At 66.5% G+C, this 57,671-nt stretch carries 49 protein-coding genes (2 of these 49 running past the window's edge); 9 read left to right on the forward strand and 40 right to left on the reverse strand.

Translation table 11 applies throughout. The features are described from left to right. Positions 1 to 292, forward strand: partial view of a formyltetrahydrofolate deformylase gene (purU, locus tag AC0KUR_RS07205; protein WP_473375608.1) — the end only. 593 nt of this gene lie to the left of the window's left edge; the window shows 292 of its 885 coding nt (coding positions 594-885); its start codon lies off the left edge, out of view; its stop codon occupies positions 290 to 292. Positions 293 to 325: 33 nt separating this feature from the next. Here the strand turns inward: purU and AC0KUR_RS07210 are convergent, their stop codons facing one another. The 8 genes from AC0KUR_RS07210 to AC0KUR_RS07245 all read right to left on the reverse strand — a co-directional run bounded on the left by AC0KUR_RS07210 (position 326) and on the right by AC0KUR_RS07245 (position 8,440). Further along, complete coding sequence (locus tag AC0KUR_RS07210; RefSeq protein ID WP_473375609.1) at positions 326 to 1,318, reverse strand: DMT family transporter; 993 nt, start codon at positions 1,316 to 1,318, stop codon at positions 326 to 328. 165 nt (positions 1,319 to 1,483) lie between these two features. Further along, complete coding sequence (locus AC0KUR_RS07215; protein ID WP_473375610.1) at positions 1,484 to 2,101, reverse strand: TetR/AcrR family transcriptional regulator; 618 nt, start codon at positions 2,099 to 2,101, stop codon at positions 1,484 to 1,486. A gap of 92 nt (positions 2,102 to 2,193) precedes the next feature. Beyond that, entirely contained in the window at positions 2,194 to 2,847 is a 654-nt protein-coding gene (locus tag AC0KUR_RS07220) for a nucleoside/nucleotide kinase family protein (RefSeq protein WP_473375611.1), read from the reverse strand. Beyond that, entirely contained in the window at positions 2,844 to 3,737 is an 894-nt protein-coding gene (locus AC0KUR_RS07225) for a sugar phosphate isomerase/epimerase family protein (RefSeq protein WP_473375612.1), read from the reverse strand. The genes AC0KUR_RS07220 and AC0KUR_RS07225 overlap by 4 nt, the downstream gene beginning before the upstream one ends. Continuing rightward, positions 3,734 to 4,792 (reverse strand): ABC transporter permease, encoded by a 1,059-nt coding sequence (locus AC0KUR_RS07230; RefSeq protein WP_473375613.1) that lies wholly within the window; start codon positions 4,790 to 4,792, stop codon positions 3,734 to 3,736. The genes AC0KUR_RS07225 and AC0KUR_RS07230 overlap by 4 nt, the downstream gene beginning before the upstream one ends. Positions 4,793 to 4,794: 2 nt before the next feature. Next, positions 4,795 to 5,802 (reverse strand): ABC transporter permease, encoded by a 1,008-nt coding sequence (locus tag AC0KUR_RS07235; protein WP_473375614.1) that lies wholly within the window; start codon positions 5,800 to 5,802, stop codon positions 4,795 to 4,797. Continuing rightward, the gene (locus tag AC0KUR_RS07240; protein ID WP_473375615.1) at positions 5,795 to 7,360 is read right to left on the reverse strand and encodes a sugar ABC transporter ATP-binding protein; all 1,566 of its coding nucleotides are present in this window, start codon (positions 7,358 to 7,360) and stop codon (positions 5,795 to 5,797) included. The genes AC0KUR_RS07235 and AC0KUR_RS07240 overlap by 8 nt, the downstream gene beginning before the upstream one ends. 87 nt (positions 7,361 to 7,447) lie before the next feature. Beyond that, on the reverse strand, positions 7,448 to 8,440 hold the full coding sequence (locus AC0KUR_RS07245; RefSeq protein ID WP_473375616.1) for a substrate-binding domain-containing protein: 993 nt from the start codon (positions 8,438 to 8,440) through the stop codon (positions 7,448 to 7,450). A gap of 212 nt (positions 8,441 to 8,652) precedes the next feature. On the opposite strand from AC0KUR_RS07245, the gene AC0KUR_RS07250 reads away from it, so the two are divergent. Continuing rightward, on the forward strand, positions 8,653 to 9,726 hold the full coding sequence (locus tag AC0KUR_RS07250; protein ID WP_473375617.1) for a LacI family DNA-binding transcriptional regulator: 1,074 nt from the start codon (positions 8,653 to 8,655) through the stop codon (positions 9,724 to 9,726). Positions 9,727 to 9,856: 130 nt separating this feature from the next. On the opposite strand, the gene AC0KUR_RS07255 is transcribed toward AC0KUR_RS07250, so the two are convergent. From AC0KUR_RS07255 to AC0KUR_RS07305, 11 genes are all read right to left on the reverse strand, one after another. After that, on the reverse strand, positions 9,857 to 11,512 hold the full coding sequence (locus tag AC0KUR_RS07255) for an APC family permease (protein ID WP_473375618.1): 1,656 nt from the start codon (positions 11,510 to 11,512) through the stop codon (positions 9,857 to 9,859). A 226-nt stretch (positions 11,513 to 11,738) separates the two neighbouring features. Then, positions 11,739 to 12,602, reverse strand: a complete 864-nt coding sequence (locus AC0KUR_RS07260; RefSeq protein WP_034186096.1) for a glycine betaine ABC transporter substrate-binding protein — start codon at positions 12,600 to 12,602, stop codon at positions 11,739 to 11,741. A 134-nt stretch (positions 12,603 to 12,736) separates the two neighbouring features. After that, positions 12,737 to 13,885: an FAD-binding oxidoreductase gene (locus AC0KUR_RS07265; protein WP_049035887.1), complete on the reverse strand. Its 1,149-nt coding sequence runs from the start codon at positions 13,883 to 13,885 to the stop codon at positions 12,737 to 12,739. A gap of 112 nt (positions 13,886 to 13,997) precedes the next feature. Beyond that, positions 13,998 to 15,239 carry an aromatic ring-hydroxylating oxygenase subunit alpha gene (locus AC0KUR_RS07270; RefSeq protein WP_175026761.1) on the reverse strand — a complete coding sequence of 414 codons (1,242 nt, stop codon included), beginning with the start codon at positions 15,237 to 15,239 and terminating at the stop codon, positions 13,998 to 14,000. Between the two features lie 52 nt (positions 15,240 to 15,291). Next, positions 15,292 to 16,077, reverse strand: coding sequence for an electron transfer flavoprotein subunit beta/FixA family protein (locus AC0KUR_RS07275; protein WP_034186093.1), 786 nt, complete (start codon positions 16,075 to 16,077; stop codon positions 15,292 to 15,294). Continuing rightward, positions 16,074 to 17,243 carry an electron transfer flavoprotein subunit alpha/FixB family protein gene (locus AC0KUR_RS07280; protein ID WP_124669615.1) on the reverse strand — a complete coding sequence of 390 codons (1,170 nt, stop codon included), beginning with the start codon at positions 17,241 to 17,243 and terminating at the stop codon, positions 16,074 to 16,076. The genes AC0KUR_RS07275 and AC0KUR_RS07280 overlap by 4 nt, the downstream gene beginning before the upstream one ends. A gap of 4 nt (positions 17,244 to 17,247) precedes the next feature. Then, entirely contained in the window at positions 17,248 to 19,173 is a 1,926-nt protein-coding gene (locus AC0KUR_RS07285; RefSeq protein WP_124607599.1) for a (Fe-S)-binding protein, read from the reverse strand. 3 nt (positions 19,174 to 19,176) lie between these two features. Continuing rightward, the gene (locus AC0KUR_RS07290) at positions 19,177 to 21,240 is read right to left on the reverse strand and encodes an NADH:flavin oxidoreductase (protein WP_034186090.1); all 2,064 of its coding nucleotides are present in this window, start codon (positions 21,238 to 21,240) and stop codon (positions 19,177 to 19,179) included. Positions 21,241 to 21,308: 68 nt separating this feature from the next. Then, positions 21,309 to 21,842: a DUF5943 domain-containing protein gene (locus AC0KUR_RS07295; RefSeq protein ID WP_034186089.1), complete on the reverse strand. Its 534-nt coding sequence runs from the start codon at positions 21,840 to 21,842 to the stop codon at positions 21,309 to 21,311. Positions 21,843 to 21,982: 140 nt separating this feature from the next. Then, positions 21,983 to 22,954, reverse strand: a complete 972-nt coding sequence (locus AC0KUR_RS07300; protein WP_034186088.1) for a dipeptidase — start codon at positions 22,952 to 22,954, stop codon at positions 21,983 to 21,985. A gap of 38 nt (positions 22,955 to 22,992) precedes the next feature. Then, positions 22,993 to 24,267 carry a serine hydroxymethyltransferase gene (locus tag AC0KUR_RS07305; RefSeq protein WP_034186087.1) on the reverse strand — a complete coding sequence of 425 codons (1,275 nt, stop codon included), beginning with the start codon at positions 24,265 to 24,267 and terminating at the stop codon, positions 22,993 to 22,995. 448 nt (positions 24,268 to 24,715) lie between these two features. Here AC0KUR_RS07305 and AC0KUR_RS07310 point away from each other — a divergent pair, with 448 nt between their 5' ends. Beyond that, on the forward strand, positions 24,716 to 25,741 hold the full coding sequence (locus AC0KUR_RS07310) for a GlxA family transcriptional regulator (RefSeq protein WP_034186086.1): 1,026 nt from the start codon (positions 24,716 to 24,718) through the stop codon (positions 25,739 to 25,741). A gap of 132 nt (positions 25,742 to 25,873) precedes the next feature. On the opposite strand, the gene AC0KUR_RS07315 is transcribed toward AC0KUR_RS07310, so the two are convergent. The 6 genes from AC0KUR_RS07315 to AC0KUR_RS07340 form a co-directional block, all read right to left on the reverse strand. Further along, a complete protein-coding gene (locus AC0KUR_RS07315) occupies positions 25,874 to 26,959 on the reverse strand; it encodes a fimbrial protein (protein ID WP_185732740.1) in 1,086 nt (361 codons plus the stop codon). A 411-nt stretch (positions 26,960 to 27,370) separates the two neighbouring features. Further along, complete coding sequence (locus tag AC0KUR_RS07320; protein WP_034186085.1) at positions 27,371 to 28,453, reverse strand: fimbrial protein; 1,083 nt, start codon at positions 28,451 to 28,453, stop codon at positions 27,371 to 27,373. 100 nt (positions 28,454 to 28,553) lie between these two features. Then, entirely contained in the window at positions 28,554 to 31,061 is a 2,508-nt protein-coding gene (locus AC0KUR_RS07325; RefSeq protein ID WP_034186084.1) for a fimbria/pilus outer membrane usher protein, read from the reverse strand. 122 nt (positions 31,062 to 31,183) lie between these two features. Continuing rightward, entirely contained in the window at positions 31,184 to 31,897 is a 714-nt protein-coding gene (locus AC0KUR_RS07330; RefSeq protein WP_049030638.1) for a fimbrial biogenesis chaperone, read from the reverse strand. Between the two features lie 58 nt (positions 31,898 to 31,955). Then, entirely contained in the window at positions 31,956 to 32,549 is a 594-nt protein-coding gene (locus AC0KUR_RS07335) for a fimbrial protein (protein WP_034186082.1), read from the reverse strand. 147 nt (positions 32,550 to 32,696) lie between these two features. Beyond that, positions 32,697 to 32,918, reverse strand: a complete 222-nt coding sequence (locus AC0KUR_RS07340) for a hypothetical protein (RefSeq protein ID WP_034186081.1) — start codon at positions 32,916 to 32,918, stop codon at positions 32,697 to 32,699. A 239-nt stretch (positions 32,919 to 33,157) separates the two neighbouring features. Here AC0KUR_RS07340 and AC0KUR_RS07345 point away from each other — a divergent pair, with 239 nt between their 5' ends. Further along, entirely contained in the window at positions 33,158 to 33,445 is a 288-nt protein-coding gene (locus AC0KUR_RS07345) for a hypothetical protein (RefSeq protein ID WP_124607595.1), read from the forward strand. Here the strand turns inward: AC0KUR_RS07345 and AC0KUR_RS07350 are convergent. Further along, the gene (locus AC0KUR_RS07350; protein ID WP_473375619.1) at positions 33,418 to 34,830 is read right to left on the reverse strand and encodes a discoidin domain-containing protein; all 1,413 of its coding nucleotides are present in this window, start codon (positions 34,828 to 34,830) and stop codon (positions 33,418 to 33,420) included. The two genes, AC0KUR_RS07345 and AC0KUR_RS07350, sit on opposite strands and share 28 nt — an antisense overlap. Before the next feature lie 269 nt (positions 34,831 to 35,099). Between AC0KUR_RS07350 and AC0KUR_RS07355 the strand changes: the two genes are divergently transcribed. Together AC0KUR_RS07355 and AC0KUR_RS07360 are read left to right on the forward strand one after the other, a co-directional pair. Continuing rightward, positions 35,100 to 36,521, forward strand: a complete 1,422-nt coding sequence (locus tag AC0KUR_RS07355) for an aminotransferase-like domain-containing protein (RefSeq protein WP_473375620.1) — start codon at positions 35,100 to 35,102, stop codon at positions 36,519 to 36,521. 188 nt (positions 36,522 to 36,709) lie between these two features. Next, complete coding sequence (locus tag AC0KUR_RS07360) at positions 36,710 to 37,468, forward strand: hypothetical protein (protein ID WP_301742267.1); 759 nt, start codon at positions 36,710 to 36,712, stop codon at positions 37,466 to 37,468. 151 nt (positions 37,469 to 37,619) lie between these two features. On the opposite strand, the gene fdhA is transcribed toward AC0KUR_RS07360, so the two are convergent. The 8 genes from fdhA to AC0KUR_RS07400 form a co-directional block, all read right to left on the reverse strand. After that, on the reverse strand, positions 37,620 to 38,816 hold the full coding sequence (gene fdhA, locus AC0KUR_RS07365) for a formaldehyde dehydrogenase, glutathione-independent (protein ID WP_006488979.1): 1,197 nt from the start codon (positions 38,814 to 38,816) through the stop codon (positions 37,620 to 37,622). A gap of 252 nt (positions 38,817 to 39,068) precedes the next feature. Next, positions 39,069 to 40,259 carry a hemolysin secretion protein D gene (locus AC0KUR_RS07370; RefSeq protein ID WP_473375621.1) on the reverse strand — a complete coding sequence of 397 codons (1,191 nt, stop codon included), beginning with the start codon at positions 40,257 to 40,259 and terminating at the stop codon, positions 39,069 to 39,071. Beyond that, a complete protein-coding gene (locus AC0KUR_RS07375; protein WP_367190238.1) occupies positions 40,259 to 42,079 on the reverse strand; it encodes an efflux transporter outer membrane subunit in 1,821 nt (606 codons plus the stop codon). Before AC0KUR_RS07375 ends, AC0KUR_RS07370 begins: the two co-directional genes overlap by 1 nt. A gap of 2 nt (positions 42,080 to 42,081) precedes the next feature. Next, positions 42,082 to 43,020 (reverse strand): glycosyltransferase family 2 protein, encoded by a 939-nt coding sequence (locus tag AC0KUR_RS07380; protein WP_034186076.1) that lies wholly within the window; start codon positions 43,018 to 43,020, stop codon positions 42,082 to 42,084. Positions 43,021 to 43,030: 10 nt separating this feature from the next. After that, the gene (locus tag AC0KUR_RS07385; RefSeq protein WP_069245996.1) at positions 43,031 to 44,626 is read right to left on the reverse strand and encodes a DHA2 family efflux MFS transporter permease subunit; all 1,596 of its coding nucleotides are present in this window, start codon (positions 44,624 to 44,626) and stop codon (positions 43,031 to 43,033) included. Next, positions 44,623 to 45,906 carry a glycosyltransferase gene (locus tag AC0KUR_RS07390; protein WP_473375622.1) on the reverse strand — a complete coding sequence of 428 codons (1,284 nt, stop codon included), beginning with the start codon at positions 45,904 to 45,906 and terminating at the stop codon, positions 44,623 to 44,625. Before AC0KUR_RS07390 ends, AC0KUR_RS07385 begins: the two co-directional genes overlap by 4 nt. Positions 45,907 to 45,923: 17 nt before the next feature. Further along, positions 45,924 to 46,493, reverse strand: coding sequence for a methyltransferase family protein (locus AC0KUR_RS07395; RefSeq protein ID WP_034186073.1), 570 nt, complete (start codon positions 46,491 to 46,493; stop codon positions 45,924 to 45,926). 67 nt (positions 46,494 to 46,560) lie between these two features. Then, positions 46,561 to 47,463, reverse strand: a complete 903-nt coding sequence (locus AC0KUR_RS07400) for an alpha/beta fold hydrolase (protein ID WP_034186072.1) — start codon at positions 47,461 to 47,463, stop codon at positions 46,561 to 46,563. Positions 47,464 to 48,185: 722 nt separating this feature from the next. On the opposite strand from AC0KUR_RS07400, the gene betI reads away from it, so the two are divergent. Genes betI through betA form a run of 3 tightly spaced genes read left to right on the forward strand, consistent with a single transcriptional unit; the run spans position 48,186 to position 51,998 of the window. After that, positions 48,186 to 48,770, forward strand: a complete 585-nt coding sequence (betI, locus tag AC0KUR_RS07405) for a transcriptional regulator BetI (protein ID WP_034186211.1) — start codon at positions 48,186 to 48,188, stop codon at positions 48,768 to 48,770. A gap of 32 nt (positions 48,771 to 48,802) precedes the next feature. Beyond that, entirely contained in the window at positions 48,803 to 50,272 is a 1,470-nt protein-coding gene (betB, locus tag AC0KUR_RS07410) for a betaine-aldehyde dehydrogenase (protein WP_034186071.1), read from the forward strand. Positions 50,273 to 50,297: 25 nt separating this feature from the next. After that, entirely contained in the window at positions 50,298 to 51,998 is a 1,701-nt protein-coding gene (gene betA / locus AC0KUR_RS07415) for a choline dehydrogenase (protein WP_059556914.1), read from the forward strand. Positions 51,999 to 52,268: 270 nt separating this feature from the next. On the opposite strand, the gene AC0KUR_RS07420 is transcribed toward betA, so the two are convergent. The 6 genes from AC0KUR_RS07420 to AC0KUR_RS07445 form a co-directional block, all read right to left on the reverse strand. Then, positions 52,269 to 53,390 (reverse strand): hypothetical protein, encoded by a 1,122-nt coding sequence (locus tag AC0KUR_RS07420; protein WP_473375623.1) that lies wholly within the window; start codon positions 53,388 to 53,390, stop codon positions 52,269 to 52,271. Positions 53,391 to 53,599: 209 nt separating this feature from the next. Next, positions 53,600 to 54,103, reverse strand: coding sequence for a hypothetical protein (locus AC0KUR_RS07425; protein ID WP_034186210.1), 504 nt, complete (start codon positions 54,101 to 54,103; stop codon positions 53,600 to 53,602). Positions 54,104 to 54,288: 185 nt separating this feature from the next. After that, entirely contained in the window at positions 54,289 to 54,792 is a 504-nt protein-coding gene (locus tag AC0KUR_RS07430) for a hypothetical protein (protein WP_049035976.1), read from the reverse strand. 121 nt (positions 54,793 to 54,913) lie between these two features. After that, the gene (locus tag AC0KUR_RS07435) at positions 54,914 to 55,738 is read right to left on the reverse strand and encodes an OmpW/AlkL family protein (RefSeq protein ID WP_034186067.1); all 825 of its coding nucleotides are present in this window, start codon (positions 55,736 to 55,738) and stop codon (positions 54,914 to 54,916) included. A 74-nt stretch (positions 55,739 to 55,812) separates the two neighbouring features. After that, positions 55,813 to 57,066, reverse strand: coding sequence for a DUF2957 domain-containing protein (locus AC0KUR_RS07440; RefSeq protein WP_473375624.1), 1,254 nt, complete (start codon positions 57,064 to 57,066; stop codon positions 55,813 to 55,815). A gap of 71 nt (positions 57,067 to 57,137) precedes the next feature. Further along, positions 57,138 to 57,671 carry the 3' portion of a DUF2957 domain-containing protein gene (locus tag AC0KUR_RS07445; protein ID WP_049035969.1) on the reverse strand. It continues 1,080 nt past the right edge of the window, so 534 of the gene's 1,614 nt are visible here — the last part of the coding sequence; the start codon falls outside the window, past its right edge; it ends in the stop codon at positions 57,138 to 57,140.

The raw sequence follows: 57,671 nt of genomic DNA on the forward strand, positions 1-57,671 counted from the left end.
GATCAACATCCATCATTCGTTCCTGCCCGGCTTCAAGGGCGCGAAACCGTATCATCAGGCGCACGCACGCGGCGTGAAGCTGATCGGCGCGACGGCTCATTTCGTCACCGACGATCTCGACGAAGGGCCGATCATCGAGCAGGTCGTCGAGCGCGTCGATCATGCGCTGCGGCCGGAGCAATTGCTCGCGGTGGGGCGCGACGTCGAAAGCCTCACGCTCGCGCGCGCGGTGAAGGCATTCATCGAGCGGCGCGTGTTCCTGAACGGCGACCGGACGGTGGTCTTTCCGTAGGCATGCGAAGCGGCGGCCGGCTCGCCCCGTTCCTCACGCCGAGGCGGAAGGCACGCGCGCCGGCGCCGTGCCGATTCGCCGCGCCCGGCGCCGCAGATACAGGTTGTTGAGAATCAGCGCCGCGCCGGTCAACGCGGCGCCCGCGATTTGCGCGCGAGTGGGCACCACGCCCGTGGCGGCGGACACGATGAACGCGGTGATGGGCAGGACGTCCATGAACAGCACGCCGTTCATCGGCCCCAGGATCCGGTTGCCCGTCATCCACAACAGGATCGCGCCGAAGCCGGCCACCGGCCCCATGTACGCGAGATGCGGCAGCACCGCGTGCACGGCGGCCCATGACGGCGCCGCGATCCGGTGCCTTGCGACCAGCATCAGATTGACCGTGACGATCGTGGTCAGTCCGAGCCACGTCGTGAAGGTCGTGTATTTCAATGCCGACCAGCCGGAGAAACGCGCCGCGCCGAACGTATAGACGACCCAGCACAACGCACCGACGACGATCAGCGCATTGGCCGCGTAGTGCTGCGGTTCGTGCAGCGCGGCCACCACGTCGCCGCGCGTGACGACGAGCGCCACGCCGGTGAACGACAGCACCACGAACAGCACCGACACCGGCGCCGGCGCGACGCGCCGCACCAGCGCATTGAGCAGCAACCCCATCATCGGCTGGGTCGCCATCATGATCGATGCGGTCAGCGCGCCTTCGTCGCCGGCCAGCTGCTGGCCCAGGAACACGAACGACCCGAACCCGCAAAAGCCGATCGAGCCGAGCAGCCATGCAAGCAGCACCGATTCGCCGGCCGCGCGGAACGCGCCGGGCCCTTCGACGACCCGCAACAACACGAGGAACGCGCTGCCCGCGATCAGGTAGCGCAGCGACGTGAACGTGAACGGATCGATGTGTCGCAACGCGTCGGTCATCACCGGAAACATCACGCCCATCAGGATCGTCGCACCGACACATGCCGCGATCCCCTTCCCGTACGCGCCCGCGGCCGGCATTGCGTTATTTGCGGCATTCATGACTGATCATTCCCAAATTAATTGAACGATGAGGCCGGTGCGGCTGCGCGCAGCGGCGGCGGTTTTTCAGCGTCCTTTGCGAATCTGCTTGCCCGTCAAGGTTTCGACTGCCGTCCGTGGAACACGCATCATTTGAAACCGATCATTCTCAAAATAATCAAAAAATCAGGTCAGCGCCCGCATCGCGATGTCGACGATCGAGGCCAGTTCCTCCTCCGACGCACTCGATTTACCCAGCACGCGCATGCCCTGGATCAGGCACAGCAGGAACCGGCCGACCTCTTCCGGATCGAGGTTCCGGTCGAAATCGCCCGATTGCTGGCCGCGTGCGACCGCAAGGCTGAATTGCGTGCCGATGCGCAGCAGCGTCGATTCGATATACGGTCGCAACACGTCGTCGCCAGGCAGCAGTTCGACCGCCGAATTCGTGATGAGACAGCCGCGGCGCTCCGACAGCCGCACGCCGATTTCCGTGTAGTACAGCAGCGCTTCCCTGAGGGCCTGACGCGGCGGCAAGTCCGCCGCGAGACGTTCCTTGAGCCGCGCGATCGCGCCCTCCGCATAACGGTCGAACGCGGCGACCAGCAGCCCGTGCTTGTCGCCGAACGTCCGGTACAGACTGCCGCGAAACACGCCGGTCGCCTCGCACAGCGTATCGATCGACGTCGCGTGATATCCGTGCGCCCAGAACACGCGCGCCGCGGCGTCGATCACCTCGTCGGTGTCGAATTCGCGTGGGCGCCCCCTGTCACGGGAGCCTGAAGGTGTCGAGGTCGAGCTCATGAGTGTGGATATTAGAACTGACCGTTCTCAAAATCAAGCACGACAGGAACCTGTCGTATCGGACCATGGCTTGCTTCCGTCAGCCATCCCCCTCAGCCGTTGTCGACGCGGAAATCCGCGCAGACGCTGCGCGACAGCACCGTATCGATATTGACGAGATCATTGCCGTCCATCTTCGCGCGCAGCGCCGTGTCGTCCATCCCGTAACCGCGCCATCGCGCGGTCAACCGCTCGACGAGCGTCGCGCGCGGCACGTCAAGCATCGCGGTGACGTCGAACGATGTTCGCAGCGCATCCCACGGCGCGTCGCCGAGCAGCAGGTAGTTGCCTTCGACCAGGATCAGACAGGCCGACGCCGGCACGACGTCCGCACCGGCTCGCGCGATCTCCAGCGACCGGTCGAACACGGGTACCGCGATGTCGCGGCCGTCGTCCGCGCGCAAACGCGCGAGCAACGCCGCGAAGCCATCGACGTCGAACGTATGCGGCGCGCCCTTGCGCGCGCGGTCACCGCGCGCGCGCAGCATCCGGTCGTCGTAATGAAAACCGTCCATCGCGACGATGGCCGCGAGCCCGGGCGCCGCGTCATCGAGGCGCGCGCGCAGCCGCTCCACGAACGTGCTCTTGCCGGCGCCCGGCGCGCCGGCGATCCCGACCACGCGCCGCGCCGCCTGCTGCGTGCGCAGCAGGTGCGCGGCCAGCGCCTCGCGATCGATGCGTTGCGCGCCCATCGCCGCATCGCTCACGGCAGCCGGCTCCGTTCAGCCTGCTTCAGCGCCTCGCGCGCGGACTTGAGCTGCACGCGCGTAAAGGCCAGCGCATGCGCAGCGAGGTCGTGACTGTCTTCCCACAGGTTGCGCCAGATCGCGAGGATGCCTTCGAGCGGCTGGCCGACGACGCGCGACGAAAAACTCTCGAACGCGATCGGACCTGTATAACCGCTGAACACCAGCGCACGAAACACCGCGGTGAAGTCGACGTTGCCCGATCCCAGATAGCCGCGATGCGAATCGCCGATGTGCACGTAACCGAGCTGCTCGCCGGTGTCGTGAATCGCCGACATCACGTCCGACTCCTCGATATGCATGTGATAAGTGTCCAGATGCACCTTCACGTTCGGCCGGCCGATGCGCCGGCACAGCTCGACACCCTGCGACGCAGTATTGAGCACGTTCGACTCGTAGCGGTTCACGACTTCAAGCCCGAGCGTGATACCGCTTTGCGCGGCCGTGTCCGCCACCTGCGCGAGGATGTCGGCGGACATCGCGACGCCGGCGGCCGTCGTCGGCGTGAAATTCTTCTGGAAGGCCGAATACAGGATCCCGCATACGTGGGTCGCGCCGCAGTCGCGTGCGACACGCAGCGCGGCCTCGAGTTTTTGCTTGCCGCGCGCGGCCTTCTGCGCATCGCCGCTTGAAATGTCGGATTGCGCATCGAGGCCGAGCGAGAACGTGATGCCAAGACCATGCCGTTCGAGTTCGCGCCGCGTGAACGCGGCATCGATCGAATCCGGATCGAGCGCGGGCACCTCGATGAAATCGAAGCCCGTCTCGGCCGTATTCGCGATCGCGCGCGCGCATGCGTCGCGACTCCAGCCGGCCTCCCAGACCAGCGCATGTACGCCAAGCTTGTTCATTTCGTCTCCTTCCGTTGAGGGGGTTCGAGGCCGCCGAGCGCCGGCGTCGCGATTCGATTGCGATTGCGCGGCCGCGATGCATGCCGGGCCCATGCCCAGCGCACCAGCATCACCGCGAGCAGGAACACACCCCACAGCGCGGTCGCGAGGTGCTGGCTCGCGCCCAACAGGTTGAGTCCCGATGCGATCACCTGCAGGATCACGAGCGCGATCACGACCGGCACGACGCGACCGAAGCCGCCGAACGGATCGACGCGCCCGAGAAAGCAGGCGAGCACCGAGATCAGCAGGAACGCCTCGCCGTGGCCGACACGAACCGAGTTGAAGCGCGACAGCATCACGACGCCGGCCACGCCGCACATCAGCCCCGACAGCATGTAGATGCGCGTGATCGCCCGCGTGGTCGAGATGCCCGAGTAGCGCGTCGCTTCCGCGTTCGAGCCGATCATCCGCGTGACGAAGCCGAGCCGCGAATACGTCATCACGACGTGCCACAGCAGCGCGCAGCCCGCGAAGATCCACAGCGGCGCCGGTACGCCGAGCCACAGCCCGTTGCCTATCGCGCGGACTACCGGCGGAAACCCGGAAATGTCGCCGCCGCGCGTCAGGAATTCGCCGAGACCGCGCAGAAAGATCATCGCCGACAGCGACACGAGGATCGGGCTCGCGCCCGTATGCGCGATCACCGCGCCGATCAGCCAGCCGGCCGCGGCGCCCGTCGCGAGCGCCGCGGCGATGCCGAACGCGACCGCCGCGAGGCCGGCCTCCGGGCCGCCGTGCGACTGGATCACCCACGCCATCGCGAGCCCCGCGAGGTTCGCGGTGAACGTGACGGCGAGATTGAAGCCGCCGGACACCAGCGGCATAAGCATCGCCAACGTGAACAGTCCGAGTTCGGGCAGCTGGAACGCGATCGACGCGAACGTGCCGCCCGTCAGGAAGCGACCGGACGCGACGCTCATCGCCGCGACGACGCACGCGAAAAAACCCAGCAGGCCGGCCACGTCGGCCGGAACGGAAAACCGGGGAAAGCGCCGGGATTCGGCGTGTTTCATGATCATGTCCTCGCGCGTGGCGACAGGAAGCGCGCGCCGACGAGCCGCGCGACGCCGTCGCTCGACACGGTGATCGCGACCAGAATGACCGCGCCGACGATCATCTTGAATGCGTACGGCGACACGCCGAGCAGGTTGAGCCCGTTCGCGGTGATCGACACGAGCAGGATGCCGAGGATCGCGCCGAGCACCGTGCCACGCCCGCCGCCGAGCCGCGCGCCGCCGAGAACGACGGCCGCGAGCACGTCCAGTTCGCGGCCGTACAGTGCGTTCGGCACGACCTCTTGCACGTAGTGCGCCTGCATCAGGCCCGCGATGCCCGCCATCATTCCGAGCCAGCCGTATGCGACGTAATGCATCGTCGCGAGATCGATGCCGACGCGCCGCGCGGCTTCCGGGTTGTCGCCGGTCGCATAGAGCTGGCGGCCGAGCGTCGTGCGTCGCAGCAGGAACCACGTCGCGACGACGGCCGCAACCATCACCGCGACCGGCAGCGCAAGCGATGCGACGCCGCCCGGCGTATCGACCTGTACGAGCGTGACGCGGTTCGTCCACCAGTCGGGCAAGTCGTAGATCGATACGCCGCCCGTCACGAACATCAACCCGCCGAAGAAGATGTTGAAGGTCGCGATCGTCGCGACGATCGACACGACGCGAAACCGGTAGATGATCGTCGCGTTCACCGCACCGAGCAGGATGCCGAAACCGACCGAGACCGCGAAGCCGAGCGCCCAGTTGCCGCCGCCGAGCCGCATCAGCGTGAGCGCCGCGAGGTACTGCACCACCGACGCGCCGACCGCGAACGAAATGTCGATGCCGCCCGCGATCAGCACGATCAGCAGCCCCACCGCGAAGATGATGTTGACCGCGCTCTGGTTGAGCAGGTCGAAAAGGTTGGACAGCGTCAGGAAGGTCGGTGTCGCGATGCCGAGGCCGATCGCCATCGCGACGATCACCGCGAGCAGCCACGCTTCGGTCGAGCCGATGCCGAGTGTGCGAAGGCTACGCATGGACGTCTCGCTCGATGTGATCGATCGGCGTGGCGCCCGGCACGTACTCGGCGACGATACGGCCATCGCGCATGTGCAGGATACGGTCCGCGTTGAAGTACACCTCGGGAATCTCGTCGGAAATCAGTACGATCGCCATGCCTTGCGCCGCGAGCCGGTGAATGATCGCGAAGATACCAGCGCGCGCGCCGACGTCGACGCCGACCGTCGGCGAATCGAGAATCAGCAGCTTCGGCTTCGTCGCGAGCCATTTCGCGAGCACGACGCGCTGCTGGTTGCCGCCCGACAGCGTCGACACCGCGTCGTCGACAGCGCCGATCTTCACCGCGAGCCGCGCGACCCAGTCGCGGATCAGCGCATCGCGCCGCCGCGGCGAAATCAGCCCGGCCGCACCGAGCAGGTCGTCGAGCACCGCGATCGCCAGGTTGTCGCCGATCGATTGCGGCTGTACGAGGCCCAATTGCAGGCGGTCTTCCGATACATACGCGATGCCCGCGCGAATCGCGTCGCGATTGGAGCGCAGCGACAGCGGCCGGCCGTCGAGCGCGATCGTGCCGGCGTCCGGTCGCGTCATCCCGAACAGCGACAGCGCAAGCTCGGTGCGCCCCGCGCCGAGACGCCCCGTCAGGCCGAGAATTTCGCCGCACCGCACCTGGAACGACACGTCCGCGTACTCGCCACGCCGCGACAGCCCGTCGACGCGCAGCATCGCGGCCGCGGCCGACAGATCGGTCGTGCGCACCGCGTAATCGAAGGTGCGCCCCGTCATCAGCTCGGTGAGCCGCGTCTGCGTCATCCCGGTCGTCGGAAACGTGCCGACATAACGACCGTCGCGCAGCACCGTCACGCGCGCGCACACATCGAGCACTTCCGCGAGCCGATGGCTGACGAACACCACCGCGATGCCGTCGGCCGACAGGCGGCGCACGATCGCGAGCAGCGCCTGCGTCTCGGCATGGCTGAGCGACGCGGTCGGCTCGTCCATGAACACGAGACGCGCCCGGGCGACGAGCGCGCGCGCGATCGCGACAACCTGCCGCTGCGCGATCGTGAGCGTACGCACCGGCCTACCGAGATCGAGCTCGACGCCGAGCCGCGCGAGAATCTGCCGAGCGGCGGCGTTCATCCGCCCGTAGTCGACCAGCCGCGGACGCGCGCCGAGATTCTGCTCGAACGCGATGTTCTCGGCGACCGTCATCTCGGGAAACAGCGCGAGGTCCTGCCAGATCACCTGGATGCCGAGCGCGCGCGCCCGGGCCGGATCCAGATCACCGGCCGGTTCGCCGTCGAAGCGCATCACCGCGCCGGACTCCGGGCGATGGACGCCGCTCACGATCTTGATCAAGGTGCTCTTGCCGCAGCCGTTCTCGCCGGCCAGGCACTGCACTTCGCCCGGCATCACGTCGAACCGCACCTGTTGCAGCGCCTGCACGCCGCCAAACGTCTTCGACACATTGGCGAGTTCGAGCAACGGCGCATCGGCCGCGGCCTCGAACGCGGCCGGCGGCGGGCTCGCCCGGCCGGACGCCGCGGATTCACGGGAATGGGCAGACATCATCGCTACGCTCCGGTGCGGCCTGCTATGAAACGACGGGAGAGTCGAACGACTTCATCGCACGGCGCGGCGCGCCTGCGTGCAGGCCGCTCACAGCCCCTGCTTCGCGAGATCGTCGACGGTTTTCGCGTTCAGCTCGACGAGCTGGTTCACGATCAGGTTGTGACCTTCCGGATGTACGACGCCGAGCCCCGGAATCGTCATGCCGTCCTTGATCGGCTGCCCCTTCGCGAGCATCGTGCCGAGCGTGACGAACACCTCGCCTGCCTGCGCGGGGTTCCACATGTAGCCGCCGCTCAGCACGCCGTCGTGCACGAGCCGACGGCCCTGCCCCGGGGAGAACGGCCCGAGCACCACGACCTTGCCCTTCGCCTGCTTCTCGGCGACCGCACGCGCGGCACCGATCGGCCCCTGGCTGCCGAACGCCAGGATCGCCTTCAGGTTCGGGTGCGCGCGCATCAGATCGAGCGCGGTCTTGCGCGAAGCGTCCACGTCTTCGGCCACGCCGTAGCGATCGCCGACGAGCTTCATGTCCGGATAGTTGGCCTTCAGATACGCGATCGCGGCGTCGGCCCACGCGTTGTGCAGCGGCACCGTCAGCGAACCGACGAACACCGCGTATTCGCCCTTGCCGCCCACCGCCGCCGCGAGGTTCTTCGCGTACGCTTCGCCGAACCCCTTCGCGGAGGCCAGCTCGAAATTCCAGTCGGTATTCTTCTGCTTCGGCGATTCGTGCGTGATCACCTTGATACCCGCGGCGCGCGCACGCTGCAGCACCGGCTCGAGCACCTCGGCATCGTTCGGCACCACGCCGATCACGTCGACCTTCTGCGCGATCAGATCCTCGATCGCACGCACCTGCAGTGCCGGGTCTGCGCTGGTGGGCCCGACCATGAATGCCTTCACGCCGAGTTGCTCGGCGCGCTTCCTGATGCCCGCGTCCATCGCGTTGAACCACGGAATGCCGCCGATCTTCACGACGACCCCGATCACGGGCTTGTCCGGCGACGCCGACGCGATACCCGTCGCGAGTGCGAACGCAACCACGCCCGCACATACCTTGCGCAAGAAATTCACCGACATGTCTCCTCCATCCGAAGGCGACCGTCGCCGGGCTTCCAGGTCCCGGCATGGCGGTCAGTTGCTAAATCCATTCAGCAAACCGTTTGGTGTATGCTGAATCCATTTAGCTTTGACGGAAAGCAGGTGAAAACCCTGATAGGGCAGCACGCCCCGAAACGCATACCGTCGGCATCATCGGCATAAGAACGCACGCGAGGGGAGCAACAACGCAGATGGCCCGCACGACTACCGGACGCAAGTCCACGATCTACGACATCGCGAAAGCAACCGGCTCGTCCACGTCCACGGTCAGCATGGTGCTGAACGGCAACTGGGCCCGCTACCGGATCAGCGAGGAAACGGCCAGGCGCATTCTCGACAGCGCCAAGGCGCTCGGCTACAACGTGAACCTGAGCGCGCGCGGCCTGCGCCTGTCGCGCTCGGGGCTGGCGGGCATGGTCATTCCGCACTACCGCAACCGCTTCTTCGCGGGGCTCGCCGAAACCTTCGAGGACGAGGCGCGCCGGCGCGGCCTGTGCCCGATCGTCGTCGGCACGCAGCGCGACCCGGACGTCGAACTGCACGTCGCGCAGACGCTGCTCGCGCAACGTGTCGAACTGCTGTTCATTGCCGGCGTGCGGGACCCGGCACCGCTCAATACGCTGTGCGACGCGGCCGGCATCCCGTCGATCAACGTCGACCTGCCGGGCGCGGGTGCGCCATCGGTCGTGTCGGACAACCGCGCGGGCGCGCGGGCGCTGACCGACGTGCTGATCGACAAGATGCTCGCGCGCGGCAATGCGCCCGACGAACTGATCCTGCTTGGCGGCATCGCCGGCGAATATGCGACCGTGATGCGGATCGCGGGCTTTCGCGACGCGTTCGCCGAGCGTGGCCTGCCACCGCCGCCGGACGACGCGATCGAGTGCTGCGGCTACGCGCCCGCGGCCGCGCGCGAAGCGCTTGCACGGCGCTACGACAAGCTCGGCCGGCTGCCGGCCGGCATGCTGACGAACTCGATCACGTCGTTCGAAGGGCTCGTGCGTTTCGCGTCGGAGCTGCCGTGGGACATCTGGCAGCGCACGGCCGTCGGCTGCTTTGACTGGGACCCGTTCGCCGCGCGCCTGCCGTTCGACGTCACGATGCTGCGGCAGGACGTGCAGCGGTTGATCGCCGAAGCGTTCGCGCTGCTCGATGCGGGCGACGCCGGAGACGCCACGCCGCATCCGGTCGTGATGGTGCCGACACGCTTCATGCGAACCCTCGACGATGACATGCGCGCCAGCGACGCAGAGCCGGCCGGCTGAGCACGCGCGGACACGAAATGCAGAAAGCCCGGCCGGTCCTGCGACCGGTCGGGCTTTCTGCATGCTGCGCCTCGTGTGCTCGCCTGGACCGTGTGCGGTGTCCGCTCCCGGCGTGCGACGTGTCAGATGCTCACTTCACCCACGCGAAGTAATACGACAACCAGATCGTCAGCCCCGCGCCGATCAGCGCGGCATACGGCATCAGGTTCAGCCACATCGCGCGCTTCGGCACTTCGAGCTCCATGTCGCGCTGCATCTGCTCGGGGAAGCGGCCGCGATCCTGCCAGTAGTGGCGATACAGGAAGACCGGCACGATCAGCAGCATCGCGATCAGTCCGTTGCGCAACGTGCCTTCGCCCTGCAGGTTCGCACCCGCGCCGACGTAGACGAGGTTCGCGTAGCCGCAGATCGAGCCTGCGACGAGCAGCCAGGTCGGGCAGCGGAACGGCCGATCCCAGTTGCCGCGATCCATCCGGTGGATCCAGCCCGACTGGAGATTCAGGAATACGAACAGCATGTAGCAGACGTTCGAGATCGACAGCACCGTCATGTAGTCCGACATCATCAGCAACACGAGGTTGAAGCCGAGGTCCGTCCACATCGCGCGGGTGGGCGAGCCGTGCTCGTTCACGTGCGACAGGTACTTCGGCAGCCAGCCGTCGACCGATGCCTGGTACAGCGTGCGCGACGAGCCCATCATCGACGTCATCACGATCAGCAGGATCGACAGCATCAGCATCACGACGACCGCATTCGCGACCCACGCACCGCCGCCGACGATCTTCGCCATCGCGGCCGCGACACCCGTGCCGTCGCCGATCGACGGATCGAGCATCGCCTGCGTGCCGAGCGCGCCCTGGAACGCCATCGGCACGAGCGTCATCACGACGAGGCACAGCGCGCCCGACCAGAAGATCGCCTTCGCGGTATCGCGGCGCGGATCGCGGAATTCACGCGTGTAGCAGACGGCCGTCTCGAAACCATACGACGCCCAGCCGGCCATGAACATCGCGCCGAGCGCCATCGTGACGCCCTGCCCGTTCCACGAACCGAACGTCGCGGTCGTGAGGTTGCCTTGCGCGTCGTGACCGAGCGGCAGCAGCGGAAGCAGGTTCGACATCGGCACGTCGCCGGTGACGAACGGCACGATGCCGACGATCAGCAGCGGCGTGAGCGACGCGATGCCGAGGATGCGCTGCGTGCGTGCCGCCTTCGATGCGCCGCTGTGCTGAAGCTTGAACGTGATGAGAAGCAGGATCGTCGCGATGATGAACGTCGCATTGATCCGCAGGGACAAACCCGGCTTGATGAAACCGAGATCCGCGATCTTGAGCTGCCATTGCAGCACCGCCGCGTTGGCGGGAAAGAGACTCGTGAGCGCATAGCTCGCCGCGAGGCCGCAGCCGAGCGCAAGCATCGGCGACCACGCGAGCCAGTTGCACCATACGGAAACCGGGGCAATCAGCTTGCTGTAACGGACCCATCCGATCGCGCCATATACGGACGCGCCGCCCGATTTATGAGGAAATAGCCCCGAGATTTCCGCATAAGTCGCGCTTTGAATCAGCCCCATCGTGATCGCGGCGATCCAGATCGCCCACGCGGGCTGGCCGATCGTCGCGCATACGCCGCCGATCGTGAACAGCACGCCTGCCGGCACGCCGCTCGTCACCCAAAATGCGTCTTTCCAGGTCAGGCCACGATGCAGCGTGTGGCCCGTCGAATCATGTGAGATGGTTGCCTCAACGTCACTGGTGCGATTCGCACGCAGTCCTGCCTGACTCATCCAATTCCTCCTCTCGATCGGAGTTGGCGCTTTAGCGCTTACTCTGGTTCGATGCAAGCTGTGATGATTTTGCACAAGCGCCGTAGTGTAACAATTTACGGGCTTTTTTGCAGAATCCGAAAAAGAATTCCGGGATATGGCCGCATGGCATCTCGATTATTTCGGATTCCTGCAAACCATTCCCGGCATGTTTTTATGATGATTCGTACGACGTATTGGGTGACGCTTACTGCGCGCCTTCCGTCCACGCATTCACGCGATCCGGATGCGCGGCAATCCACGCGTCCGCGGCCGCTTCCGGCTTCGAGCCGTTCTGGATCGCCAGCATCACGCTGTCGATTTCACCCGGCTTCCACTGGAATTTCTTCAGGAACGCGACGACCGGCTTGGCCTTGGCTTCGAGCCCCGGATTCACGACGCTGTCGACGTGCTCGGCACCGCCGAACACCTTCTTCGGATCCTCGAGGAAGCGCAGCTTCCACTTCGCGAACATCCAGTGCGGAGCCCAGCCCGTCACGATGACCGGCTTGCTCGCACCGACCGAACGCGACAGCTCGGCCGTCATCGCGCTGCCCGAACTCGGCATCAGCGTGTAGTTCAGCCCGTAGCTCTTGATCGCGTCGTCGGTCTTGCGCATCACGCCGGCGCCCGCATCGATGCCGACGATCCGGCCGCCGAAGCTGGCCTTCTCCGCATTCAGGTCGTCGATGCTCTTCGCCTTCACGTACGCGGGCACGATCAGGCCGATCTTCGCATCGGGAAAATTCGCGCCGAGGTCGACGACCTTGGCCTTGTATTCATCCCAGTAGGAGCCGTGCGTGACCGGCAGCCACGCGGACAGCGTCGCATCGAGGTCGCCGCGCGCGACACCCTGCCACATGATCCCGGCCGCGACCGGCACGAGCTTCACCTCGTAGCCGAGCTTCTTCTCGATGACGCGAGCCGCGACGTTGGACGTCGCGACGCTGTCGTCCCAGCCTTCGACGTAGCCGATCTTCAGCGTCGGCTTCGTATCGGCGAGTGCCGACGTGCTCAGCGCCACCATCGCCGACAGTGCGCCGGTCCACAACAGTTTTCCGAACAGTTTCATGGTCGATCTCCTTGATAAGCGCACCGTGCGCGTTGTCTCTCTAGGTTCTTCAACCACAAATCCGCGGTATCGTTGTTTTCCGACGGATGCTTGTCCGGACGCGACGTGTCCGGACAAGCGCCGACACATCGCGACTACTTGTCGATCACGAGATCCGACAGCGGCTTGCTGCAGCACAGCAACACCATCCCCTGGTCGATCTCGCGCTGGCGGATGCCGCCGTTGTGCTTCATTTCGACCTGCCCCGACACGAGCTTCACCTTGCAGGTGCCGCACATGCCCTGCGTGCACGAGGCCGGCAGCCGCACGCCCGACTGGCGCGCCGCGTCGAGCACGTGCTGCTCCGAGCCGCACGAAATCTCGCGGTTGCTCTTCGCGAAGCTGACGGTGTACTGCTTCGTGTCGGTGTCGCCGCCTTCGGCCGGCGGTACGAGATCGGCGAGCAGCTCGTCGCTCGCGGTCTGCGCGAGCGTCTCGAACGAGAAGCTTTCCTCGTGATACTGCTTGCGATCGAAACCGGCTTCGTCGAGCAGGTCGCGCACGGCCTTCATGTACGGCGCGGGGCCGCACGTGAAGATCTCGCGCTCCATGAAGTCCGGTGCGATCAGCTTCAGCAGCGGCAGCGTCAGGAAACCCGTGACGCCCGGCCAGTTCGTGCGCGCGCCCACGCGCTCGACGACGAACGACGTGCGGAAGTTCGCATGGTTCGACGCGATCAGGTCCAGCTCGCGCGCGAAGATGATGTCGTCCGGCGTGCGCGCACTGTGCACGAACAGGATGTCGCGATCTTCCGCGAGATCGTGGTGCGCGCGGCTCATCGACATCAGCGGCGTGACGCCCGAGCCGGCCGACAGGAACAGGTACTTGCGCGCCGGATGCCGGGCGCACGTGAACTCGCCGGCCGGGCCGAGCACGCGCACCGAGGCGCCGGGCTGCAGGTTGTCGTGCAGCCAGTTCGACACCTTGCCGCCCGGCACGCGCTTCACCGTGATCGACACCGTGTGCGGTCGCGCCGGCGACGACGAGATCGTGTAGCAGCGGTTGATCGTTTCGCCGTCGATGTCGAGCTCGAGCGTGAGGAACTGCCCGGGCTCGAACGAGAACGTGCGGCCCTGCGGCGAACGGAAGAAGAAGCTCTTCACGTCGTGCGTTTCCTGCCGCACGTGGCAGCACACCAGCGTTTCCTCGACGTCGCTCGTCCAGCGCTCGGGCAGGCCGTTCCAGAACGCCGGGCGCGTGACCCGGCTGTCCGTCGGCTCGAAATTGGCCGCGTCTCGCATCATGTCAGCCTCCGCAGGGCCGCCCCAAGGAGGCTGACCGCCCCCGTTGGGGGCAGGGAACGCAGTGAGCGTGGGGATCGTTTCATCAGTTGCTCCGCTTGTCCGCTGCTATGACCTATTCGCCGGTTTTTTCGGCGAGCCGGCCGATGTACCATGCCGAGAATTTTTCGACGAGACCTTCCGTGTACGGCGAATACGGGCCCGGCTCGTACGCGCTGCTGTTCGCGCCGCGCTGCGAGAACTCGACGAGCGCGCGATCCTGGTCATTGGTCGCGTTCCACACGGCCGTCAGGTTCTTCACGTCGTAGTCGATGCCTTCCTTCGCGTCCTTGTGCACGAGCCACTTCGTGCGCACGAGCGTCTTGCCGGCCGACAGCGGGATCACCGAGAACGTCACGATGTGATCGCTCATGAAGTGGTGCCACGAGTTCGGCTGCGTCCAGAACGACAGGCCGCCGAGGTCGGCCTTGTCGAAGCCGCCGAGCAGCTTCTTCGACGCGACCTTCGCGTCGAGCGTCTGCGATTCGCCGCTGCGGTCGAGCGGCAGGCGCTGCGTGCGGAAACCCGTCACGTCGAGCAGCTTCTCGATTTCGGCGGACGGCAGGCCCATCTCGGCCCACTCCTTGCCGCGCCGCACGCACGTTTCGGCGAATGCGTCCATGCCTTCGGCGTTCGCGTCGGAACGCTGGTAGCCGAAGCCGTATTCGTACAGCGAGATCGTCAGCTCCGGATGGTTCGCGACGCAGTGATAGCACTCGCGGTTGTTCTCCATCGTGAGCTTCCAGTTGCCTTCCTCGATGATGTCGATCTGCGCGGCGATCTTCGTGCTCGGCAGATCGTGCGGTAGCAGGTACGGCTCCATCTCGGCGCGCATCTGCGCGAAGTCGACCGGCGGCTCGTCGGCGAGGCAGATGAAGATCAGGCCCGCGAGGTTCTCGACGTGCACCGACTTCAGGCTGTGCTTGCAGCGGTCAAACTTCTCGCCCATGTGCTCGGCGAACATCAGCTGGCCCGTCAGGTTATAGGTCCAGCTGTGGTACGGGCACACGATGTTGCCGACCGAACCCTTGTCCTCGTTGCAGAGGCGCGCGCCGCGGTGACGGCACACGTTGTGGAACGCGCGGATCGCCATGTCGTCGTCGCGCACGATCAGGATCGAATCGCTCCCCAATTGGACCGTCACGTAGTCGCCCGGCTCGGGAATGTCCGGTTCGACCGCCACCTGGATCCAGTGCTGGCGGAAAATCGCCTCCATGTCGAGCGCGAAGATGTCCTCGCTCGTGTAGAACGGCGCCTCGAGGCTGTGCCCTTCCTTGCGCCGCTCGATCAGTGCACGAATGTCTGCCGATACTTTCATCGTTTGCTCCGGATTCCTTGCATCCCTGGGTTCTTGCCGACAGGCATCAAAATCAGTAGTCGATGAGCTGATGCTCGCGCAAATACGCGAGGATCACTTGTGCTTTTTCGACCGAACTCCCTTCATTTACGACGTTGCCGCCCCGGCTTTCGGTCGTCGTCGCGGACAGCATCCGGGCATGCCCGGAACGCTTCTCGGCGGCGACCAGCTTGACGGGCTTACGCTCGACCGGGCCGACCGTCCACGCGGCCGCGTCGGCGTCCGCGCCGGGCGCCGCGAGCGCCGGCCGGATCGCGCCGGCGCGCAGCCGCGCATACGCGTAGCGCGGCTCGGCATTGGCGAGCGGATGGACGGCAATCACGGCCGGCAGCGCGGCATCGACGCGCCGCCGCAACCCTTTCGGCAAAAATTGCCGGACAGCCGCGCGGCCGCCTTCGACCGTCACGTCGACGGCCGAGCCGACCAGCGGATAACCGAGCGCCGCGGCGATGCGGTACGGCAGCATCCCGGTGTCGTACGCGCCCTCGGCGCGCGTGCCGGTCAGCACGAGGTCGTAGCCTTCGATACGCGCGGCGAGCGCGTGGACGGCATCGTCGCCGTCGCGGCAGGCCAGCACTTCGACCTCCCGCGCGCCGAGCGCGAGATATTCGGCCAGCGCCGCATTCGCGGGATCGCCGGCATGGATCACGTCGAGCGTCGCGCGATGCTGCTCGGCGAGCTGGCGACCGGTTTCGAGCGCGGCCGCGTCGTTACGGCTGTAGCGCGCGACGCCGCTGACCGGATGCCGGCCGACGGACACGAGCACCGCGATGCGTTGCAAGAGGCGGGGGGCGTTCATGCGGCCACTCCTTCCGGTTCACGGGCGCCGACCGCGGCCGGCGATTCGCCGCGCGCGGCACGCGCGGCCTGTACCTGCTCGATCAGCGCGGCGATCGTCGCCTGCGCGTCGCCGACCACCGTCAGGTTCGCGCGCTTCGCGATCGGCGCACTGCCGTCGAGGTTCACCGCGATCACGTGGCGGCAGTCCTTGATCCCCTGCAAGTGCTGTACCGCACCGGAGATGCCGAACGCGATGTACACGCTTGCCTCGACCGTCTTGCCGGTCGCGCCGACCTGCTTGTCGCGCGTGAAGTGGCCGTTGTCGACCGCGACACGGCTCGCGCCGATCGCCGCGCCGAACGCACCGGCCAGCTGCTCGAACGCGCCGATGTCCGACACGCCGTTGCCGGCCGACACGATGAAGTCGGCTTCCTCGAGCGCGACCTGGGCCGCGTCGATTTCTTCCAGGCCGAGATCGCGGTACGGCTGCGCGGCGTCATGCGCCGGGCGGATGAAATCGGCGGCCAGCCGTTCGCCCGCGCCGACGAACGGCAGCTTCGCGTCGGCCGCGTTCGGCGCAAGCAGGATCACGTCGGGCAGCGCACGCGTGGCAAACGCCCGCCCGGCCTGCGCATATGCGCCGACATGCTTCGCGTCGATCTCGACGACGTGGGTCGCGACGCTCGCGCCGGCGGCCGCCGCGTAACGCCGGCCAAGATCGCCGTCGCCCGTCGCGTTGTCGGGCACGAACACGTGTTTCGGTGCGAGCGCGGCCACACAGGCCTGCAACGCTTGCAATTCGCTTTCGGGATCGAACGCGCGGCGATCGAAGCCGGTCAGCTCGAGCAGCTTGTCGACGCCGAGTTCGGCCGCATCGTCCTTCAATTCGCCGAACGCGAGCAGCGCGACTTCGGTTTGCGCATCGGCGAGCACGGCGGCGGCGGCGATCGCCTGCCGCGCATGGTCGTCGAGCGCGCCGCGCTCACAGTGCGCGACCACCAGCATCACGTGTTTCGGATCCTGCAGCGCGCGGCGCGGCTTCGCGGCCACCGCGCCATGGCCGTGCACGGACCCGTGCGCGGCGTTCGCATCGGCGCTGCCTTCCTCGCCGAGCGTGATGCGCTTCAGGCCGGCGGCCGTGATGATGAACGGCCGGCGCGGATCGATTCGTTTGATCGTATTCATCGATTCACTCCAGCGAGGCGGCGACGAGTTCGGCGACGTCGAGCACGTCGGGGCGCGGGCCCACGACGCCTTCGAGCATGGCCGTGCAGTTCGGGCATGCAACCGCGACCACGTCCGCGCCGATCGTGCGTGCGTCGGCGATGCGGATGTCGGGAATGCGCTGCTTGCCGGGGATGTCGGTCAGCGGCGCGCCGCCGCCACCGCCGCAGCAGCGCCCGCGCATGCCGTTGCGCTCCATCTCGACGACCTGGATGCCGATCGTCTTCAACAGCTTGCGCGGCGCTTCCGTCTCGCCGTTGTAGCGGCCGAGGTAACACGGGTCGTGATACGTCGTGCGCTTTTCCTGCAGCGACTCGACGGCCTTCGGCGCGATCTTGCCGCTGTCGGCGAGTTCGGCGAGATAGGTCGTGTGATGCTTGACCGTCACGCGCAGCCCGAGCGCACGGTATTCGTTGCGCAGGCTGTGCATCACGTGCGGGTCGGCCGTCACGATCTGCTTGTACGACAGCGTGCCGAGCGTGCCGATCAGGCGCTTCGCCATCTGCTGGAAGGTCGCTTCATCGCCGAGCCGGCGTGCGACGTCGCCCGTGTCGGTCTCGGTCGAGCCGAGCACCGCGTAGTCGACGCCCGCCTTGTTCAGCACCTTGACGAACGCGCGCAGCGTGCGCTGGTAGCGCATGTCGAATGCGCCTTCGCCCGCGACGAACAGCACGTCGACCGGCTTGCCCGGCTGCGCGACGGGCGCGCTCAGGTCGACCGACCAGTCGTAGCGCGCGGCCGTGTCGTAGCCGCCCATCGTGCCCGTTTCACGCAGGTTCGCGAGCACTTCCTGGCCCTTGCCGGGCACCGTGCCGTGCACGAGCGTGCGATTGCGGCGCATGTCGACGATCGCGTCGACGTGTTCGATCAGCATCGGGCACTCCTGCACGCACGCGCGGCAGGTCGTGCACGACCACAGCGTCTGCTCCTCGATCAGCCCCGACACGATCGGGCCGTTCGGCTCGCCGCGATGCTGGCCGACCGCGAGGCCCGGCGACGGGCTGCCCGCGTATGCCGCATCGGTACCGCCGGCCATCCCGACGACGAGATCCTGGATCAGCTTCTTCGGGTTCAGCGGCTGGCCCGACGCGAACGCGGGGCACGCGGCCTCGCACTTGCCGCACTGCACGCAGGCGTCGAAACTCAGCAGCTGGTTCCAGCGGAATTCGACCGGCTTCGCGACACCGTATTCCTGATGCTCGATGTCCGGCAGCTTCAGCGCGGTCGGCGGCGTGGCCGTGCCGTTGCCGGTGAACGATTCGCGCGTGGCGGCGAAACGCTCCTGGCGCGGGTGGAACGCGAGGTGCAGCAGGCCGGCGATCGCATGCTTCATCGGGCCGCCCTTCGCGGCGCCGATCGTCATCGTGAACGCGCCGACGCCGATCAGCAGCGCGCAGAGCACCGCGAACGCACCCGACATCGCGCCGGTCGGCACCAGCATGAACAGCACGAGGCCGAGCGCGAACGAGCCGAGCAGCCAGGGCAGCGTGTTCCACGGGCCTTTCGACAGTCGCGCGGGCACGTCCCGGGCCGCGCGGCGGCGCCACACGAACACCGCGCCAACCAGCATCGCGAGCGCCGCGAGGAAAATCAGCTTGTCGAGCCAGGGCGAATAGATCGCGAGGCCGTAGTTGACGAACACCAGCGCCAGCGCGCCGATCGCGCCGCCGGCCGTCGCGACGTGCGTCTTCGCGATGTACGGATCGCGGGCGACCACGTGGTGCAGGTCGACGAAATAGCGCTTCGGAATCGCGAACAGGTTCGCGACGCCGAACGAGCCGGGCGCCGTGGCGCGGCCCAGGCGCCAGTAGGACGAGCGCTTCGCGACCGCGAACGCGAGCCCCGCCACCGACAGCCACAACAGGGCGGTAATGAGGAAGGACGGGTTCATCGTTCAGAAATCCTTCACGAGACGCAGCGAGTCGTAGATTGCCCCGTGGACGTTGTGCATCGAGATGCAGTCGCCGACACGGAACAGCAGGAAACGGCCGTTGCCGAGTTCTTCCGACAGGCACGGCTGCGGCTCGGCCGCGAACAGCGTGTGCGGATCGATCTGGCCGCGGTTCACCGATTCCGGCTTGAGCTTCCAGTACAGCTCGTCGTTCGGCGACGAACCGTTCTCGATCACCACCTGGTCGACGGCGCGCTCTTCCAGTTCTTCCGTGTACTCGTTGCGCAGCACGGCGATCATCTTGCCGTTCTCTTCATAGACGCGGTCGAGCATCGTGTTCGGCGTCGGGATCACGCCGAACGCGTACAGGCGTCGGTAGAAGATCGGGAACGTCGTGCCGCCGCAATCGTCGGCGACCTTCACGTCCGGCGTGACGACCTCGACCTTCGAGCCGCGGCTCGCCATGAAGTCGGCCACGCCCGCACCCGCATGCGTGCTCACGCCGTCGAACAGCAGCACGTTCTGCTTCGGCTCGACCTTGCCGGTCAGGATGTCCCACGAGCTGACGGCGAGCCCCTCGGCCACGCCCCAGCCCGGCACCTGCCACGTGAAGCTCGACCCGCCCGTCGCGAGCACGACGATGTCCGGCTTCTCGGCCATGATCATCTTCTCGTCGGCGGCCACGCCGAGACGGCGGTCGACGCCCAGGCGCTTCGTCTCCATGTCGAACCAGCGGATGATCCCCGACATCTGCTCGCGCTGCGGCGCCTTCGCGGCGATCATCACCTGGCCGCCCACTTCCGCGTTCTTCTCGAACAGCACGACATCATGGCCGCGCAGCTTCGCGACGCGCGCCGCCTCGAGGCCCGCCGGGCCCGCGCCGACCACCACGACCTTGCGCTTCGGGCCGCGCGACTTCTCGATGATGTGCGGCATCGTCGCTTCGCGCGACGTCGCCGCGTTCTGGATGCACAGCACGTCGAGGCCGTTGTACTGGCGGTCGATGCAGTAGTTCGCGCCGACGCACTGCTTGATTTCGTCTTCGCGGCCGTCGCGGATCTTGATCACCATGTGCGGATCGGCGATCTGCGCGCGCGTCATGCCGACCAGGTCGATCATGCCGGTCGCGAGCAGGCGCTCGGCCTGGCCCGCGTCGCGGATGCTCTGCGCGTGCATCACCGGAATCTTCACGACCGACTTGATGCCGGCCGCGAGGTGCACGAACGGCTCCGGCGGCAATGCCATCGGCGGCATGCAGTTCGCGATCGTGTTGTGCGTGTCGCCGCCCGAGCCGACCACGCTCAGGTAGTCGATCAGGCCCGTCTCCGACATCGCCTGCGCGATTTCCTTCAGCGCTTCGTGATCGAGGCCGTCCTCGTGGAATTCGTCGCCGCACATGCGCAGGCCGACGCAGAAATCCTTGCCGACCGCCTCGCGCACGGCCGTCAGCACTTCGATGCCGAAGCGCAGGCGGTTTTCGAGGCTGCCGCCCCATTCGTCGGTGCGATGGTTCGAACGCTTGCTCCAGAACTGGTCGATCAGGTGCTGGTGAGCGGCCGAGATCTCGATGCCGTCCATGCCGGCCGCCTTCACGCGCTTCGCGGCCGCCGCGAAATCGCCGATGATGCGGCGGATTTCCTCGATCTCGATGATCTTCGCGTTGCCGCGGTGCACGGGTTCGCGCACGCCCGACGGCGACATCAGGTGCGGCCAGTGCTCGCCGTGGAACGACGAGCGGCGGCCCATGTGCGTCGCCTGGATCATGATCTTCGCGCCGTGCTTGTGCATCGTGTCGGCCAGGCGCGTGAGCGGATCGATGATCTTGTCGGTCGACAGGTTCACCGATTTCCACCAGCCTTGCGGGCTGTCGATCGACACCGGGCTCGACCCGCCGCAGATGGCCAGGCCGACGCCGCCCTTGGCCTTTTCCTCGTAGTAGCGGATATAGCGGTCGCCCGGCAGGCCGCCCGGCTCCGCATACACCTCCGCGTGCGCGGTGCTGACGATCCGGTTGCGCAGCGTCAGCTGGTTCAGCTGCATGGGTTTGAACAGGTGGGGATAACGCATCGCTGGCGACCTCTGGCGTTCGAATGTCTCGTGTTGCGGGTGTTGTTCTGCTTCAGTGAAACGAGGCGTCAGTGCGCGATCGGCGACACTTCGAAGACGCAGTGGTCGTGGTGCTCGGCCGCGCACTGCACTTCCTTCGACTGCGCGCGCGGTGCACCCTTGCCTTCCGGCGTCGTGTCGTTGACCCAGTCCATCGCGCCCGCGAACCAGCCCGCGAACATGTAGCAGAGCTTGCCTTCCTTGCCCGGCTGCTGGAGCACGAACGACGAGTGGCGCAGCTCGATCTTCGCGCGTGCGGCGGCCGGATCGGCCTCGATGATCGAGAACAGGCCCCAGCCACGCTGCGACAGGCGCTTCAGGTAGTGCTCGAACACGGCCATGCCGGTCAGGCCGTGCAGCTTCGCTTCCTTGTCGCACCAGTGGTAGGCGGATTTGTAGCCGGCCTTGTAGAGGATCTCGGCATACGCGTCGACGCCGAGCGCTTCCTCGACGGCGACGTGGTTGTTCGTGAAGAAGTGGCGCGGCACGTACAGCATCGGCAGCGCGTCGGTGGTCCAGACGCCGGTATCGGGATCGACGTTGATCGGCAGTTGCGGTTGCATCGTGGTGACTCCGTGAGGAAATTGGCCGCGCGGTTCAGCGCGCAGGCGCGACATCGTCCGCGCGCCCGCGCGGCTTGCGCGGGCGCGTCCCGATTTTTCTAATGTTGAATCGCGGGTAGCGGTTCGGCGGGATGCGGCGCTTACGCGCCCCACACGTCCTTGAACACGCGCACCCAGTTCTCGCCCATGATCTTGCGGATCCGCGACTCCTTCCAGCCGTGGCGTTCCATCGCCGCGGTCAAGTTCGGGAATTCGCCGATCGTGCGGATGCCATCCGGGTTGATCACCTTGCCGAAGTTCGTCAGCTGGCGATAGCGGCCCTTGTCATGCGTCAGCATGTCGAAGAACTCCTTCGCGAAATCCTGCGTGAAGTCCGTGCCGATGCCGACCGCGTCTTCGCCGATCAGGTTCACGACGTAGTCGATCGCCTCGATGTAGTCGTCGATGTTCGCTTCGATCCCGCGCTTCAGGAACGGCGCGAACATCGTCACGCCGACGAAGCCGCCCGCATCGGCGATCTCCTTGAGCTGCGCGTCGCTCTTGTTGCGCGGATGCTCTTTCAGGCCCGACGGCAGGCAGTGCGAGTAGCACACCGGCTTCTTCGAGAACGCGATCGCTTCCGACGACGTGTTGCCGCCCACATGCGACAGGTCGACCATGATGCCGACGCGGTTCATCTCGGTGATCACTTCGCGGCCGAAGTCCGACAGCCCGCCGTCGCGCTCGTAGCAGCCGGTGCCGACCAGGTTCTGCGTGTTGTAGCAGAGCTGTACCACGCGCACGCCCATGTCGGCGAACGCTTCGATGTAGCCGAGGTTGTCCTCGAATGCATGCGCGTTCTGGAAGCCGAGGATGATCCCGGTCTTGCCTTCCTTCTTCGCGCGGAAGATGTCGTCCGTCGTGCGCACGAGCGTGAGCAGCTCGCCGTTGTCGCGGATCTTCTTCTTCATCACGCCGATGTTGTCGACGGTCTTGGTGAAGTTCTCCCACACCGACACCGTGCAGTTCGCGGCCGTGATGCCGCCCTTGCGCATGTCCTCGAACACCGGCTTCTCGAACTTCGAAATGTTCAGTCCGTCGATGATGATGCTGTCCTGATGCAGCGTGCTCATATCCGCTCTCGCTCGTGGGTCTGTTCTTGTGGGATCGATCAGTAGATCGGGAAGCGCTCGCAAAGCGCGAAGATCTCGCGGCGCACGCGCTGTTCGGTCGCGGGGTCGCCTTCCGGATTCGCGCGCAGCGCGTCGAACACCTCGAGGATCAGGCGGCCGATTTCGCGGAACTCCGCCACGCCGAAGCCGCGCGTCGTGCCCGCCGGCGTGCCGAGACGGATGCCCGACGTGACGGTCGGCTTCTCCGTGTCGAACGGGATGCCGTTCTTGTTGCAGGTGATGCCCGCGCGTTCCAGCGCCTGCTCGACCGGCGCGCCCTTCAGGCCCTTCGGGCGCAGGTCGACCAGCAGCAGGTGGTTGTCGGTGCCGCCCGTGACGAGATCGACGCCGCCGGCCTTCAGCACTTCGCCGAGCGCCTGCGCGTTCGCGAGCACGTTGTCGATGTAGGTCTTGAAATCGGCATGCAGCACTTCGCCGAACGCGACGGCCTTGCCGGCGATCACGTGCATCAGCGGGCCGCCCTGCAGGCCGGGGAACACGGCCGAGTTGATCTTCTTCGCGATGTCCTCGTCGTTGGTCAGCACGAAGCCGCCGCGCGGGCCGCGCAGCGTCTTGTGCGTGGTCGACGTGACGACGTGCGCGTGCTCGACCGGGTTCGCGTGGCGGCCGGCGGCGATCACGCCGGCGATGTGCGCCATGTCGACCATCAGCTTCGCGCCGACGCTGTCGGCGATCGCGCGGAAGCGCGCGAAGTCGAGCGCACGCGGGTAGGCCGAGAAACCGGCGATGATCAGGTTCGGCTTGTGTTCGTGGGCAAGCGCCTCGACCTGGTCGTAGTCGATCCGCATCGTGTCGCGGTTTACGCCGTACTGAACGGCGTTGAACCACTTGCCCGACAGCGCCGGCTTCGCGCCGTGCGTCAGGTGGCCGCCGGCATCCAGCGACATGCCGAGCACCGTGTCGCCCGGCTTGGCCAGCGCGAGCATCACCGAGCCGTTCGCCTGCGCGCCCGAGTGCGGCTGCACGTTCGCATAACCGGCGTTGAAGATCTGCTTCACGCGCTCGATTGCCAGCGCCTCGACTTCATCGGCGAACTCGCAGCCGCCGTAGTAACGCTTGCCGGGATAGCCTTCCGCGTACTTGTTGGTCAGTACCGAGCCTTGCGCCTCGAGCACGGCGCGCGACACGATGTTTTCCGACGCGATCAGCTCGACCTGCGACTGCTGACGCTCGAGTTCCTTCAGGATGGCGCTGCGCACCGGCGCGTCGCGCTCGGCAAGGGGCTGCGAGAAGAAAGGCTGGGTGTTCGACATAGTGCGTCCGTGACGAAGAATAAAGGGCTGCAACCGAAGCTCAAGGCCCGCCCTGCCTGGGTTTCCCGCTACGCCAGTGCAAGGCTGCCGACGGCTCTATTCTTGTCGTTCGGATTTTCGGCGGATTGATGAATTTAGACGCGTTCTTTGCCTTTTCCGCCATGCGCGTCCGTTTTGTACAAGTGACCGGTCGTGCTTTTCGGGATGACCAACCCAAACGGTATCGGCCGTTCACCTATGGATACGCACACCGGCAGTGCGTTTGCCGCCCGGTCGGGGTGCGGCATGTCACGGTTACGGTGCAGTGCAGCATGGGCCTGACGCCCAGGCAACGTATGGAGCTAGGGTTTAGCCGTATGGCACGCTTGTTGCGCTCGCTCACACAATACCGCAGCCCGATGCGTGCCCTTCGGGCATAAAGCTATTAGAGATTCTAGGAACGCTCCCCATGTCGCCCGACCGCACAGCGTCGCTGTCCCACTTCGCGTTCATGCCGTTACCGAATTTCACGATGATCGCGTTCACCAATGCGATCGAGGTGCTTCGGATGGCGAACTACCTGAGCGGCCAGCCGCTCTACCGCTGGTCGGTGATCAGCCCGGACGGCGGCCCGGTCACGGCGAGCAACGGCCTGACGGTCGACACGGGCCCGGCCGAATGCGCGGGGCAGCCCGACATCGTGTTCGTGTGCGGCGGCGTCGACGTGCAGCGTGCGACGACGCCGGCCCATCTGTCGACGCTGCGCCGTTTCGCACGCTCGGGCATCCCGCTTGGCAGCCTGTGCACGGGCACCTATGCACTCGCGAAGTCGGGACTGCTCGCGGGCTACGCGTGCGCGATCCACTGGGAGAACATGTCGGCGCTGAAGGAAGAGTTTCCGGACACGCGCTTCCTGAAGGAACTGTTCGTGATCGATCGCGACCGCATCACGTGCACGGGCGGCGTCGCGCCGCTCGACATGATGCTGAACCTGATCGCCGCGCGCGTGGGCACCGCGCGCGTCACGCAGATCGCCGAGCAATTCATCGTCGAACACGTGCGCGACACGAGCGCGCAACAACGCATGCCGCTCGTCGCGCGGCTTGGCTCGGCGAACAAGTCGCTGTTCGAAGTGATCTCGCTGATGGAGAACAACATCGAGGAGCCGCTGTCGCGCGAGGAACTCGCGCGGCTCGCGAACATGTCGCAGCGGCAACTGCAGCGCCTGTTCCGCGAGCACCTCGGCATGACGCCCACGCATTACTACCTGACGCTGCGGTTGCGCCGCGCGCGCGAGTTGCTGCTGCAGACCGACATGTCGATCATGCACATCACGATGGCGTGCGGCTTCCAGTCGGCGTGCCACTTCAGCAAGAGCTATCGCGACGCATTCGGCGTCGCGCCGACGCGCGAGCGCCGCAAGCAGGTCGCGCCGCTGTCGCAGGGTGCCGCGAGCGGCGGGTCGAGTTTTCCGGTCCATTCGCTCCATGCCTGAAGCCGGAGCCGAGCCGGGTGTGCAATCAGGCGGTTGAACCGGATTTTTCGGACGACATCGAGCGCGCGCTGCCGCCGCGGCTTGCGATGCCGATTACCTTGTCGGTACATCCGGCCGGCCTGCCGCTCCCGCTCAGTTGTACTGGATCACGAAGTTCAGCGTGGCATTGCCGCTGCCTGCGGTGATCGTGCCTGTCGTGGGCGCATACTTCGCCTTGCCCGAAAAGCGGTAGACCTCGCCGTCCGGGCTCGAGCGGTTCCAGTCCATCGTCAGCGCGTCGGCCTGGGTGAATGGCAGCTTCACGCCCTTGTCGCTCGTCAACGCAATGCCGACACCGGCGGCGACACCCGGCGTGCCGCGTCCAGTCAGACGCAACAGGCCCGCAGCCTCCTTGTCGCCTTCGAAGTACACCTTCACCGGAAGCGGATTGCCCGGCTTGTTGGTCCCGCACGCGACTTCAAGCGAGAACGGATGTTCCGCTGCCCGGCCGCCCTTGATCCGTTCGATCGGCTCCTTGTCCATCCGCACATTGGTGACGGGCGTCGTGGTCTGGCAGCCGCCGAAATAGATGTTGTTCGTCACCTGTGTCGTGCCCCTCCCATTGATAAGGCGACGGAGGATCTTGCCGGACGGATCCTTGGCGGCATCGAAGACCGCATTGAACGCGAGCGATACGGTGCCGCCCGGCCCCACATTCTTCGCCGTTCTGACCAGTTCCGCTCTCACCTTGTGCGGCGGATACAAAACGGGCGCACCGCCTCCCAGAATCGTGGATCCACTGGGATAGGTCATCGGCGGAATATCTCCTGCCGCGTTACCGAAGTCGACAAATACAAATCTCACGCCAATGCCGTCCACGCTGGTTTTGTATACGCCTTTGTATCCGGAAACCAGTTGACCATCCGGCACCGTCATCGACAATGTAGCCTTGGTGTCCCAACACGCGGTGCTGATTCCGGTCCCCGCCGCCGCAAACGTAACCTCGGCGCGCGCCAGCACGTCGCCAACAGGCGCCGCCGCGACGTTCATCGTTGCGGGAAACGTCACGTTGTAGGTGCCACCGGCCCACTCACCGTCGTTGTCACAATAGCCCAACGCGGTCCCCGACCAGATCAACGAGCCGACAACCATTGCCGCTCGAAGCCAGCGAAGCTTTTTATCAAAAATGCCATTCATTTCGACAAAATCCGTGATGTTGAAACGTGCTAAAAACGTCACGCGCCGGTTGGGCCGTGACGGCATGACACCGCAAGGCGACATCGTGTGACGCCTCGGTTTGTCAACGCGGACGAGAGATGAATCAGGTATCACGGGAAAGTCATTGCCATTTCCCGTTCAGCCTATCTCGCGCGTGGCTTCCAGTCGGCGAGCCATTCCAACAAACGCTGTCGCGACGCGTTCGGCGTCACGTCGACGCGAGAGCGCTGCACGCAGGTCGCGGCGCTCTCGCGGGGGGGCGAACGGTGTTCGAGCTTTCCGGGCCATTCGCTTTATGCCTGGAGCCCATGCTGAGCCGAATGTTCAATCAGGCGGCTGAACCCTATTTTTTCGGACGATATCGCGAACACACTATCGCCGCGGCTTGCGACGCCGATTACCTTCTCGGTACATCCTGCCTGTCAACCACGCTCAGTTGTACTGGATGACGAAGTTCAGCGTGGCATTGCCGCGGCCGGCAGTGATCGCGCCTGTCGTGGGCGCATACTTCGCCTTGCCCGTAAAGCGATATACCTCGCCATCCGGGCTGGAGCGGTTCCAGTCCATTGTCAGCGCATCACCCTGGTTGAACGGCAGCTTGACGCCCCTGTCGCTCGTCAACGCGATGCCGACACCGGCGGCAACACCCGGCGTACCGCGCTCGGACAGGCGCAACAAGCCTGCTGCCGCGTTATCGCCTTCGAAGTACACCTTCACCGGCAGCGGATTGCCCGGCTTGTTGGTTCCACATGCAACTTCGAGCGAGAACGGATGTTCCGCTGCCCGGCCGCCCTTGATCCGTTCGATGGGCTCCTTGCCCATTCGTATATTGGTGATGGGTGTTGTCGTCTTGCAGCCGCCGAAGTAGATGTTATTGATTACCCGCGTCGTGCCTCGCCCGTTGATGTAGAGCTGGGTCATCCCGGCAGCACCGAAGGCTGCGTTGAACGCGAGCGACACGCTGCCGCCGGATGCCACATTCGTTGCCGTTCTGACCAGTTCCATTCTCACCTTGTATGGGGCGATATAATAGGAAGTAGGGTAGTTGGGATTCCCCCCGATGGCAGACCACGGCGGAACATATTCTCGCGTTCCTACAAACACGAATCTCACGCCAATACCGTCTACATTGGTTTTATAGACACTGTTGTACCCGGGCACCAGTTGGCCATCCTGCACCGTGATCGTAAAGTCGATCCGATCCGGAGACCAACACGCGACGGTCTTGCTGGCGTCGAGCGCCATGTATTCAATCTCGGAACGCGCCAGCACCCCGCCCACCGGGGCAGCCGCGATGTTCATCGTTGCCGGCAATGTCACGTCGAAAGTGTTCAGCCTCCAAGAACCACTGTATCGGCATTCGCCAAACGCAGCCCCCGCCCAGATCAACGAGCTGGCAACCATTGCTGCCCGCATCCAACGCAGTTTCTTTTCAGACATTCCGTCCCTTTCAATAAATTCCATCACGTGCAGACGTGTGATGTGTGTCATCCGGTGGTCGGTAAGCGACAGCATGGCCGCGCGAAGCAGAACGGCAGCGAGGTTTTGGAAATGGTTCGATGATGCAGCGTCGTTTCCCGTATCTCCGGATGGAGAAGTGCCGTTCGAATGCGCTTCAGCGCGCGCCAACAACCGTACCGGCACGCATGCACATCGCCGCCTGCCGCTCGTAGGCCAGTTCCTTGTTCTGCGTCGGCAATTGATAGGACAGCTTGCAGCTGTTGTCGCCCCACCGCACGTCGATGCTGCCCTTGTCCTCGATGCCGAACACCAGCAACCGCGACTGGTTGTCCACCATGCCCAGCAGCTTGCCCTTCGCGTCGTAGGCTTGCGCGCCGAACGGCACCTTGCCGCCTCCGTCCTGACCCAGCTCGAACTGCACCCGGCGCCCCGATTCCGCTTCGAAGCGGGTCCTCACGATGGCCCCGCGAGTCGGGACCACCGACTTCGCGTTGTCGGTGATCTCGGTCTGCATGCCGATGCTCGACGGATCGATGTTCAGCCAGTTCTGGCGATACGGTTGCAGATACGGCACGACCGCGTAGCCGCGCCGGTCGGTGCGGATCGTCGACGCTCCGCCGAACGTCACGTCGCGCACCTTCGGCACCTCCACCACCGCGAACGTCTCGCCGAGCGGCTGGCCGAGCGTGATGCCGCCGCCATGCACGACGACGGAGCCCGATACGCCCGCGTCGAAATGGCGGCCCGAACGATCCTGCGTGAAGTTGCCGGTCAGCTTCGCGTTCCGCGTATCCCAGCCCGCGCTCACGCCGCCCGAGCCGCCGCCGCTGCGGCTGTAGCCGGTCTGCACGCCGTAGTTGATGGTGTTGCTGTCGTTCAGGTAACCCGACGCGCCGGTCTGCACGTTGAATTCGCCGCGCGTCGACGACACCGCGTTCGCGTACAGGCGATGCGAACTCGACGCCTTGCCCAGCGGAATGCTCACCGACACGTTGAACTGCGTGTCCGGGCGCCCGAACGGCCCCGACTCCTGGATGTGCGACGCCGACACGCTGTAGCTGACGTTCTTGTAGCTGTTGCTGTAGCCGACCTGCAGGCGCCGACTGTGTCCTTCACCGTTCCAGTAGGTCGTGTCGCCGATGCCGGCGAACATCGAGCCACTGCCGAGCGGCTGGTTGACGTTCACGTCCAGCCGGCTTTTCTGACGCGCGATGCGCGGCCCGTAGGTGCGATCCGTGTCTTCGACGTGCTGGCTCAGCGTGCGGTAGCCATCCGTCGAATAGCGGTAGCCGACCATCGTGAACGTCGTGTTGGTCGAATGGAGCGTCTTCGAATACAGGAACCGCAAGCTCTGCCCTTGCCGGGTGCCCGACGACGTGCGCGACCGGCTCGTCGTGACATCCAGCGACATGCCGCCGATGCGCGTATTCACGCCGATACCGAGAGCGGCCGCCACGTAGTTTTCCGCGGCGATGATGCCGCCATAACCGGTGAAGTTGTCGGACATGCCGTACACCAGCGTGCCCTGCGTGAACTTCGGGCTCGACTGGCCCTGGACGCGATACTGACCGGCGGAAAACGCGTACCGCAGGCTGCCGCGCCGAACCATCACCGGCAGGTACGAGTACGGCTGGGTGAACCGGCGCACGCGGCCGTCGGCTTCGGTAATCCGGATCTCGAGGTCGCCGTTCGAACCGCTCGGATAGATATCGGTGATTTCGAACGCGCCAGGCGGCACGGGCGTCGAATAGATCACGTAGCCGTTCTGCCGCACCTCCACGACCGCGTTGCTCTCGGCGATCCCGCGCACGATCGGCGCAAAGCCGACTTCGCTGTCCGGCAACATGCCGAGATCGGTGCCGGCCTGCGCACCGACGAAGCGCACGCTGTCGAAGATGTCGCCCGACGTATACAGTTCGCCGGCCGCCACCTTGCTGCGCAGACGCCGGATGTCGCGCTCGACGTAGGTCCGGTTGCTGGTGAAGCTGCTCTTCGCGCCCTTGGTGCCGGTAAGGGTCGATTCGTTGCGGAAGCGCCAGCCGCCGGCATTGAAGCCGCTGCGCAAACCGACGAAGTAAGACTCGTTGCCGTAGCCGCTGCCATCGTTGCGGCTGTAGTTGGCCTGGTAGTCGGTGTACAGCGCGGGGATGCCGTCGTCCCACAGCGACTGGTCGACGTAGCCGCGCGACGTGCGCGACACGTAGAGCTGCGGAAAGCTGATGTTCAGCGAGAGCGTATTGGACTCGAACTCCACCGAAGCGCCATCCGCCACGGCGGGCAAGTCGACGATCGTCTCGTCGTCCGCGCCTGCAGCGATACGCCCGTCCTTTTCCAGCCGCGCGATGTTGACGCCGGCCGTGCGCAACAACCCGAGCGTCACCATCGGCTTGACGGTGCCGTCGGCGTCCGCGCGGAACGCGACGTCCTGGCGCTTGGCCAGCGTGTGATTCAGGTAGATGTCGACGTCGTAGCGGCCGGGCGACACCGCGCTGCCCTTCTCGAAGTAGCTCAGCTCGACCGGCCCTTCGCCCTTGCGCAGAAAGGACTCGTTGAACTCGACCGCGTGGCCGGTCGCAGGCAGTACCAAACCGATCAATGCAAGGCACGGCGCGCCGATTTGCGCGGCGGTCCTGACATCGACTTCCTTCCTGACGTTCTCCATACCCTTTCTCTATGTTGATTCACCTCCCGAGTGGCATCGCAGGCGCGAACGGTCCACTCCCCACGGCAAGGGCCCGGGGATGACGAAGTTGAGGAGCAATACGACCTGCGGAACCGGCGATGTCAGCCGGCAGTACCGTCATGGGCTTCGACGGCACCGTAGTCGTTGATCGATTCGAAGTGGACCTTGACGCCGGTCTCCGCGACGGAGGCCGGCAGGCCCTTGACGGCGAAATGACGCGTGGCGGAAGGCGGCACCATCTCGGCTTGCGCGTCATAGTCGCGACCGCCGCTCTGCACCTTGACCGATGCCAGCGACACGAAGAAGGGCGACGGATTGTTGACTTCGAGTTGTGTCTGGCCGTCGCGTTGAACCACCTTCCAGCGCAGTTGCGCGGGCGCTTCCTCGACCTTGCCGGGCAGTCCGGCGGGCCGGTAGAAGAACTTGATGCGCTGACGCACCGCAATCTGCAAAGTGTTGTCGTCCCTCGCTTTCTGCGGAATCTCCTGCACGTTGAGCCAGAACACCGACTCGCGATCGCCGGGCAGGCCCTGACCGTAGTAAAGGACGCGCAGCGTCTGCTGCTTTTCGCCGCCGAGGCGGTTCAATGCCGGCGTGATCGCGAAAGGCACGTCCCCTTTGCCGTCGCTCGTGTCCATCCACGACTGGATCATGACGTCGGCCGACGCGCGGTTGCGAACCAGAATCGACGCCTCCTTGCTCGGCGCGGCCAGCACGACGCGGGTTCCGTCGAGCGTCACGCCGGCGAGCGAAGCCGCCGAAGACAACAGCAGGGAGCCGGCCAGCGCCAGTCCTGCAAAGTGGAATCGTTTCATGTCGAACAGAAAGTCGTTGATCGGGCGGGAAAGCAGCGCCTCCCCGCCCGGAGGTGGATTACTCGTAGGTCAGCGTGAACGGCAGCGTGCCGTTTGCGGTGCCGGCCACGATGTCGACGCCGTTCTTCACGTAGCCGGCGCGCATCGCCAGGTTCGCCGTGTAAGTCGGCGCCGCATCCGTCCCGCCCTTCACCAGCGGTGCGTCGAACGTCTCGTTGGCGTTCAGGTTCAGCAGCGTGCCGGCGGTGTTGTAAATACCGATGCCGACGCCCGCGGCCGTGCCGGTGGTCTTCAGCAGCTTGTTGTTGGTGCTGTCGACGCCCGAACCGCTGGCCGGGTCGAAACGCACCTTCACCGTGGTCAGGCCCTTCGCGGTCGAGCCGCAATCGAGGACGAGGTTGATCGCGGTGCCGGCCGCGATGCCGCCGCCGGCCGTGCCGCCCAGCGCGTCGGTGCTGACCTTGCCCAGCTTGACGTCGATCGACTGCTCGCCCTTGCCGCCGGTCACCGACGTGCCGTTGCCACCCGTGATGCCGCACGATGCGGCCACGATCTCGCCCGTGAAGTTGATCGTGCCGTCCGCCGCGTGAGCCGCGTTCATCGCCGCGAATGCCAACCCCGCTGCCGACATCATCATTGCAATCTTTTTCATTTCTGGTTCACTCAATCGTTAAATGAGAATCTTGAGCGGCCTCGTTCCGATCGGATACGCGTCGCTCAATCATATGTACAACTAACTTCATGAATATTTACAATTCCTTCGTTTCCTCCACCGGCTGAAAATGAGTGAATGGAATCCCTACCCGTTTGACAGGGCCCCGCCGCGAACGTACAACTCGCGGATGTCGAACGTGCCGAGCGCCGCGCGGCTCGATCTCGTCATCGAACACGCGTGTGATTGCCGTCGACAAATAATTGTCGACCCATCACTCCAGTGAATCGTCGTGACGATGTGGCCGATGCCGTCGAACTTGCTGATGATGCTCGACAGGCCCCGAGAAAGCGTCGAGCGAACGATCATCCGTTCTCGTTGGTGGCGAGCACGGAAACGCCCTGATTACATTCGTACAGCTCGCGTCAAACCCCATCCCCCATCGTCGTCCCGCTTTCCGGAAGACGTCGCACAGCGATATCGATTTCTTGTATGCAATTTTAGGGATCGCTCTATCTGCGATCTATGGAACTCGAACTATATTTTCTTGAAAATAAATAGTACAAGTACGATATTTGAAATTTCCGGCTGCACTCCCGAGCCATTACGTGAAACGTTATAAACGGAGCACGGTAACCGTCGCCCGCACCCGCTTCGGGCCGTCGGTTCTTGATGCCGGACCTGGTCGTCGTATCCGCTTCGAACAGGTTCCGGCAGATGCGACGCAGGATCGCAAAGTGTCGGGCGGCGTTTTTACGCGAATCCTGCGCGGGTCTTCACCGCAGGTCACGATCTCAAAAAACAAAAATGCCGTTCAGTTTCATCAACTGAACGGCATCCGGTTTGCCAGACTGATTTCTTCCCGCGCTTACGATCCCCACACCTGCATTTCGTAGAGCGAATAGCCCCACTGCGTCGCGCGCTTCGTGCCGAGCATCCGCACGTAACGACCGCTTCCGTTGAGATTCGGCAGCGTGACGTGGTTATATGAACCGCCGTTGCTCGTCGAATAGAGCGTCGTCCAGTTGACGTTGTCGTTCGATGTCTGGATCTGATAGACAAGCGCGCCCGCATCCCAGTACAGGTCGACGTGATCGATGTGCTTCGTCGCGCCGAGATCGACCGAGACCCATTGCGGATCGACGCCCGCGCCTTCCGGCGAATCCCAGCGCGTGCCCGTCGCGTTGCCGTCGAACGCCTTGTCCGCCGTGAACGACGCGTTGTAGCTCGCCGACGCCGCGGCCGGACGGCCCTGCGACAGCAGCGTCATCTGGGCGGTGGACGGCCCGCCGTAATAGCTCGACCCGAGCTTCGCCTTCGTCGTGTCGGCGTTCACGCCGAACTGCGACAGGCTCCAGCGCTGGCCGGTCGTCACGTCGCCCACATAAAGCTGATAGCCGCCCGCGGTCGTCGACGAGAAGAACAGGTAGTTCGTGCCGCTCGCCGGCGCCGGATCCGAGTTGTTGCTCATGCAGTCGTTGAGCGCCAGCGCATTCGGCACCGACGCCGGGTCGGCCGTCTTCGCATAGATCTGGTCGGCCCCGCCGCTGTCCTTCCAGCGCGCGTAGTACACCATGCCGTCCGCACGCACGATCGGGTAGTACGTCTGCAGCCCGGCCGGATGATCGAACACGGCGGTCGCGCCGGTCGCGATCGTGCGCTTCATCAGCCCCATGCTCGAGCCGGTGCCGGTCGCGTAGTACACGGCGCTCGCGTCCGGCGCGAGGAACGGCATCGAATACTCGGCGCCGGCCGGCGCGTTCGTCAGGCTCACCACCGACGTGAACGCCGGGCCCGCGCTCGTATACGACAGCGTCGCCTGCTTGATGTCGCCGTTCTGCTTGAACACGAGCGTCTTGCCGTCCGCGCTGAACTTCGGGTCTTCGTTGCGCGTGGCGCCCGTGCTGTTCGTCATGTTGACGGGCGGCGTGCCGGCGCCGAGCTGCAGCATGAAGACGTTCCATGCGCCGTTGCTGATGCCCATGAACGCGAGCCACTTGCCGTCGGGGCTGAACACGCCGTTCATCGGATCGGTGATGCCCCACGTGCTCTTGCTCAACTGCGTCAGCGTATGCGCCGAAAAATCGTAGAGGAACAGCTGGCTCGTGCCGTCTCCGTACTTGACATAGCTGTGATAGACAAGCTTGCCGGTCAACGCGGCGGGAAACGTCGCGTTCGGCTGGGCGGCGGGATTGCTGGTACAGGTTGCGGCTGCGGCGCCGCTGAACAGGTTGAGGGCGAGGCCGGCCACGAGACCGGCGACGAGAGTTTTCAATTTCACGCTGGATGCTTCCGAGTAGGGTCAGGATGCCGCGGACGAGAACCCGCGCACGCCACTGGGTCATGGAGCCACGGCCGTACGGCGTGGATTCCGTCTCGGTCGGTCATCGGGAATGGAACGTGCTGGAGAATGCCCGTTTATCAGACGAAAGAACAGCATCAGAGCACTCAAAAAACATGCGGATCAGCGATTGGGGGCGCGCTTGCACGCGACGGGTGCCGTGCCCTACTCTGTTTTTCAGCGAGGCTTCGAGCGGCCGGGGGGCAGGCATGAAGCGATATGCGGCGCTGGCACAGACGATCGCCGACGCGATCCGGCGCGGCGACCTGGCAGCCGGCGAGCGTATCCCCACCGTGCGCGCGGCATGCCGCGCGCATCGGGTCAGTCCATCCACCGTGTTTCGCGCGTACTACGCGCTCGAAAGCGAGGGTCTGATCGTCGCGCGGGCACGGTCCGGCTATTTCGTGGCGGACCTCGACGACAAGCACGTGCGGTTCGGCCACGATCCGCCGCGCAAGCCGGGCACCGCGCCAACCGGCGAAAAAGACGTGCTGTTCCGCCTGCTCGACTCCCTCCGACGCGAGGACGTCGTGCCGCTCGGCTCGGCGTTCGCCAGCTATTCGCTGTTCCCGATGAGCAGCCTGTGGCGTCACGTCGCGTCCGCGGCCCGCAACATGGACCTCACGAAACTGCTGTCGGGATTGCCGCCCGGCAACGATGCATTGCGACGACAGATTGCCCTGCGTTACCTGAACGCGGGCGCCGCATTGCCGATGGACGAAATCGTCATCACGACCGGCGCGCTCGAAGCGCTGACGCTCAGCCTGCAGGCGCTGACGCGCCCCGGCGACCTCGTCGCGATCGAACGGCCCGCGTTCCACGCGGTGCTGCAGACCGTGCAGCGCCTGCACCTGAAGGCCGTCGAGATTCCGGTCGACCCGCGCGCGGGCCTCGACCTCGATGCGCTTGCCGCGGCGCTCGACGCGCATCCGGTACGCGCGTGCTGGTTCATGACGTCGTTCCACAACCCGACCGGCGCGACGTTGACCGAAGAACGCAAACGCGCGCTGATCGACCTGCTCGCGTCGCGCGGCGTGCCGCTGATCGAGGACGACGTGTATGGCGAGCTGCATTTCGGCCCGTCGCCGACGCGGCCCGCGAAACTGTATGACGACAGCGGGCTCGTGCTGCATTGCGGGTCGTTCTCGAAGTGCCTCGCGCCCGGGTTCCGGATCGGCTGGGTCGCGGCGGGACGCTTCGCGCAGCAGATCCGGCAGGCCCAGATCACGCGCGCGCCGGCTGCCGACGTGCCTGCGCAACTGGCGATTTCGAGCTACCTGCGCGACGGCGCATACGACCGCTTCCTGCGCAAGCTGCGACGCAATCTCGCCGCGCACCAGGCGCAGATGCTCTCGGCCGTACGGGCCTATTTTCCGGCGGACACCGAAGTGTTCGCGCCGCGCGGCGGGTATTTTCTATGGATCGAACTGCCGCCGCACGTCGATGCGATGCACCTGTTCGACGCTGCCATGGAAAGCGGCGTCAGCATCGCGCCGGGGCCGATCTTTTCCGCGACCGGCGGATTCCGCCGCTACCTGCGGCTCAACTACGGCCGGCCGTGGACGCCGGCCGTCGAGCGCGCGATGGAGACCGTCGGAACGCTCGCGGCCCGGCAACGACACGACGGTTAGCGCGAAACATGCGGCCCGCGACGACCGACATCGTCCTTGCGTTTCGCGTGCAACCGGCCAAGAATGAACGTCGGGTAGCCGCGGACGAACGGGTTCCACAAGTCCGATGTTATGGAGAATCGCATGAACACCGACTGCGAGCGACGGCCAGCATGTGCTCCGGCGGCGGCGCCCGCCCGCCGCTGACGATGCGCGTCCTGCCCAACCGGCACGTTCGCGCGCGCGATGCGTGGCGCGCCGTGCTGAATGCGCGCGTCGAATCGCGACCGTGCACCGCTTGCCGCTGCAGGGAATGCGGTTTCGTGGCTCTCCACGCACTCGAGCATTGCCCCGTCTGCGGCCAATGGGACTGGCCGTTCGATCCGGTTCGCAGCACGCCCCGCCACGCACACGCGATGCATGCGCGGCGATCCTCACACACGTGGCCGTCGCGCATCGCGCGTACGTTGCGCGACGCGGCCTTCCGGCAGCCGAGCGCGTCGAGCGCACCGATCCTGAGCATCGTGACACTCGTGCTGCTGGTCGGCGGTTATGTGATGGTCGACCGCACCTGCAAGACCGATCCCGTCTGTAAAGGATCCGGCGCACCGTCCGCGTCGGCGACCGAGACGCATCCGCTTGCGGCGAACGATCCGGTGCTGCCCGTGTTGCCGGCGCCGGCCTATCCGTTTCATTCGACTGACGGCGCGCAGCAGGCGGCCATTCCGCCCCGCGGCGACGCGAACGCCACTCCGCCGGCAAGCAAGATGCAGGTTGCACAGGCCGCGCCGTCGATGCGCGCCCCCGACCGGAAACGCGCCGACACGGTTCGCGTGGCGGACTGGAAAAGCAGCCGCGATGCCGCGCATCGCACGCATCCGATGCGTCGCGTGAGCCTGCCTGTTCGCCACCGGCGGTACACCGCATCCGGCCACGCCGAGATCGCGAAACTCTATCGCGGCCACTGAGCGCGGGCCTCGCCGCTCGCACTGGACGATTCGCGTTCCGAACCGATCTTCCGCCCCCCCCCTCGATCGCCTCGGGCCCGCAACAAAAACGGGCGGCCCGTTTCCGGAGCCGCCCGTTTCCTTCGATGCGCAGCGAACGAACGCTAGCGCATCAGGCCGCCAGCAACCCGTGCGGGTCGATGACGAATTTGCGCGGCGCGCCGCCGTCGAACTTCTTGTAGCCTTCCGGCGCCTGGTCGAGCGAAATCACCTCGACGTTGACGATCTTCGCGATCGGCAGCCGGTCGAACAGGATCGCCTGCATCAGGTTGCGGTTGTACTTCAGCACCGGCGTCTGGCCCGTGAAGAACGAGTGCGACTTCGCCCAGCCGAGGCCGAAACGGATGCTCAGGCTGCCGTGCTGCGCGGCCTTGTCCTTCGCGCCCGGATCGTCCGTCACGTACAGGCCCGGGATGCCGATCGCGCCGGCCGGCCGCGTGATTTCCATCAGCGAGTTCAGCACCGTCGCGGGCGCTTCCTCCGCGTGGCCCGACGAACCGTGGCCGTGCGCCTCGAAGCCGACGCAGTCGACCGCGCAGTCGATCTCGGGCACGCCGAGGATCTGCTCGATCTGCTCGCCGAGCGATGCGTCCTTCGACAGGTCGACCGTCTCGAAGCCCATCGCGCGCGCATGCGCGAGCCGTTCCGCGTTCATGTCGCCGACGATCGTGACGGCCGCGCCGAGCAGGCGGGCCGACGCCGCAGCGGCCATGCCGACCGGGCCCGCGCCCGCGATATAGACCGTCGAGCCCGGCTTCACGCCCGCGCTCACCGCACCGTGATAACCGGTCGGCAGAATGTCGGACAGGCAGGTCAGGTCGCGGATCTTCGCCATCGCCTGGTCGCGGTCCGGGAATTTCAGCAGGTTGAAATCGGCGTACGGCACAAGCACGTACTCGGCCTGGCCGCCGATCCAGCCGCCCATGTCGACGTAGCCGTAAGCGCCGCCGGCGCGCGACGGGTTCACGTTCAGGCACACGCCCGTATGCGTGTCCTTGCACATCGCGCAGCGGCCGCAGGCCACGTTGAACGGCACCGACACGAGATCGCCGAGCTTCAGCGTCTCGACGTCGCGGCCCACCTCGACCACTTCGCCGGTGATCTCGTGACCGAGCACGAGGCCGACCGGTGCGGTCGTGCGGCCGCGCACCATGTGCTGGTCGGAGCCGCAGATGTTCGTGCTGACGACTTTCAGGATCACGCCGTGGCCGATCGCGCGGCCGCTCGGGTCGACCATTTTCGGATAATCGATTTTCTGGACTTCGACCTGGCCCGGTCCAAGATAGACGACACCTCGATTGCTGCTCATCGTATTGTCTCCATGTCTCGTTGGATGACGCCGCGGCGCGCCGGCTCGTACGGCGCACGCGCGACGTGCTGTTCGAGAGTAGTCCCGGAGGCAGGGGCGCCGATGTCTCAAACGCGACATGCGTTTGATCGACGCCGACATCGATGGCGGAAATACGAAAGTCGGACGGGAACCGCCGGGCAGGATCCGGACCGGACGCGCGGGGGTCGGACCGGCCCTCGCGGCCGGCTCTACCCCTTTCCGCGACGGGCGCTACCCGCCCAGATTCTCGCGGACGATCGAAGCGGCCGCCGCCTCCGCGTCGCTCGCGACGCCATCGTGCACGCGCGTGCTGACGGCCGGCGTCGGCGGCTCGCTGTCGAGCGCATGGCCGTTGCGGTCGTGCGTGTCGACCGTCGCACGCATCGACAGCCCGACGCGCAGCGGATGCGCGGCGAGATCGCGGGCATCGAGCGCGATCACGACCGGCACGCGCTGCACGACCTTGATCCAGTTGCCGGCCGCGTTCTGCGACGGCAGCATCGAGAAAGCGCTGCCCGTACCGGCCGAGAAGCCCTGCACGCGGCCGCGATAAGTGATCCGCGAGCCGTAGAGATCCGACACGACCTCGACCGGCTGGCCAACGCGCATGTGGCGGATCTGCCCTTCCTTGAAATTCGCCTCGATCCACAGCCGGTTGAGTTGCACAATCGACATCAGCGGCACGCCGGGCCCGACCTGCTGGCCGACCTGTACCGAGCGCTGCCCGATCGTACCGTCGACGGGCGCGACGATCGTCGTGCGCTTCAGGTTGCGGTACGCGAGCTTGAACTGCGCGGCCGCCTGCACGACGGCCGGGCTTTCGTCGACGGGCAGCTTGCTGCCGAGCGCGCGCGCCGCGTCGAGCTGGGCCTGCGCGGCCGCGAGGTTCGCCTGCGCGCCGGCCACCGCCGCGCGCGCACGCGCGAGTTCCTCGGGCGCAACGATCTCGACCGACGCGCCCGAGCGGGCGGCAAGCGCGCGCTGCGCGAGCGACAGATCGGCGCGCCGCGCATTCACGGCCTCGACGTACATCGTGTTCGAAATCCTCGCGTTCGCAACCTGCCGCACGGCCTGCGCGAGCTGCGCCTTCGCCTGCGCGAACGCGACGGACGCCTCGGTGTCGTCGAGCTTCACGAGCATCTGCCCGGCGCGCACGGCCTGCGTATCGGCCACCAGCACGTCGGTCACCGCGCCCGGGATCTGCGCGGCAACCTGCACGATGCTGCCCGCGACGTATGCGTCGTCGGTGTCTTCGTAGTAGCGGTCGCTCAACAGCCAGTAAACGATCCACGCGATCGCGGCCAGCAGCACGATCGCGAAGAACACCGTGAAGCGCTTGCGGCGCGTCGCGCGGCGCGCATCGAGGGCCGGATCGGTCGGTGCGGCCGGCGGCGCGGCGGTATGAAGGTTGTCGTGGTGCATCAGTCGCTTTGCGTGACGATCAGTCGATCGTGCTGGAACAAGGGGATCGGCTGGGTAACCGACGGGGCCGGCGCCGCGTTCGTCGCTGCCGTGCGCGCCAGAACCGGCGTGCCGCGCAACGCCGCGTCGTCACGCCGCACGGGTGCGGTTGCAGGCACGGCCGCGACACTTGCGACGGTAGCGGCCGGTGACAGGGACGCGCTCCCCGTACGCGCATCGCTCGACGGTGCGCCCGCCGCGGCGCGGTTCGCCGCGGCAGACGCCACCGGAGCCGGCGCCCCGCGCCTGGCCGCCCCGCTGCGCGCCCGATGCACGGCCGGCGCCTGCGCCACCGTTGCGCCCGCATCGAACCCGCCGCCGAGCGCGCCGATCAGACCGACGCGCAACGCCCGCTGCCGGCCGAGCAACGCGATCATCTGCGTGCGCTCGTCGATCAGCGTGAGATCCGCGACATCGACGTCCTTCTGCATCAGCACGCCGCGCCGGTGGCGGTCGGCCGCGATCTGCACGATCTTCTGCGCGGCCGCGACCGCGTCCTGTTGCTGCGCGACGAGCGTCTGCGACGTCTGCAACGACGTGACGAGCTGCGCGACCTGCCCGAGCGCGTCGTCGACGGTCTTGTTGTACAGCCCGATCGCGACGTCGGCCTGCGCGACGTCCGCGCCAAGCTTCGCCTTCAGCCGGCCGCGATCGAAGATCGGCAGCGAGATCGCCGGGCCGACGGAGCCCGCGAGCGAATCGCGCGAGAACAGCGACGCGGGCGTCAGCGCGAACACGCCGCCGAGCGCGACGAGGTTCACGTCCGGATAGAACTGCGCGCGCGTCGAATCGGCATTCGCGAACGCGGCTTCGACGCGCAGCCGCGCGGCGACGATGTCGGGCCGGCGGCCGAGCAGATCGGCCGGCAGCCTGGCGGGCACGGCGCCGCCCGCGAACGCGCCGACGCGCGGCCGCTGCAGCGCGAGCCCGCGCTCCGGGCCGCGGCCCGACAACACGCCGAGCTGCAGTTGCGCGAGCTTGATCTGCTCGTCGTTCAGCGCGATCTGTTCGAGCAGGCGGCTGCGCTTGATCGACGCGTCGCTCGCGTCGTACGCGTTGTCGAGGCCGCGCGCGGTGCGCTCGCGCAGCACGGCCGTCACGCGCTGGCTGATCGCGAGCTTCTGCTGCAACAGGTCGCGCACCGCGTACGCCTGGTCGAGCTGGCAGTACACGGTGACGATCGCGACGGCGAGCGTCAGCCGCACCTGCTCCGCTTCGACGCCGGCCGCGTCGCGCAGCGACATCAGGCTCCTGGTCGCCGCGCGGTTCTTGCCCCACAGGTCGAGCTGGTAGTTCAGGCCGACGAAGATCGACGACGGCGATACGTTCGGATCGCCGAAGATCTGCACCGGCACGCGATAGCCGCCGGCCGTCACGTCGGCGATGTCGCCCGGCTTCGGCATCCGCGCGCGGCTGATCGTGGCGCCGGCCGTGCCCGTCAACCCGGTCAGCGAATCGAATTGCTGAAGCTGTGCCTGTGCGATCCGCAACCGCGCCTGTGCGACCTGCACATCGGGACTGTTCCGCGACGCCTCGGCCACCAGATCGTCGAGCTGCGGATCCTGGAGCTGCTTCACCCAGTCCGGTGCCGGCCATGCGCCGTTCGCACCGGGCCCGGCCGTATGCGCGAGCGCGTCGTCGGCCGGCGCACGCAGCGACAGCGAAGGCAGGAACCCCGACGGCACGCATCCGCTCAACGCGAGCAGCGCGGCCGCCGCCGCGATCGTCGCGCCGCCCCTCACGCCGCGCGCCGGCCCCGCCGCTTTCCTCGAACGCCGCATCGTCACCCCTGCCGAACGCGCTGCGCACGCGCGGCCAGACGCGGCCGCGTGCGTTCGAGCGGGCCGAGCCGGCCGAACAGGCCGTCCGCGACGCCGAACAGGATGCCGGCCAGCTTCGCGCGCTTGTCGCGCTCGACGAGCGCGATCTGCACGACCTGCCACACGGTCAGCAGGTTCGGCACGATCGCCACCGGAAAGCGCAGCCCGTACTGCATCCCGAGCTGCACCGCGTTGCGTGCGCTGTAGTAGCGCCGTTGCCACGAATGATTCATCGACGTCATTTCAAAAGGGCCGATCGCGTGCCGCTGCTTCGCGCCGATCCGGTGCGGCAGCACCAGCGACGGCACGACATAGAGCGGCACGTTGCGCGACAGCGCGCGGAAACTGTATTCGGTGTCGACGTGATCGATGAACAGCGTCTCGTCGAAGCGGCCGAGCAGGTCGAACGCGTCGCGCGACACGACGCAGCCCGACGAGATCAGGAACGCGCAGCGCTGCAGCGGCGCGCCCGGCTCGATGCGCAGGCGGCGCAGGCCGATGCCGTTCGTCGCGAGTTCGGGCAGGAAGCTGCGCGCGTTTTCGTCGAAGATGCGCGGGCCGGCCAGGAACGCGCGCCCCGCGAGCCCCGCACAGACGTCGCGCATCACCGGGAAATAGGCGGCCGGCACCGACGAATCCTGGTCGAACAGCGCGACGGCGTCGATGCGATCGCGAAACAGCGCCGCGAGCCCCGCGTTGTACGCGCCCGCGATCCCGCCGCGATTGCCGTGATGCAGCAGCGCGATGCCTTCCCTGTCGCACAGCGCGCGCGCCCGCGCATCGGGCCGCGGCGTGTTGTCGACGACGAGCAGCGCATCGCACGCGTGCCGCCACGCACGGAGCGCGTCGAGCTGCGCATCGCTCGGGTGATACAGGATCACGAGTGCGCCGAGTGTCGTCATGGTCTTCTCCTCAATGCCCGAACGACGCGGCCGCGCCGCGCTTCGGCCGCGTCAGCCACATCATCGCCGCGAGTGCGAGACACGTCATGCTCGCCATCCAGAACATGTCGTTGGTCGCCATCATGTACGCCTGCTGCATCACGACGTGGTGCAGCGTGGACAACTCGCGCACGCCGTCCACGCCCATCGCGTTCAGCGCGTGCACGAAGCGCTGCGTGTTCGCCGACGCGTGCGTGACCGATTGCGACACGGTGTCGTAGTGATAGGTCGCGCGGTTTTCCCACAGCGTGACGCTCATCGCGGTGCCGAACGCGGCGGACAGCGTGCGCAGGAAGTTCGACAGGCTCGACGCGGCGGCGAGCCGGTCGTCCGGAATGCGCGACAGCGTCGCCGCGGTCAGCGGAATGAAGAAGCACGGCAGCCCGATCCCCTGGATCAGCCCCGGCGCCGCGATCTGCGCGAACGTCATCTTCAGCGTGAAGTGCGCATCCCACGCGAGCACGGCAGCGAACACGAGGAAGCCGAAGGTCGCGAGCACGCGCGCGTCGAAGCGGTGCGCGTGAATCCCGACGAGTATCGAGAACACGAGCGCGAGCACGCCGAGCGATGCGGTCGCGAGCCCCGCGTGAAACGCGTTGTAGCCCATCACGGCCTGCATCCACAGCGGGAACACGACGCCGACCACCGAGAAGCTCATCATCCCCAGCGAGATGATCAGCACGCAGAACGAGAACGTGCGGTCGCGAAACAGGCTGAGATCGACGACGGGGTGCGCCTCGCCCGCTTCCCAGATCAGCAGCGACACGATCGCGAGCGTCGCGACCACCGCCAGCGTGACGATCAGCGGCGAACCGAACCAGCCGCGGTCGTGGCCGAGGTCGAGCATCGCCTGCAGCGAACCGACGCCGATCACGAGCAGCACGATGCCCGGCACGTCGATCGGACCGGCCGCGCCGCGTTGCGCGTCGGGGCGCAGCATCGCGGTGCACACCGCGAACGAGAACAGCCCGATCGGCAGGTTGATCAGGAAGATCCACGGCCACGAGAAGTTGTCGACGATCCAGCCGCCGACCACCGGCCCGAAGATCGGCGCGAGCAGCACGGTCATCGCCCACAGCGCGAGCGCGATCGTGCGCTTGTCCGGCGGGAACGTGCGCAGCAGGATCGTCTGCGACAGCGGCACCATCGGCCCGGAACACAGCCCCTGGAGCGCGCGGCAGATCACCAGCACGTGCAGGTCGCGCGCCAGCCCGCACAGCAGGGACGTGAGCGTGAACAGCAGCACCGCGCCGACGAACAGCCGCAGCTCGCCGACGCGGCGCGCGAGCCAGCCCGTCAGCGGCACCGCGATCGCCGCCGCGACCGAGTACGAGCTGATCACCCACGTACCCTGGCTGTTCGATACGCCGAGACTGCCGGAGATCGCCGGCACCGCGACGTTCGTCACGGTCGAATCGAGCACCTCGATGAAGGTCGCGAGCGACAGCGCGAACGTCAGCAGCGCGAGGCGGATGCCGCGCACCGGCTGCGCGGCCGGCGCGGGCGCGGGCGTGTCGAACGCGGACGGCGCGACCGGCCCGTCGTGAAGCGGCGACGCGGTGCTCATGCGCCGGCCGCCGCGAGATCGGCCCGCGCGGCCAGCCGGCCGCGCTTCGGCACGAATCGTTCGATGAAATCGGCGGCCGCCTCGCAACCGTCCGGCGCGGCCGCGAGCAGCGCGCGCATGCGCTTCGCATGCACCGCGAACGCCGGTTCGTCGAGCGCGCGAGCGAGCGCCGCGCCGAGCCGCGCACCGTCGACCGGGCCGTCGACGCGCACGCCGCAGCCGTTCGCGACGACGCGTTGCGCGTTGTCGAACTGGTCGTGCGCGAACGGCGTGACGACCTGCACGATCCCCGCCTCGCACGCGAGCGCCGCGGTGCCGATCCCGCCGTGATGCACGAGCGCGCGGCAACGCGGCAGCAGCGTACGCATCGGCACGAAGCGGCGCACGAGCAGCCGCTCGCCGCCCGGCGCCGCATCGTGCGGCGTCAGCAGGATCCCGCGCGCGCCGGTCGCGCGCAGCGCGTCCGCCACCGCGCGCGCGTAGGCCGCGTGATCGACGCGGGTCGAACCGGCCGTGAACACGACCGGGGGCTCGCCGGCCGCGAGAAACGCATCGAGTGCCACATCATCGTCGGGCGTCGCAATATCGTTGAACAGCGGAAAACCGCTTTGCAGATGGTTCGACGGCCAATCGGGCTGCGGCGGCGCGAACCAGGCGGGAAACAGGCACAGCACGCCGTCGGTCGAGTGCAGCCAGCGGCCGAGCACGCGCCGCGCGGGCGCGAGCCCGAGATCGCGGCGCACCGCGTCGAGCGCCGGGCCGCACACACGATCGAGCACCTGGCGCTCGATCAGCGTCATCAGCGCCGATTTCACCGGCAGCGGCCAGCGCGCGGGAATCGTCAGGCGCGGGTGCGTCGGCGGCGCATGCGCGGACAGCAGCGTCGACGGCGACACCTGCACCGACACGTAAGGCGTGCCATGCAGTTCCTGCATGAAGCGCGCGGAGAACGCCCACAGCGTGCCGACGAGCACCGTGTCGGCATCGGTCAGCGCATGCAGCGCGTCGTAATGCGGGCGCAGCGTCGGCGCGATCACCTGCCACAGCGTGCGGAACGACGTGCGCGGATCCCACAGTGCCGGGTTCTCCATCGCGGCGTCGTATTCGGCCGCGGTACCGACCGGCACGAACGCGAACCCGCAGCGGCGCACGGCCGCCTCGAACGGCGCGTGCGTGCAGAACACCACGTCGTGACCGCGCGCCGCGAGCGTGCGCGCGACACCGAGCAGCGGATGCACGTCGCCCGCCGAGCCGATCGCGGTCACGATCATCTTCGCCATCGCGCGCCTCGCGGAGGTCAGTAGAAACCGGGGATCAGCGCCGCCACTTCGCGGCGGTACTGCGTGTACGCCGGCCCGAAATGACCGGTGAGCCAGCTCTCCTCGACGCGCACCTTGTACGCGAGCGACGCGAACACGAGCAGCACGCCGACCGCGCCGCGCCATTCGCCGCCGATCAGCGCGGCGCCGGCGAGCGCGACCAGGCAGCCCGTATAGATCGGGTGGCGCACCAACGCGTACGGCCCCGTGCGGACGAGCTCGTGGTTCTCCTTCAGCGTGACCGACACGCTCCAGTTGGTGCCGAGATGCAACCGCGCCCACACCGAGAACAACAGACCGGCCGCCAGCACCGCAAGCCCGCACTGCGCCTGCAGCCCGAAGCGCTGCCAGTCGGGCACGAGCGCCTGCCACGACGGATCGGGCAGGATGATCAGCGCGCCGCCGACGATCAGCGGAATCGACTGCAGCGTGCGCGAGCGCGACGCTTCCTTGCGCACGGTCGTCTTCACGCCCTGCGACGTGGCGATCCAGTAAGCGAGCCATGCGGCCCATGGAACGACGATGGCGATGGTCTGAACGATATTCACGGCTGGCCTGCCTCGTTGGGATGGGAATTCGGATGTGCGGGGCGAACCCGGTGCACGACGGTTGGCGTCACGACGACAGCGCGTGCATCGGCGCGGGCACGCACGCATGCGCGGCGGCGCGCGCCATGCCGGCCGCGACGCTGGCCTCGCCGCAGAAGAACTCGAGCAGCGCCGTGCGCGTGCATTCGCGCTGCGCGCGGCCTTCGATGTCGAGGAAATGGCCGGCGTCCGGCACCGTCGCGAACCGTGCGCGCGACACGTGCGCGCCGAGCTGGCGCACGTCGGCCGGCGTCGTGTATTCGTCGCGCTCGCCGTTCAGGAACAGCAGCTCGCAGCCGATGTTCGAGAACTCGCTGAAGTAGCGCTCGGGCCGCAGCGACAGGATCTGGTCGACGTGGAACGCGACCTGGTCCTGCTCGTCGCGCGGCAGGCGCGTGAGATACCGGTAGTTGTACAGCTTCATGATGCGCGGCAGGTAGCGGCCGACGGTGTCGTTCAGCAGCTGCGCGGCCTTCAGGTTCTCGCCGGCCGCGATGTGATCGCGGGCACGCGTCACGTAGTCGACCATCGCGTCGTTCAGGAACGGCGAGAACGAGCAGATCGCCGCGCGACGCACGCTCGGGCAGCCGCGCGCGAGCGCGAACAGCGACGCGACGCCGCCCCACGACACCGACACGAGGAACGCCGGCGCGAAATGCTCGACCAGGTACTGGAGGATCGCGGCTTCGTCGTCCTTGGTCAGGATGCAGCAACCCGGGTTGTACTGACGCGACTGGCCCGCATACGGCAGATCGAAGCAGATCGTGTTCATCCGCTCGCCGAGGTACTGGACGGTCTGCCCGAACGACGCCGTCGTCGCGAGCGCGCCGTTGACGAGCATCGCGGTGTCGAACGCCGGGTCGAACACGTTCCGTTCGACATAGACCTTCAGGCCATTCGGTAGCGGGACTACGTGTTTTTCGGTCGGCATCGTCGTTCTCCGGTGGATGCGGCGTCTCGACGTCGCGGCATGCTGCAGGTGCGCAATGACAGGTGACGGCCCCGTGCGCGATCCGTCATCGCGCCCATTGCCGACGCACCGCGGCAAATGCCGGCGGCGCTCATTGATTCCTGATGGTGCGGCGCCATACTAATACGGTCGATATTACTTACTCAAGTCATTCCAACGATCTCCTCTACTCTGTTAGAAAATGCCCATGATTCAAATTTTTTCGTCAACTTCTATGGTATGCGGATTCTCCACGCGGGCGGACGCAATCGTTTGCGAGCAATCCGGAGAAGCGCTCAAAAAATCGATATTCTTGTTTTAATTCAAATACATAATATGGTTTAATCGCCTGATTAAAACGATTTCATGAAAGCTGCACGCATTCACGATCCGAATTGACGATTTCACATTGCGAATAATCTTACATATTTCGACACTCTTTCGTTTTGTAATGCACCGGAAGTGGAAATTTTCCCTCGCATTGCGTCATCTTTTCGGAATCCGTTTTAAACAGATTTCAATTTAATTAACCTTCTTTCAATGCATTTTTCCGCACCCGCACATAACCGCGGAGGCGACGCGGCACCCGTCGCGGCGTGCTGTTTCGCCGTCGGACCCCGATTTTTTGTTGATTGAACGATCAATAAAAAACCGCTAAGCTTTCGACTTCCATGAACGGCCCCGTCCGGGCGAAGGGAGTCGCGATGCCGAAAGTCGGAATGCGGGAGATCCGTCGCGCGCAGTTGATCGATGCCACGCTGCGCTCGATCGACGAAGCGGGCCTGCCCGGCACGACACTCGCCTCGGTCGCGCAACGCGCGAACATCTCGACGGGCATCGTCAGCCACTACTTCGGCGACAAGGACGGCCTGCTCGAAGCGACGATGCGGCACGTGCTGCGCGACCTGTGGTCGGCCACCACGCGCCGCCGCACGGCCGCGCGCAAGGATCCGCGTTCGCGGCTGCGCGCGATCGTCGCCGCGAACTTCGACGATACGCAGGTCAGCGCCCCCGTGATGAAGACGTGGCTCGCGTTCTGGTCGCAGAGCATGCACGACCCGATGCTCAAGCGCCTGCAGCACGTCAACACGCGGCGCCTCCATTCGAACCTGTGCGCCGAGTTCGCGAAGGCCTTGCCGCGCACGAAAGCGCGCGAAGCCGCCAGCGGCCTCGCCGCGCTGATCGACGGCCTGTGGCTGCGCGGCGCGCTCGCCGGCGGCCCGATCGACACCCGGGCTGCACTGAAGCTCGCCCACGATTACATCGACCTGCTGCTCGCGTCCGCCTGACGCGTCACGCAGTCGCCTACCAGGAGATCCTCATGTCCGTATACGGTTTGCAGCGCCTCTACATCGGCGGCGGTTACGTCGACGCCACGAGCGGCAAGACTTTCGACACCTTCGATCCCGCCACCGGCGAACTGCTCGCCCAGGTGCAGCAGGCAAGCGCGGCCGACGTCGAGCGCGCCGTCGCGTCCGCGCAGGAAGGCCAGCGCGAATGGGCCGCGATGACCGCGATGCAGCGCTCGCGCATCCTGCGCCGCGCGGTCGACCTGCTGCGCGAACGCAACGACGAACTCGCGGCGATCGAAACGCGCGACACCGGCAAGCCGATCGGCGAGACGCTCGCGGTCGACATCGTCACCGGCGCGGACGTGATCGAGTACTACGCGGGCCTCGCGACCGCGATCGAGGGGCTGCAGGTGCCGCTGCGCGCCGAGTCGTTCGTCTACACGCGCCGCGAGCCGCTGGGCGTGTGCGCGGGCATCGGCGCGTGGAACTACCCGATCCAGATCGCGTGCTGGAAGACCGCGCCCGCGCTCGCGGCCGGCAATGCGATGGTGTTCAAGCCGAGCGAGGTCACGCCGCTGACCGCGCTGAAGCTCGCGGAAATCTATACGGAAGCCGGCGTGCCGGCCGGCGTGTTCAACGTCGTGCAGGGCGACGGCTCGGTCGGCGCGCTGCTGACGGGCCACCCGGACATCGCGAAGGTGTCGTTCACGGGCGGCGTCGAGACGGGCAAGAAAGTGATGTCGCTGGCCGGCGCCTCGTCGCTGAAGGAAGTGACGATGGAACTCGGCGGCAAGTCGCCGCTGATCGTGTTCGACGATGCGGACCTCGATCGTGCGGCCGACATCGCCGTGACCGCCAACTTCTTCAGCTCGGGCCAGGTCTGCACGAACGGCACGCGCGTGTTCGTGCACCGCTCGATCAAGGATGCGTTCACGCAAAAGGTGCTCGAACGCGTGAAGCGCATCCGCGTCGGCAAGCCGACCGATGCCGACACCAACTTCGGCCCGCTCGTGTCGGCCGCGCAGCTCGACAAGGTGCTCGGCTTCATCGAGAGCGGCAAGGCCGAAGGCGCGAAGCTGCTCGCGGGCGGCACCCGCCTGACCGACGGCCACTTCGCGAACGGCCAGTACGTCGCGCCGACCGTGTTCGGCGATTGCCGCGACGACATGAGGATCGTGCGCGAGGAAATCTTCGGGCCGGTGATGAGCATCCTCGATTTCGAATCGGAAGACGAAGTGATCGCCCGCGCGAACGACACGCACTACGGCCTCGCGGCCGGCGTCGTGACCGAGAACCTGTCGCGCGCGCACCGCACGATCCATCGCCTCGAAGCCGGCATCTGCTGGATCAACACGTGGGGCGAATCGCCGGCCGAAATGCCGGTTGGCGGATACAAGCAATCCGGTGTCGGACGCGAGAACGGCATCACGACGCTCGAGCACTACACTCGAATCAAGTCGGTGCAGGTCGAGCTCGGCCGCTACAACCCGGTGTTTTGAGGATCACGAAAGGAGATTGACCGTCATGACGACACGCGAATACGACTACATCATCTGCGGCGCCGGTTCCGCGGGCAACGTGCTCGCAACGCGCCTGACGGAAGATCCGGACGTCACGGTGCTGCTGCTCGAAGCCGGTGGCCCCGACTACCGCTTCGACTTCCGCACGCAGATGCCGGCCGCCCTCGCCTACCCGCTGCAGGGCCGCCGCTACAACTGGGCGTACGAGACCGACCCCGAGCCGCACATGGACAACCGCCGGATGGAATGCGGCCGCGGCAAGGGGCTCGGCGGCTCGTCGCTGATCAACGGGATGTGCTACATCCGCGGCAACGCGCTCGACTACGACAACTGGTCGACGCACAAGGGCCTCGAGAACTGGACGTATCTCGACTGCCTGCCGTACTTCAAGAAAGCCGAGACGCGCGACGTCGGCCCGAACGACTATCACGGCGGCAGCGGCCCCGTGTCGGTCACGACCAGCAAGCCGGGCGTGAACCCGCTGTTCGAGGCGATGGTCGATGCGGGTGTGCAGGCCGGCTATCCGCGCACCGACGACCTGAACGGTTACCAGCAGGAGGGCTTCGGCCCGATGGACCGCACGGTCACGCCGAAGGGCCGCCGCGCGAGCACCGCGCGCGGCTACCTCGACCAGGCGAAGGTGCGGCCGAACCTCGAGATCGTCACGCATGCGCTCGCCGACCGCATCCTGTTCGACGGCAAGCGCGCCTCGGGCGTCACGTACCTGCGCGGCAGCGAGCGCGCGAGCGCGCATGCACGCCGCGAAGTGCTCGTGTGCAGCGGCGCGATCGCGTCGCCGCAGCTGCTGCAACGCTCGGGCGTCGGCCCCGGCGCGTGGCTGAAGGAACTGGACATCCCGGTCGTGCTCGACCTGCCGGGTGTCGGCCAGAACCTGCAGGACCACCTGGAGATGTACATCCAGTACGAGTGCAAGGAGCCCGTCTCGCTGTACCCGGCGCTCAAGTGGTGGAACCAGCCGAAGATCGGCCTCGAATGGATGCTGAACGGCACGGGCCTCGGCGCGAGCAACCACTTCGAGGCGGGCGGCTTCATCCGCACGCGCGACGACGACCTCTGGCCGAACATCCAGTATCACTTCCTGCCGGTGGCGATCAACTACAACGGCTCGAACGCGATCGAGATGCACGGCTTCCAGGCGCACGTCGGCTCGATGCGCTCGCCGAGCCGCGGCCGCGTGAAGCTGCGCTCGCGCGACCCGAACGACCATCCGAGCATCCTGTTCAACTACATGGCCGAAGCGCTCGACTGGCGCGAGTTCCGCGACGCGATCCGCGCGACGCGCGAGATCATGCGCCAGCCCGCGCTCGACCGCTATCGCGGCCGCGAGCTGAACCCGGGTGCCGACTGCAAAAGCGACAAGGAACTCGACGCGTTCGTGCGCGCCCGCGCGGAGACCGCGTTCCATCCGTCGTGCTCGTGCAAGATGGGTTACGACGACATGGCCGTGGTCGATGAAGAAGGCCGCGTCCACGGGCTCGAAGGGCTCCGTGTGGTCGATGCGTCGATCATGCCGATCATCACGACCGGCAACCTGAACGCGCCGACGATCATGATCGCCGAGAAGATTGCCGACAAGATCCGCGGCCGCCAGCCGCTCGCGCGGGTCGACGTCCCTTACTTCGTCGCGAACGGCGCGATGGCGAGGAACGTCGCGAAGGCCGTGCGGCAGCCCGAGACGGTCTGACGACGGCGGGCGCGCTGCCCGAACCTGGATGGTGTCCTGATGAAACGCCGCCGATCGCGATGGTCGGCGGCATCACATACTGCGTCCGGTCGATGGAGCGCGGAACCGAGGCGTTGCGCGGCCGGTCGGCGCGGCAGTCGTGCGGTCGCACGACGCGGCCCATGGCGTGACGCCGCGCCCGCACGTGCCAACGCGGCCCGGGATGTCGCCCCGGGGCGAGCGCCTGCGCGCGAGGCGGTGCGGGCCGTTTCATCCCGGCCAAGCCCCCCGTCAGCCGGCCTTGCTCCCGTCTTCGCCTGAGCGGGAAATCGTCACGCCCCGCGTGCGCACCCGCTTGCCGCGGACGATCGGATTCCAGCGCGACGTCAGGCTCATCGCGTCGCGCAGGCGGTCGAACGCGACATCCTCCGTCGGCCCGAAGCGGCTGACCGCCGGCCACGCGAGCACGTGGTCGAGCCACGCCTGCCAGGTGTCGCCGTGGAAGCGACCGCCGATTTCCCGCACCGTATCCGGTGCGGCGATCGCGATGCCCGCCAGCAGGTAGCAGGCCCAGAAGCTGCCCGCGCCGACGAGTCGATCGAGCCGGCAAACGGCGAGCGCGGCAAGCAGCCCGTCCATCGACGCGAGATCGGCGCGATGCGTACGGATCGCCCGCGCGACGAGATTGTGCTGCCCGCCGTACGCCTGAACCGACACGCCGTTGCCGGCCGCGAGCCCGGCCGAGAACATCGCGAGCGCGGCCATCTCGTCGATGCGCGCCGCGTCGTCTCGCGGGCCGCATGCGCGCAGCACGATCGCGTCGATGACGGCACCGGGGTGGGTCGGCGTTTCTCCGTTCGCTGCCGCGATAGCGGTCAGCCTTTCTCTCAGGTTCTTCGCAGGCGGCATCTCGCGCGGCCCGTCAGGTGGGTTCGCGACGCGTTCTCGCGCGTCTTCGCCGTGGCGTTCGACGCCGCCGGCAATGCGTTCGAGCGCGGCCCAGCCGATGTCGGGATCGTCGAATGCGCACACCTCGATCACGCCGTGCGCGGAGTCGAATACGGCACGCGAGCCCGGGCAGCAACGTTCGGCCTCAGCGAGTTGCCGGACGGACGGCACATGCGAGCACGCGCCGAGCGGATCGGCCGGGTCGCACGCGCAGCCGCCGCCGTCCGACGCGCTCCACGGGACGAGCCGGTGGAGCGCGGCCGCCGCTTCGCGCGACAGGCGCGCGCCGGTTCCCGCGCGCGTCGTGTACGACGCGGCGACGGCCGTGTCGCCGGCATCGCGCGCGGTCATCGTGCAGGACGCCGTGTCGAGATGGTCGATCAGGTATTGCAGCCACGCGGCGGTGCGCAGCCGGTCGGGCGTCGCGTCGCGGGCATCGCCATACTTTGCTGGATCGGTAAGCATGGTTCCGGCCAATTGGAATCGTTTTGTTTCGATCGAATTGGGGAAGCGCAGTACGTCACGCCCGCCCCGCGGGTCCGCCCATGCCGGATCGCGACACGGGCGGCTCGGCCGGCACGCGGATAAGCGCGACGACGCGAATACATCGAGGAAGCGAACATGGCCGCGTGCGAACCGCACGATCCTCGCGCACGGCTGTCGCTCCGCGACGGTTACTGCACGTGGAGCTTCGGCGACGCGACGAGCGTGCCGGCCAACCTGCAGTCCGGCGCCCATTCGGCCTGGTTGAAGGTCAGCGACGCGTTCGAATCGTTCCACGCCGCCACGAGCTTGTCGGGACCGCAAGAACCCAGCAGCGTGAAGGTCACCTGCGCATCGTTGATCGACAGCTGCGTCGCGCCGTCCACCTGCCCCGTCCACGGCGCGGCGCTGCTCGCCGTACTGCTGATCAGCGGGCACCAGTTGCCTCCGCCGAACTGCGCCGACGTGATGCGGATCACGCCCGCCGGCGTGATCGTTCCGTTGAACGTCACCGCGCAGTTGGTGTTGATCGCCTTCTTGCCGAGCGTGGTCATTCCCGTCGCGGAGAACGGTTCGCCGTTCGGATTCATCGGCTGACCGTCCGCGCGAGAAACCGTCACGGCAAAGGCGGGCGCGGCCAAAACCGCGGTGAATACCACGGCAGCGACACGCGATGCGATTGGACGAATGTTCATCTGCATTGCCCTCTCTCTTTTTTGATATGAATGGCGGCACACCGGCAGAAACGACCGCGCCGCCGAATGAATCCGGCCGCCGCGCCGATACACGCGACGGCACGAACCCATCGAAGCCGCGGAAACCCGCCGCACATGCCGCACGGCCCTCGTGCGCGGCGGGTTCCGCTTCGATCGCCCGGCGTTTACTGCACGTGGAACTTCGGCGACGTGGCGACCGTGCCGCTCACCGTGCAATCCGGCGTCAGCGCGGACTTGTCGAAGGTCAGCGACGAGTTCGAATCGCTCCACGCCGTCACGACCTTGCTCGGCCCGCAGGTACCGAGCAACGTGACGTTCACCTTCACGTTGTTGATCGACAACTGCGTCGTGCTGTCGGCCTGGCCCGTCCACGGCGACGTGCTGCTCGCGCTGCCGCTGATCAGGCCGCACGTCGCGCCGCCCGAGAACGTCGTCGACGTGATGTTGACGATGCCGGTCGACGTGATCGTGCCGTTGAAGGTCGCGTTGCAGTTCGCGTTGATCGACCCCTTGGCCAGCGCCGTCAGCCCCGACGCCGAGAACGGCTCGCCGTTCGGATTCATCGGCTGGCCGTCGGCACGCGAAACGGTGACGGCGAAAACAGGCGCGGCCGAAACCGCGGTGAAAGCCACTGCAGCAACAAGCGATACGATTTTGCGAATGCTCATTTGAACTGCCCCCTCTCTTCACAAATGGCGGCACGCCGCCAGGAACGCGACCTTCCGGCCGGAACGATCCGGCCAGCCGGGCGCAGGAAACCGCCGGCACGCGTCATGCGCGCCGGTCGGCTCAGAACTTGTAGGAAATCCCGACGAACGTGATCAGCGGATCGGCCTTCAGCCGCGTGCGCGTGGTCGCGAGCGTCGACCCGTCGGCCGCCTTGATCACGAGCGACGAGTAGGTCTTCAGCGGCATATAGGTCAGCGTCGCCGTCAGCCCCCAGTGCTTATCGATCGCATAGCTCGCGCCGACGTTGTAGACCGGCGTGAACGACGACGACGCCTTGCCCTCCACCGAGGTCGCGCCCGGCTTGCCGGCGCCGGCCGCGAGCACGCTGCCGAGGTTCTCGTTGATGTCCTTCGCGAAGTTGCCGTTCAGTTCGATGTTGCTGAACCAGCTGTAGGCCACGCCGATCCCGACGAACGGGCGGAACTTCGCCGTCGGCGCATTGAAGTAGTACTGCAGGATGATCGTCGGGCTCCACTGCCGCGCGTTCTTCACGGCCGGCTGGTTCGCCGACTTGTCCATGTCGACGTTGCCGAGCGCGCCGGCCGGGCCCGGCGGCTTGATCACGCCGTGGCCGGTCAGCGTGAACTCGGGCGGCACGCCGAGCACCGACGTCACCGCGATGTGGTCGGTGAAGAAGTGCGTGAGCGTGAGGCCGACCGTATCGGCATTGTTGACCGTCAGGCTCGTGCCCGGCGACGTGAACGAGCCCGGCAGGCGCAGCGGCCCGTTGATCGGCATGCTCGCGAGATTCGTCGTCAACCCGTTGGTCGAATCCTGCGGCATGATGTGCAGCCAGCCCAGCGTCGCGACGTTGTCGCCCGCCTGCTGGGCCGATGCGAGCGTCGACGCGACTGCGGCGACACCCGCGACAATCAGCTTCTTCATGAAGTCTCCCCCTCGTTCTGTCGGGGCGCCGCGCATCCGCGCGCGGCGCCACCGTGTCTCCATCCAGGCGTGCGTCACTGCACGAATGCGCCGACCGTGAAGTACGGGTTGCTCGTATCGGCCATGTCGAGGAACCCGAACACGCCGCCGCTGAACACGAACTTGCCGGTTGCCGGCCCCGACGCCGCATCCGCGTGCACGGTCGTCACGACGCCCGGCACCTTCTGCGTGTAGTCGAGGTTCAGCGCGCGCGTGAGCGCGGCCTGCGACGCGTTGAACGGATCGAGCAGCGTGGCCTGCGCGCCGACGAGCGCGGTCGCGCGGTAGTTGAACGCGCTGTCGACGCCCGTGTACTCGCCGTCCTGCGAGCCCTGCGCGATCGCCGTCTGCGGGCTCAGGAACGAGATGCCCGATTCGTCGTCCGCGCTCGGCGGGCCTTGCGTGAGGTCCGCGTTCGCGGCGCCGGTGCGGATGAAGATCGGCACGAGCTGGTTGCGCAGCTTGCCGACGATCAGGATCCCCTTGCCGGCCTTCGCCGGATCGAGCGCGGCGAGCGTCGGCGGAATCTGCGGCTGGTAGTTGAGCGACTGGAACGCCGGCGCATCGGGGCGCAGCGTGAACGGCTGGTTCACGGTCGCGCTCGACGCGAGCGGCAACCCGCCGTTCTTCTTGCCGAAGTTGTCGGTTTCCGTATAACTGCCGTCCGCGTTGATCGTCACCTTCTGGTCGAGCGCCACCGGCTGGAAGTTCTGCGACGGCACCTGGTGATAGCCGAGCTGGTTGTACGTGCCGGCGATCTTCGTCAGGTCGGTTTCCAGCGACGAGAAGCTGATGAACGGGTAATACGGGAACGTCGTCTTCGGGATCTTGCCGACGCCGATCACGCCGTCGAACTGGATCGTCGCGCCGGGAATCGCGCCGCCCAGCACGCCTTCGCCGAGGAACAGCCGCGCGGGCCGGCTCGGGTCGAGGCTCGCGTTCTGCATCCGGAACGTGCACTGGTTCAGCTTCACCGTCGGCAGCCCCGTTTCGTCGGCCAGCGTGCCGTCGACCACATTGGCGGGCGCCGTGTCGCGCGTCGGCTGCACGGTGCCGGTGGTGGTCGGCACCGGCGACGCGAGGTAGGTCATCCGGTACGTCATCTTCGTCGTGTCGAGCTGCACCTTCACGAGCTCGCCCGACCCCGACCCGCCGATGAATACCGTGTTGTAGTCGATCGTCTGCGGACACAGCCGGACCACCGGCGCGGGGGGCGGGTCGCCGTCGCCGCCGCATGCGGCCAGCACGGGCGCGAGCGATGCCGCGGCTATCCATTGCTTCACATTCATAGGAATCCTCTTGAAATTCGATTCGCCGGCGGCGACGCATGCGCCGCCGGTGTTACGTGTTCAATGCAGGGTTACTGGACGAACGCGCCGACCGTGAAGAACGGGTTGACCTTGTTGTTGTTGACGACCATCGCGTAGACGTTGCCGGCCGTCACGAGCCAGCCGGTGTCGCCCTTGCTGAAGATCGCCACGTTGCCGTTCGCGCCCTTCGCGTTGAAGTCCTGCGTGGCGGTCACCTTGATCTTGCCGGGCGTGGCCTGCGTATAGTCGAGCGCGAACTGCGAGGTGACCGACGACGTCTGCGGATCGATGAATGCCGCGGTATTGCCCTGGAACAGCGTGGACGTATAGTTCGCAGCCAGCGTCGACACGGCGGTACCGTCGTTGCAGGTGCCCGCTTCCGTCAGGAAGGTGCCGTTGACGAAACTGCCGGGCAGCTCCGGATGCGGCACGTTCGGATTGAAGCTCGGGCCCGCCGTCGGGAAGAAGGTCGTCGTGCCGGGAGACGTCACGATGCCGCAGGCGGAGGCGCTGGTCGCGCCGATGTAGCCGCCTTTCAGGGAATTCGCGGCGATCGCGGTGGTCGACGACAGCATCGAGATACC

It is taken from the genome of Burkholderia sp. YHN3-13 (assembly GCF_055810675.1).

Excerpts from the sequence above, each read along its gene's own strand:
- AC0KUR_RS07400 (WP_034186072.1), bottom strand. The coding sequence starts at position 47,463 with ATGCCGACCGAAAAACACGTAGTCCCGCTACCGAATGGCCTGAAGGTC.
- AC0KUR_RS07260 (WP_034186096.1), bottom strand. The coding sequence starts at position 12,602 with ATGAAACTGTTCGGAAAACTGTTGTGGACCGGCGCACTGTCGGCGATG.
- AC0KUR_RS07290 (WP_034186090.1), bottom strand. The coding sequence starts at position 21,240 with ATGCGTTATCCCCACCTGTTCAAACCCATGCAGCTGAACCAGCTGACG.
- AC0KUR_RS07375 (WP_367190238.1), bottom strand. The coding sequence starts at position 42,079 with ATGCGGCGTTCGAGGAAAGCGGCGGGGCCGGCGCGCGGCGTGAGGGGC.
- AC0KUR_RS07235 (WP_473375614.1), bottom strand. The coding sequence starts at position 5,802 with ATGCGTAGCCTTCGCACACTCGGCATCGGCTCGACCGAAGCGTGGCTG.
- AC0KUR_RS07390 (WP_473375622.1), bottom strand. The coding sequence starts at position 45,906 with ATGGCGAAGATGATCGTGACCGCGATCGGCTCGGCGGGCGACGTGCAT.
- betA (WP_059556914.1), top strand. The coding sequence starts at position 50,298 with ATGACGACACGCGAATACGACTACATCATCTGCGGCGCCGGTTCCGCG.
- AC0KUR_RS07325 (WP_034186084.1), bottom strand. The coding sequence starts at position 31,061 with ATGGAGAACGTCAGGAAGGAAGTCGATGTCAGGACCGCCGCGCAAATC.
- AC0KUR_RS07440 (WP_473375624.1), bottom strand. The coding sequence starts at position 57,066 with ATGAATGTGAAGCAATGGATAGCCGCGGCATCGCTCGCGCCCGTGCTG.
- betB (WP_034186071.1), top strand. The coding sequence starts at position 48,803 with ATGTCCGTATACGGTTTGCAGCGCCTCTACATCGGCGGCGGTTACGTC.
- AC0KUR_RS07305 (WP_034186087.1), bottom strand. The coding sequence starts at position 24,267 with ATGTCGAACACCCAGCCTTTCTTCTCGCAGCCCCTTGCCGAGCGCGAC.
- AC0KUR_RS07265 (WP_049035887.1), bottom strand. The coding sequence starts at position 13,885 with ATGATGCGAGACGCGGCCAATTTCGAGCCGACGGACAGCCGGGTCACG.
- AC0KUR_RS07285 (WP_124607599.1), bottom strand. The coding sequence starts at position 19,173 with ATGAACCCGTCCTTCCTCATTACCGCCCTGTTGTGGCTGTCGGTGGCG.
- AC0KUR_RS07320 (WP_034186085.1), bottom strand. The coding sequence starts at position 28,453 with ATGCTGTCGCTTACCGACCACCGGATGACACACATCACACGTCTGCAC.
- fdhA (WP_006488979.1), bottom strand. The coding sequence starts at position 38,816 with ATGAGCAGCAATCGAGGTGTCGTCTATCTTGGACCGGGCCAGGTCGAA.
- AC0KUR_RS07245 (WP_473375616.1), bottom strand. The coding sequence starts at position 8,440 with ATGTCGGTGAATTTCTTGCGCAAGGTATGTGCGGGCGTGGTTGCGTTC.
- AC0KUR_RS07275 (WP_034186093.1), bottom strand. The coding sequence starts at position 16,077 with ATGAACGCCCCCCGCCTCTTGCAACGCATCGCGGTGCTCGTGTCCGTC.
- AC0KUR_RS07360 (WP_301742267.1), top strand. The coding sequence starts at position 36,710 with ATGCGCGTCCTGCCCAACCGGCACGTTCGCGCGCGCGATGCGTGGCGC.
- AC0KUR_RS07335 (WP_034186082.1), bottom strand. The coding sequence starts at position 32,549 with ATGAAAAAGATTGCAATGATGATGTCGGCAGCGGGGTTGGCATTCGCG.
- AC0KUR_RS07370 (WP_473375621.1), bottom strand. The coding sequence starts at position 40,259 with ATGCACCACGACAACCTTCATACCGCCGCGCCGCCGGCCGCACCGACC.
- AC0KUR_RS07240 (WP_473375615.1), bottom strand. The coding sequence starts at position 7,360 with ATGATGTCTGCCCATTCCCGTGAATCCGCGGCGTCCGGCCGGGCGAGC.
- AC0KUR_RS07215 (WP_473375610.1), bottom strand. The coding sequence starts at position 2,101 with ATGAGCTCGACCTCGACACCTTCAGGCTCCCGTGACAGGGGGCGCCCA.
- AC0KUR_RS07230 (WP_473375613.1), bottom strand. The coding sequence starts at position 4,792 with ATGAAACACGCCGAATCCCGGCGCTTTCCCCGGTTTTCCGTTCCGGCC.
- AC0KUR_RS07355 (WP_473375620.1), top strand. The coding sequence starts at position 35,100 with ATGAAGCGATATGCGGCGCTGGCACAGACGATCGCCGACGCGATCCGG.
- AC0KUR_RS07300 (WP_034186088.1), bottom strand. The coding sequence starts at position 22,954 with ATGAGCACGCTGCATCAGGACAGCATCATCATCGACGGACTGAACATT.
- AC0KUR_RS07270 (WP_175026761.1), bottom strand. The coding sequence starts at position 15,239 with ATGAAAGTATCGGCAGACATTCGTGCACTGATCGAGCGGCGCAAGGAA.
- AC0KUR_RS07225 (WP_473375612.1), bottom strand. The coding sequence starts at position 3,737 with ATGAACAAGCTTGGCGTACATGCGCTGGTCTGGGAGGCCGGCTGGAGT.
- AC0KUR_RS07295 (WP_034186089.1), bottom strand. The coding sequence starts at position 21,842 with ATGCAACCGCAACTGCCGATCAACGTCGATCCCGATACCGGCGTCTGG.
- AC0KUR_RS07435 (WP_034186067.1), bottom strand. The coding sequence starts at position 55,738 with ATGAAGAAGCTGATTGTCGCGGGTGTCGCCGCAGTCGCGTCGACGCTC.
- AC0KUR_RS07255 (WP_473375618.1), bottom strand. The coding sequence starts at position 11,512 with ATGAGTCAGGCAGGACTGCGTGCGAATCGCACCAGTGACGTTGAGGCA.
- AC0KUR_RS07425 (WP_034186210.1), bottom strand. The coding sequence starts at position 54,103 with ATGAACATTCGTCCAATCGCATCGCGTGTCGCTGCCGTGGTATTCACC.
- AC0KUR_RS07330 (WP_049030638.1), bottom strand. The coding sequence starts at position 31,897 with ATGAAACGATTCCACTTTGCAGGACTGGCGCTGGCCGGCTCCCTGCTG.
- AC0KUR_RS07420 (WP_473375623.1), bottom strand. The coding sequence starts at position 53,390 with ATGCTTACCGATCCAGCAAAGTATGGCGATGCCCGCGACGCGACGCCC.
- AC0KUR_RS07380 (WP_034186076.1), bottom strand. The coding sequence starts at position 43,020 with ATGACGACACTCGGCGCACTCGTGATCCTGTATCACCCGAGCGATGCG.
- AC0KUR_RS07280 (WP_124669615.1), bottom strand. The coding sequence starts at position 17,243 with ATGAATACGATCAAACGAATCGATCCGCGCCGGCCGTTCATCATCACG.
- AC0KUR_RS07310 (WP_034186086.1), top strand. The coding sequence starts at position 24,716 with ATGTCGCCCGACCGCACAGCGTCGCTGTCCCACTTCGCGTTCATGCCG.
- AC0KUR_RS07210 (WP_473375609.1), bottom strand. The coding sequence starts at position 1,318 with ATGAATGCCGCAAATAACGCAATGCCGGCCGCGGGCGCGTACGGGAAG.
- AC0KUR_RS07250 (WP_473375617.1), top strand. The coding sequence starts at position 8,653 with ATGGCCCGCACGACTACCGGACGCAAGTCCACGATCTACGACATCGCG.
- AC0KUR_RS07430 (WP_049035976.1), bottom strand. The coding sequence starts at position 54,792 with ATGAGCATTCGCAAAATCGTATCGCTTGTTGCTGCAGTGGCTTTCACC.
- betI (WP_034186211.1), top strand. The coding sequence starts at position 48,186 with ATGCCGAAAGTCGGAATGCGGGAGATCCGTCGCGCGCAGTTGATCGAT.
- AC0KUR_RS07340 (WP_034186081.1), bottom strand. The coding sequence starts at position 32,918 with ATGATCGTTCGCTCGACGCTTTCTCGGGGCCTGTCGAGCATCATCAGC.
- AC0KUR_RS07385 (WP_069245996.1), bottom strand. The coding sequence starts at position 44,626 with ATGAGCACCGCGTCGCCGCTTCACGACGGGCCGGTCGCGCCGTCCGCG.